The 57332-nt window shown below is 66.5% G+C and carries 47 protein-coding genes and 1 riboswitch (1 of these 48 running past the window's edge); of the genes, 29 read left to right on the top strand and 18 right to left on the bottom strand.

What is annotated here, in order from left to right; all coding sequences use genetic code 11:
* On the bottom strand, positions 1-137 hold the beginning of the coding sequence (locus tag AC13GI_RS15720) for a kinase (protein WP_482996767.1). Its footprint begins 691 nt before the window's first position; 137 of the gene's 828 nt are visible here — the first part of the coding sequence; its start codon is at positions 135-137; its stop codon lies beyond the left edge, outside the window.
* Between the two features lie 40 nt (positions 138-177).
* Between AC13GI_RS15720 and pdxH the strand changes: the two genes are divergently transcribed.
* Positions 178-777, top strand: a complete 600-nt coding sequence (pdxH, locus tag AC13GI_RS15715; RefSeq protein WP_099818890.1) for a pyridoxamine 5'-phosphate oxidase — start codon at positions 178-180, stop codon at positions 775-777.
* A 187-nt stretch (positions 778-964) separates the two neighbouring features.
* Complete coding sequence (locus AC13GI_RS15710) at positions 965-1426, top strand: DoxX family protein (RefSeq protein ID WP_482996766.1); 462 nt, start codon at positions 965-967, stop codon at positions 1424-1426.
* Between the two features lie 158 nt (positions 1427-1584).
* Here the strand turns inward: AC13GI_RS15710 and prpR are convergent, their stop codons facing one another.
* Positions 1585-3168: a propionate catabolism operon regulatory protein PrpR gene (gene prpR / locus AC13GI_RS15705; protein ID WP_482996765.1), complete on the bottom strand. Its 1584-nt coding sequence runs from the start codon at positions 3166-3168 to the stop codon at positions 1585-1587.
* 156 nt (positions 3169-3324) lie between these two features.
* Between prpR and prpB the strand changes: the two genes are divergently transcribed.
* The 9 genes from prpB (at position 3325) to pbpC (ending at position 19096) form a co-directional block, all read left to right on the top strand.
* Positions 3325-4218 (top strand): methylisocitrate lyase, encoded by an 894-nt coding sequence (gene prpB, locus AC13GI_RS15700; protein ID WP_089236473.1) that lies wholly within the window; start codon positions 3325-3327, stop codon positions 4216-4218.
* A 35-nt stretch (positions 4219-4253) separates the two neighbouring features.
* A complete protein-coding gene (gene prpC / locus AC13GI_RS15695) occupies positions 4254-5411 on the top strand; it encodes a bifunctional 2-methylcitrate synthase/citrate synthase (protein ID WP_089236472.1) in 1158 nt (385 codons plus the stop codon).
* A 109-nt stretch (positions 5412-5520) separates the two neighbouring features.
* Positions 5521-8139 (top strand): Fe/S-dependent 2-methylisocitrate dehydratase AcnD, encoded by a 2619-nt coding sequence (acnD, locus tag AC13GI_RS15690; protein ID WP_482996764.1) that lies wholly within the window; start codon positions 5521-5523, stop codon positions 8137-8139.
* 100 nt (positions 8140-8239) lie between these two features.
* A complete protein-coding gene (locus AC13GI_RS15685) occupies positions 8240-8482 on the top strand; it encodes a type II toxin-antitoxin system ParD family antitoxin (protein ID WP_099818894.1) in 243 nt (80 codons plus the stop codon).
* Positions 8479-8841 (top strand): type II toxin-antitoxin system RelE/ParE family toxin, encoded by a 363-nt coding sequence (locus AC13GI_RS15680; RefSeq protein WP_099818895.1) that lies wholly within the window; start codon positions 8479-8481, stop codon positions 8839-8841. Before AC13GI_RS15685 ends, AC13GI_RS15680 begins: the two co-directional genes overlap by 4 nt.
* Before the next feature lie 3 nt (positions 8842-8844).
* Complete coding sequence (prpF, locus tag AC13GI_RS15675) at positions 8845-10023, top strand: 2-methylaconitate cis-trans isomerase PrpF (RefSeq protein WP_482996763.1); 1179 nt, start codon at positions 8845-8847, stop codon at positions 10021-10023.
* 149 nt (positions 10024-10172) lie between these two features.
* Positions 10173-11633, top strand: coding sequence for a bifunctional 2-methylcitrate dehydratase/aconitate hydratase (locus AC13GI_RS15670; RefSeq protein WP_482996762.1), 1461 nt, complete (start codon positions 10173-10175; stop codon positions 11631-11633).
* Between the two features lie 121 nt (positions 11634-11754).
* Positions 11755-16662: an alpha-2-macroglobulin family protein gene (locus AC13GI_RS15665; protein ID WP_482996761.1), complete on the top strand. Its 4908-nt coding sequence runs from the start codon at positions 11755-11757 to the stop codon at positions 16660-16662.
* A 49-nt stretch (positions 16663-16711) separates the two neighbouring features.
* On the top strand, positions 16712-19096 hold the full coding sequence (gene pbpC / locus AC13GI_RS15660) for a penicillin-binding protein 1C (RefSeq protein WP_482996760.1): 2385 nt from the start codon (positions 16712-16714) through the stop codon (positions 19094-19096).
* A 137-nt stretch (positions 19097-19233) separates the two neighbouring features.
* Here pbpC and AC13GI_RS15655 read toward each other — a convergent pair whose 3' ends face one another.
* Both AC13GI_RS15655 and AC13GI_RS15650 read right to left on the bottom strand, forming a co-directional pair.
* Positions 19234-19815, bottom strand: coding sequence for a ferritin-like domain-containing protein (locus AC13GI_RS15655; protein WP_099818900.1), 582 nt, complete (start codon positions 19813-19815; stop codon positions 19234-19236).
* A 30-nt stretch (positions 19816-19845) separates the two neighbouring features.
* Entirely contained in the window at positions 19846-20328 is a 483-nt protein-coding gene (locus AC13GI_RS15650; protein ID WP_482996759.1) for a redoxin family protein, read from the bottom strand.
* A gap of 257 nt (positions 20329-20585) precedes the next feature.
* Here AC13GI_RS15650 and AC13GI_RS15645 point away from each other — a divergent pair, with 257 nt between their 5' ends.
* A complete protein-coding gene (locus AC13GI_RS15645; RefSeq protein WP_099818902.1) occupies positions 20586-21482 on the top strand; it encodes a DnaJ C-terminal domain-containing protein in 897 nt (298 codons plus the stop codon).
* 107 nt (positions 21483-21589) lie between these two features.
* Here the strand turns inward: AC13GI_RS15645 and pilH are convergent, their stop codons facing one another.
* Both pilH and AC13GI_RS15635 read right to left on the bottom strand, forming a co-directional pair.
* Positions 21590-21961, bottom strand: a complete 372-nt coding sequence (gene pilH, locus AC13GI_RS15640; RefSeq protein WP_005410644.1) for a twitching motility response regulator PilH — start codon at positions 21959-21961, stop codon at positions 21590-21592.
* 88 nt (positions 21962-22049) lie between these two features.
* Complete coding sequence (locus tag AC13GI_RS15635; protein ID WP_482996758.1) at positions 22050-23045, bottom strand: YhdH/YhfP family quinone oxidoreductase; 996 nt, start codon at positions 23043-23045, stop codon at positions 22050-22052.
* 152 nt (positions 23046-23197) lie between these two features.
* Between AC13GI_RS15635 and hflK the strand changes: the two genes are divergently transcribed.
* From hflK to AC13GI_RS15610, 5 genes are all read left to right on the top strand, one after another.
* Positions 23198-24334 (top strand): FtsH protease activity modulator HflK, encoded by a 1137-nt coding sequence (gene hflK / locus AC13GI_RS15630; RefSeq protein ID WP_312704426.1) that lies wholly within the window; start codon positions 23198-23200, stop codon positions 24332-24334.
* A complete protein-coding gene (gene hflC / locus AC13GI_RS15625) occupies positions 24331-25194 on the top strand; it encodes a protease modulator HflC (RefSeq protein WP_265953140.1) in 864 nt (287 codons plus the stop codon). Before hflK ends, hflC begins: the two co-directional genes overlap by 4 nt.
* Before the next feature lie 67 nt (positions 25195-25261).
* Positions 25262-25447 (top strand): DUF2065 domain-containing protein, encoded by a 186-nt coding sequence (locus AC13GI_RS15620; protein WP_089236459.1) that lies wholly within the window; start codon positions 25262-25264, stop codon positions 25445-25447.
* 314 nt (positions 25448-25761) lie between these two features.
* Entirely contained in the window at positions 25762-27054 is a 1293-nt protein-coding gene (locus AC13GI_RS15615; RefSeq protein WP_025877044.1) for an adenylosuccinate synthase, read from the top strand.
* 106 nt (positions 27055-27160) lie between these two features.
* Positions 27161-27799: a hypothetical protein gene (locus AC13GI_RS15610; protein WP_482996790.1), complete on the top strand. Its 639-nt coding sequence runs from the start codon at positions 27161-27163 to the stop codon at positions 27797-27799.
* Between the two features lie 30 nt (positions 27800-27829).
* On the opposite strand, the gene AC13GI_RS15605 is transcribed toward AC13GI_RS15610, so the two are convergent.
* Positions 27830-28474, bottom strand: coding sequence for a M23 family metallopeptidase (locus AC13GI_RS15605; RefSeq protein ID WP_482996757.1), 645 nt, complete (start codon positions 28472-28474; stop codon positions 27830-27832).
* Between the two features lie 4 nt (positions 28475-28478).
* On the bottom strand, positions 28479-29444 hold the full coding sequence (locus AC13GI_RS15600; RefSeq protein ID WP_482996756.1) for a L,D-transpeptidase family protein: 966 nt from the start codon (positions 29442-29444) through the stop codon (positions 28479-28481).
* Between the two features lie 234 nt (positions 29445-29678).
* Here AC13GI_RS15600 and AC13GI_RS15595 point away from each other — a divergent pair, with 234 nt between their 5' ends.
* Positions 29679-31805: a methyl-accepting chemotaxis protein gene (locus tag AC13GI_RS15595; protein WP_482996755.1), complete on the top strand. Its 2127-nt coding sequence runs from the start codon at positions 29679-29681 to the stop codon at positions 31803-31805.
* A gap of 84 nt (positions 31806-31889) precedes the next feature.
* Here AC13GI_RS15595 and AC13GI_RS15590 read toward each other — a convergent pair whose 3' ends face one another.
* Both AC13GI_RS15590 and AC13GI_RS15585 read right to left on the bottom strand, forming a co-directional pair.
* The gene (locus AC13GI_RS15590; protein WP_482996754.1) at positions 31890-32180 is read right to left on the bottom strand and encodes a hypothetical protein; all 291 of its coding nucleotides are present in this window, start codon (positions 32178-32180) and stop codon (positions 31890-31892) included.
* 14 nt (positions 32181-32194) lie between these two features.
* Entirely contained in the window at positions 32195-32734 is a 540-nt protein-coding gene (locus tag AC13GI_RS15585; RefSeq protein WP_482996753.1) for a hypothetical protein, read from the bottom strand.
* Positions 32735-32873: 139 nt separating this feature from the next.
* On the opposite strand from AC13GI_RS15585, the gene AC13GI_RS15580 reads away from it, so the two are divergent.
* Positions 32874-33620: an alpha/beta fold hydrolase gene (locus AC13GI_RS15580; protein WP_482996752.1), complete on the top strand. Its 747-nt coding sequence runs from the start codon at positions 32874-32876 to the stop codon at positions 33618-33620.
* Here the strand turns inward: AC13GI_RS15580 and AC13GI_RS15575 are convergent.
* Complete coding sequence (locus AC13GI_RS15575) at positions 33617-33826, bottom strand: hypothetical protein (protein ID WP_346559783.1); 210 nt, start codon at positions 33824-33826, stop codon at positions 33617-33619. The genes AC13GI_RS15580 and AC13GI_RS15575 overlap by 4 nt on opposite strands.
* Before the next feature lie 21 nt (positions 33827-33847).
* Positions 33848-35944, bottom strand: coding sequence for a catalase (locus AC13GI_RS15570; protein ID WP_482996751.1), 2097 nt, complete (start codon positions 35942-35944; stop codon positions 33848-33850).
* 118 nt (positions 35945-36062) lie between these two features.
* On the opposite strand from AC13GI_RS15570, the gene AC13GI_RS15565 reads away from it, so the two are divergent.
* The 3 genes from AC13GI_RS15565 to AC13GI_RS15555 all read left to right on the top strand — a co-directional run bounded on the left by AC13GI_RS15565 (position 36063) and on the right by AC13GI_RS15555 (position 38788).
* Positions 36063-36785, top strand: a complete 723-nt coding sequence (locus AC13GI_RS15565) for an AraC family transcriptional regulator (RefSeq protein ID WP_099818914.1) — start codon at positions 36063-36065, stop codon at positions 36783-36785.
* Positions 36786-36866: 81 nt separating this feature from the next.
* On the top strand, positions 36867-38237 hold the full coding sequence (locus AC13GI_RS15560) for an amino acid permease (protein ID WP_482996789.1): 1371 nt from the start codon (positions 36867-36869) through the stop codon (positions 38235-38237).
* A gap of 140 nt (positions 38238-38377) precedes the next feature.
* Positions 38378-38788 (top strand): VOC family protein, encoded by a 411-nt coding sequence (locus tag AC13GI_RS15555; protein ID WP_482996750.1) that lies wholly within the window; start codon positions 38378-38380, stop codon positions 38786-38788.
* 133 nt (positions 38789-38921) lie between these two features.
* Here AC13GI_RS15555 and gcvP read toward each other — a convergent pair whose 3' ends face one another.
* Positions 38922-41789, bottom strand: coding sequence for an aminomethyl-transferring glycine dehydrogenase (gcvP, locus tag AC13GI_RS15550; protein ID WP_380654017.1), 2868 nt, complete (start codon positions 41787-41789; stop codon positions 38922-38924).
* Between the two features lie 61 nt (positions 41790-41850).
* A riboswitch (glycine riboswitch) is annotated at positions 41851-41953 on the bottom strand.
* Between the two features lie 299 nt (positions 41954-42252).
* Between gcvP and AC13GI_RS15545 the strand changes: the two genes are divergently transcribed.
* The 3 genes from AC13GI_RS15545 to AC13GI_RS15535 all read left to right on the top strand — a co-directional run bounded on the left by AC13GI_RS15545 (position 42253) and on the right by AC13GI_RS15535 (position 44986).
* Positions 42253-43479, top strand: a complete 1227-nt coding sequence (locus tag AC13GI_RS15545) for a multidrug effflux MFS transporter (protein ID WP_380654014.1) — start codon at positions 42253-42255, stop codon at positions 43477-43479.
* A 140-nt stretch (positions 43480-43619) separates the two neighbouring features.
* Positions 43620-44516 carry a siderophore-interacting protein gene (locus AC13GI_RS15540; RefSeq protein ID WP_482996788.1) on the top strand — a complete coding sequence of 299 codons (897 nt, stop codon included), beginning with the start codon at positions 43620-43622 and terminating at the stop codon, positions 44514-44516.
* Positions 44517-44593: 77 nt separating this feature from the next.
* Entirely contained in the window at positions 44594-44986 is a 393-nt protein-coding gene (locus tag AC13GI_RS15535) for a hypothetical protein (RefSeq protein ID WP_089236443.1), read from the top strand.
* A 128-nt stretch (positions 44987-45114) separates the two neighbouring features.
* On the opposite strand, the gene AC13GI_RS15530 is transcribed toward AC13GI_RS15535, so the two are convergent.
* The 4 genes from AC13GI_RS15530 to AC13GI_RS15515 form a co-directional block, all read right to left on the bottom strand.
* Positions 45115-47085 carry a M2 family metallopeptidase gene (locus tag AC13GI_RS15530; protein WP_482996749.1) on the bottom strand — a complete coding sequence of 657 codons (1971 nt, stop codon included), beginning with the start codon at positions 47083-47085 and terminating at the stop codon, positions 45115-45117.
* Between the two features lie 605 nt (positions 47086-47690).
* The gene (locus AC13GI_RS15525; RefSeq protein WP_482996748.1) at positions 47691-49340 is read right to left on the bottom strand and encodes a phosphoethanolamine transferase; all 1650 of its coding nucleotides are present in this window, start codon (positions 49338-49340) and stop codon (positions 47691-47693) included.
* The gene (locus AC13GI_RS15520; protein ID WP_482996747.1) at positions 49337-50089 is read right to left on the bottom strand and encodes a phosphatase PAP2 family protein; all 753 of its coding nucleotides are present in this window, start codon (positions 50087-50089) and stop codon (positions 49337-49339) included. The genes AC13GI_RS15525 and AC13GI_RS15520 overlap by 4 nt, the downstream gene beginning before the upstream one ends.
* Before the next feature lie 112 nt (positions 50090-50201).
* Positions 50202-51905, bottom strand: a complete 1704-nt coding sequence (locus AC13GI_RS15515) for an ArnT family glycosyltransferase (protein ID WP_482996746.1) — start codon at positions 51903-51905, stop codon at positions 50202-50204.
* A gap of 132 nt (positions 51906-52037) precedes the next feature.
* Here AC13GI_RS15515 and AC13GI_RS15510 point away from each other — a divergent pair, with 132 nt between their 5' ends.
* Both AC13GI_RS15510 and AC13GI_RS15505 read left to right on the top strand, forming a co-directional pair.
* Positions 52038-52748, top strand: a complete 711-nt coding sequence (locus tag AC13GI_RS15510) for a response regulator transcription factor (RefSeq protein WP_099818923.1) — start codon at positions 52038-52040, stop codon at positions 52746-52748.
* Positions 52738-54018: a sensor histidine kinase gene (locus AC13GI_RS15505; protein ID WP_099818924.1), complete on the top strand. Its 1281-nt coding sequence runs from the start codon at positions 52738-52740 to the stop codon at positions 54016-54018. Before AC13GI_RS15510 ends, AC13GI_RS15505 begins: the two co-directional genes overlap by 11 nt.
* A gap of 95 nt (positions 54019-54113) precedes the next feature.
* Here AC13GI_RS15505 and AC13GI_RS15500 read toward each other — a convergent pair whose 3' ends face one another.
* Positions 54114-54503, bottom strand: a complete 390-nt coding sequence (locus AC13GI_RS15500; protein ID WP_482996745.1) for a VOC family protein — start codon at positions 54501-54503, stop codon at positions 54114-54116.
* 156 nt (positions 54504-54659) lie between these two features.
* Between AC13GI_RS15500 and AC13GI_RS15495 the strand changes: the two genes are divergently transcribed.
* Entirely contained in the window at positions 54660-55916 is a 1257-nt protein-coding gene (locus AC13GI_RS15495; RefSeq protein WP_100460022.1) for a DUF819 family protein, read from the top strand.
* A 172-nt stretch (positions 55917-56088) separates the two neighbouring features.
* Positions 56089-57231, top strand: coding sequence for a DUF3103 family protein (locus AC13GI_RS15490; protein WP_482996744.1), 1143 nt, complete (start codon positions 56089-56091; stop codon positions 57229-57231).
* Positions 57232-57332: the final 101 nt, after the last annotated feature.

The raw sequence follows: 57332 nt of genomic DNA, 5'->3' as shown, positions 1-57332 counted from the left end.
GATTTGCCGCTCCCCTGCAGGCCGCTGATCGCCAATACTGGAACGGCTGTACTGCTGCCCAGCGCGTCATCCAGCGCCTGCTCGACCACTGTTTCGGGGAATCCTTTCACCTGGGGCATGTACGCAGCAGCGACCATGCCGCCACAATAGCCCAAACCGTGTGAGAAGAATGCTGTCATGAGCGACCTGTACGCCGAAGCCCTGTCGACCTTTGCCGCCCTGTTCGAAGAAGCGAAACAGAGCCGCGAGGTGGAGCCCAATGCGATGACCGTAGCCACTGCCGATACGCAGGGCCGGCCGTCGGCGCGCACCGTGTTGTTGAAGGCGTTCGACGAGCGCGGCTTCGTGTTCTACACCCACCTGGACAGCCACAAGGGCAGCGAACTGCAGGCCAATCCGCAGGCAGCGCTGCTGTTCCTGTGGCGCAGCCTGCGCGAGGCCGGCATCCAGGTGCGCATCGAGGGGCGCGTGGAGCAGGTTGCCGACGCCGAGGCAGATGCCTATTTCGCCAGCCGTCCGCGCATGAGCCAGATCGGCGCATGGGCGTCGCTGCAGTCGAAGACGTTGAATTCGCGCGAGGAGTTCGACGCGCGCGTGGCCGAGGTCGAGGCACGCTTCGACGGCAAGGACGTGCCGCGTCCGGACGGCTGGAGTGGTCTGCGCGTGGTGCCTGACCGCATCGAGTTCTGGTACGGCGCGCAGTTCCGCCTGCACGAGCGCTGGTGCTATGAAGCCGGCGCCGAAGGGCGCTGGAGCAAGCGCCTGCTGTACCCGTAAGTCGGGGTGGTGCTCGGGCTGCTGTAGAGCCGAGCCCACGCTCGGCTGCTCCTTCGAGAGCATCAGCCGAGCATGGGCTCGGCTCTACAGAAATCTGCGTTTGTCGCTAATGGACTGGTCCGCTTCATGCGCGAGCAGGTCGGCGCCGGGCACACTCGCTGCAATACCCTCGACCTGCGAAGTCGCCATGCCGTCCTGGCGTTGCCTGTTTGCCGTGCCTGCACCGCGCCGTGGCGTGGAAGCATTCCTGTTGCTGCTCGCTCGCGTCGTGGCAGGTGTGATGTTCTGCGTATCTGGCTGGAACAAGGTGTTCACCGACGCTGGACGCGAGCGCATGGTGCATACGCTGGTCGATGCGGGTATCCCGTTCCCGGTGTTCAGTGCACCGGTGCTCGGCGGCATTGAATGGATCGCAGGTGGACTGCTTGTACTGGGCCTGCTGAGTCGGCCTTCGGCCCTGCTGCTGGCGGCCATCTGTGCGGTGGCGGCGTTGACTGATGGTGTCGCGCGCATTCCGGCCGGGTTGGACATGCTGGATTGGCTGAGCTGGTTCTTCTACCTGAGCGAAGTGCCGTTGGGCGTATTGCTGCTATGGATTGCCGCAGTAGGCAGTGGCCGGTTTGCCATCGACGCGCGCTGGGCACGGTGAGTGCTCCTCGTTCGCGCCTAGCCGGCGCGTCGCCTGTAGCATTTGGTGTGTTCCGGTAGATCCACGCCATGCGTGGATGAGGTGCTTGACGGAAGAGCGGTGCGGACCAGGGTTCGCACCCGCCAGGCATCGGTTGGTACCCACCAGGCAATAGGTGGTTACAACCCCTCCGCACGCAGCCACCGCCACAGCGTGGTGCGTGATACGCCCAGCGCCTGTGCCATGCCTTCGCGGTCATTGCGGTGTTCCTGCAGCAGCGCCTCCAACTGCGCACGCGGTGGGCGCTTGCCGTTGCTTTCCACCGGCAGTGCAGCGACGCCTTCGTTCACCAGCTCCGGTGCCAGCTGCAGCAGTCGCGCGGCATCGATCAGCCCTTCACCCGGCTGCCAGTGGATGCGCAGCCGATCGACCAGATTGCGCAGCTCACGCACATTGCCCGGCCAGTCGGCAGCGCTGAGCAGGGCCAGCGCCTCTGCATCCAGCGGTGCATCGATGCCGCGCAGCTGGCGGAAGAAGTGCGTGGTCAGCAGCGGGATATCGCCGCGACGCGCACGCAGGGTGGGCAGCGCGATGCGCAACGCGGCCAGCCGGTAGTACAGGTCGCGACGGAAGCTGCCGGCCGCCGCGCGCTGCTCCAGCGATTGCAGGGTGGCGGCGACCACACGCAGGTCGACCGGCGTGGGCTCGGTCGCTCCCACGCGCAGCACCTCGCGTTCTTCCAGCACGCGCAGCAGGCGGGTCTGCAACGGCAGCGGCAGTTCGCCAATCTCATCCAGGAACAAGGTGCCGCCATCGGCGGCCTCGACCAGACCGACGCGACCGCCGCGCCGTGCACCAGTGAAGGCGCCATCGCTGTAGCCGAACAGTTCCGCTTCCAGCAGCGATTCGCTGATCGCGCCGCAGTTCAGTGCGACGAATCGACCCCGCCGGCCGCTGGCCGCATGCAGCTGCCGCGCTACCAGTTCCTTGCCGGTGCCGGTCTCGCCGGTGACCAGTACGGTGCTGTCGTGCGGGGCGTACAGCGCGATCTGCGCGCGCACGTCGGCCATCGCGTTGCTGTCGCCGAGCAGCGCATGCGCGTCGGCGCGCGGCGCGGCCCTTCGGCGTGCGGCCGGGCGCGCGTCCGCCGAGCGTGCCAGGGTCTGGGTCAGTTCCAGCGCGTGCTCGAAGGCCTGCCGCACCGAATCGGCCGAGTACAGCAGTACGCCCGGCAGGCCCGCCTGTTCGGCATGATCGATGGCCATGCCGGTGCCGACGATCACCTCGATGCCGTTCGCACGCAGGTCGGCGATGCAGTCGCGCGCGTCTTCGCGGGTGACGAAACGGCGATGCTCGATGTCCAGGCCGAAGCTCTGCTGGAAACTGCTGAACACCGGCACATCGCTGGCGTGGGTGACCAGCCCGATGCGTGGGGCGATGCGGCGCGCCCGTGCCAGCGCTTCCATCAGATCGAAACCGTTGGCCTGGATCGGCACCAGCGGCAGGTCCAGGCGGCCGCGCAGCCAGGCCGCGTTGGAGCCGCCTGCGATCACGACATCGCAGTGCTCGCGGCGCAGGCGTTGGCCGATCACTTCCACTGCTTCCTCGAAGCCGAGGTTGATCTGCTCGATGCGGGCGCGGCGGTCGAATTCGGGAATGACATCGCCCAGCAGGCCGGTCAGGCGCGAGACGCTGACGGTCCAGATCACCGGGCGGCCGGGGTCGGCATCGGCATGGCGCAGGGGCGAGCGGGGCAGGTACATGGCGCGGGGATCGGGTGTGGCGATGTTTCATGATACATCTGTTTCAATGTTTCATATGTTTCACTGAGGTTGGGCGGTCATCCCCGTGAAATCAATCGCTTGCAGGTTGGCACGGTGCTTGCGCTTACCTCCCCGTCCTTCAACCTGGATCGCCGCATGACCGCTTCCACCCCCTTCTCCGCTGGTGCCCGCTTCCGCGAGGCGCTGGCTGCCGAATCGCCGCTGCAGGTGATCGGCGCGATCAACGCCAATCATGCGCTGCTGGCCAAGCGCGCGGGTTTCCGTGCCATCTACCTGTCCGGCGGCGGCGTTGCGGCCGGCTCGCTGGGCCTGCCGGACCTGGGCATCAACACCCTAGAAGACGTGCTGGTGGACGTGCGCCGCATCACCGATGTCTGCGACCTGCCGTTGATGGTCGACATCGACACCGGCTTCGGCCCCAGCGCGTTCAACATCGCCCGTACCGTGAAGTCGCTGATCAAGGCCGGCGCGGCCGCCTGCCATATCGAAGACCAGGTCGGCGCCAAGCGCTGCGGTCATCGCCCGGGCAAGGAGATCGTCTCGCAGGGTGAAATGGTCGACCGCGTGAAGGCGGCTGCCGATGCCAAGACCGATCCGGACTTCTTCCTGATCGCACGCACCGACGCCATCCAGGTGGACGGCGTGGACAAGGCCATCGAGCGCGCCATCGCCTGCGTCGAAGCCGGTGCCGACGGCATCTTCGCTGAAGCCGCCTACGACCTGGAGACCTACCGCCGCTTCGTTGACGCGGTGAAGGTGCCGGTGCTGGCCAATATCACTGAATTCGGCGCGACCCCGCTGTTCAGCCGCGACGAGCTGGCCTCGGCCGGCGTGGCCATCCAGCTGTTCCCGCTGTCGGCGTTCCGCGCCGCCAACAAGGCGGCCGAGAACGTCTACCAGACGGTCCGCCGCGAAGGCCACCAGCGCAACCTGATCGACAGCATGCAGACCCGCGAGGAGCTGTATGACCGTATCGGCTACCACGCCTTCGAGCAGCAGCTCGATGCGCTGTTCGCCGCCAAGAAATAAGCAGTACCCTGCACCATCAAGTTTCGGAGGGAAACATGAACGATACGACCGCAACCCCGACCTTCAAGCCGAAGAAGTCCGTCGCCCTGTCCGGCACCGCCGCCGGCAACACCGCGCTGTGCAGCGTCGGCCGCAGTGGCAACGACCTGCATTACCGCGGCTACGACATCCTGGACCTGGCCAATACCAGCGAGTTCGAGGAAATCGCCTACCTGCTGGTGCACGGCAAGCTGCCGACCCGCGCCGAGCTGGTTTCGTACAAGGCCAAGCTGAAGTCGCTGCGAGGCATTCCGGCTGCGGTGAAGGCTGCGCTGGAAGAGCTGCCGCCGTCGGCGCACCCGATGGACGTGATGCGCACCGGCGTGTCCGTACTCGGCTGCGTGTCACCGGAGAAGGACGACCACAACCATCCTGGCGCGCGCGACATCGCCGACAAGCTGATGGCCTGCCTGGGCTCGATGCTGCTGTACTGGTACCACTGGAGCCACAACGGTCGCGCGATCGACGTGGAAACCGACGATGACTCCATCGGTGGCCACTTCCTGCACCTGCTGCACGGCGAGAAGCCGCAGGATTCGTGGGTGAAGGCGATGCACACTTCGCTGATCCTGTACGCCGAACACGAGTTCAACGCCTCGACCTTCGCTTGCCGCGTCATCGCCGGCACCGGCAGCGACATGTACAGCGCGATCTGCGGTGGCATCGGCGCACTGCGCGGTCCCAAGCACGGCGGCGCCAACGAGGTGGCCTTTGAAGTGCAGAAACGCTACGACAATCCGGACGAAGCCGAGGAAGACATCAAGGCCCGCGTCGAGCGCAAAGAAGTGGTGATCGGTTTCGGCCACCCGGTCTACACCGTGTCCGATCCGCGCAACAAGGTGATCAAGGATGTCGCCCGCGAACTGTCCGAAGAACAGTCGAGCCTGAAGATGTACGACATCGCCGAGCGCCTGGAAACGGTGATGTGGGACATCAAGAAGATGTTCCCGAACCTGGACTGGTTCAGCGCCGTCAGCTACCACATGATGGGCGTGCCGACCGCGATGTTCACCCCGTTGTTCGTGATCGCCCGCACCGCCGGCTGGAGCGCGCACATCGTCGAGCAGCGCATCGACGGCAAGATCATCCGCCCGAGCGCCAACTACATCGGTCCGGAAGATCGCGAGTTCGTGGCCATCGACAAGCGTTCCTGATCATCGCCACCGTTCCACTGCTGCATGCATCCGGCCGGCCCCGTGCCGGCCGGATGTTTTCGCCGCCGCATCGCCGGCACCCGGCCCGCCTCAAGCATTCCGCCAGCCCATGAATATCGACTATCGCAAGAACCTCCCCGGCGCCTCGCTGGACTACTTCGACGCGCGCGCCGCGGTCGATGCCATCCAGCCCGGTGCCTATGCCACGCTGCCGTACGTTTCGCGCGTGCTGGCCGAAAACCTGGTGCGTCGCTGCGACCCGGCCACGCTGACCGACTCGCTGAAGCAGCTGATCGAGCGCCGTCGCGACCTGGACTTCCCGTGGTTCCCGGCGCGCGTGGTGTGCCATGACATCCTCGGCCAGACCGCGCTGGTCGACCTCGCCGGCCTGCGTGATGCGATCGCCGACAAGGGCGGTGACCCGGCCAAGGTCAATCCGGTGGTGCCGGTGCAGCTGATCGTCGATCACTCGCTGGCGGTCGAGTGCGGTGGTTTCGATCCGCAGGCGTTCGAGAAGAACCGCGCCATCGAGGATCGCCGCAATGAAGACCGCTTCCACTTCATCGACTGGACCAAGCTGGCCTTCGAGAACGTGGACGTGATTCCGCCGGGCAACGGCATCATGCATCAGATCAACCTGGAGAAGATGTCGCCGGTGATCTACGTGCAGGACGGCGTGGCGTTCCCCGATACCTGCGTGGGCACCGACAGCCACACCCCGCACGTGGATGCGCTGGGCGTGATCGCCATCGGTGTCGGCGGGCTGGAAGCGGAGAACGTGATGCTGGGCCGCGCGTCGTGGATGCGCCTGCCGGACATCATCGGTGTCGAGCTGACCGGCAGGCCGCAGCCGGACATCACCGCCACCGACGTAGTGCTGGCCCTGACCGAGTTCCTGCGCAAGGAACGCGTGGTCGGCGCCTGGCTTGAATTCTTCGGTGAGGGTGCCGCCGCACTGACCATCGGTGATCGCGCCACCATCTCCAACATGTGCCCCGAATACGGTGCCACCGCCGCGATGTTCTACATCGACGGGCAGACACTTGATTACCTGCGCCTGACCGGTCGCGAGGAAACGCAGGTCGCACTGGTCGAAAACTACGCGCGCAGCACCGGCCTGTGGGCCGATGACCTGGCCACCGCACAGTACGAGCGCGTGCTGCGCTTCGATCTGTCGACGGTGGTGCGCAACATGGCCGGCCCGAGCAATCCGCATCGCCGCCTGCCGGTATCGGAACTGGTCGAGCGTGGCATCGCCGATGCCGCCAAGCTGGAGGCCGGCAAGGCCGAACAGGCACAGGGCTTGATGCCCGACGGCGCGGTGATCATCGCCGCCATCACCAGCTGCACCAATACCTCCAACCCGCGCAACGTGATCGCTGCGGCGCTGCTGGCACGCAAGGCCAACGAGCGCGGTCTGCTGCGCAAGCCGTGGGTGAAGTCGTCGCTGGCGCCGGGTTCGAAGGCCGTGCAGCTGTACCTTGAGGAATCCGGGCTGCTGCCGGACCTGGAGAAGCTGGGCTTCGGCATCGTCGCCTTCGCCTGCACCACCTGCAATGGCATGAGCGGCGCGCTGGATCCGAAGATCCAGCAGGAAATCATCGATCGCGACCTGTACGCCACCGCGGTGCTGTCGGGCAACCGCAACTTCGACGGCCGCATCCATCCGTATGCAAAGCAGGCGTTCCTTGCCTCGCCGCCACTGGTGATCGCCTACGCCATCGCCGGCACCATCCGTTTCGACATCGAAAAGGATGTGCTGGGCGTGGACACCGACGGCAACGAGGTGCGCCTGAAGGACATCTGGCCGAGCGACGCCGAGATCGACGCGGTGGTGAAGGCTGCAGTGAAGCCGGAGCAGTTCCGCAGCGTCTACAACCCGATGTTCAACGTGCGCGTGGAGCACGCTGCAAAGGTCAGCCCGCTGTACGACTGGCGCGCGCAGAGCACCTACATCCGCCGCCCGCCGTACTGGGAGGGCGCATTGGCCGGTGAGCGCACGCTGGCGGGCATGCGTGCGCTGGCAGTGCTGCCGGACAACATCACCACCGACCACCTGTCGCCGTCCAACGCGATCCTGGCGTCGAGTGCTGCCGGTGAGTACCTGGCGAAGATGGGCCTGCCGGAAGAGGACTTCAATTCCTACGCCACCCACCGCGGCGACCACCTGACTGCGCAACGTGCCACCTTCGCCAACCCGAAGCTGTTCAACGAAATGGTGCGCAACGAAGACGGCAGCGTGAAGCAGGGCTCGCTGGCGCGCGTGGAGCCGGAAGGCAAGGTCATGCGCATGTGGGAGGCGATCGAGACCTACATGGAACGCAAGCAGCCGCTGATCATCATCGCCGGTGCGGACTACGGTCAGGGCAGCTCGCGTGACTGGGCCGCCAAGGGCGTGCGTCTGGCTGGTGTGGAGGCGATCGTTGCCGAAGGCTTCGAACGCATCCACCGTACCAACCTGATCGGCATGGGCGTGCTGCCGCTGGAGTTCAAGCCGGGCACCACCCGCCTGACCCTGGGCATCGACGGCACCGAGACCTTCGATGTGATCGGCGAGCGGACGCCACGCGCAGAGTTGCGCGTGGTCATCCACCGCCGCGACGGCCAGGACGTGATCGTGCCGGTGACCTGCCGCCTGGACAGCGACGAGGAAGTGGCGATCTACGAGGCCGGCGGCGTGCTGCAGCGCTTCGCCCAGGACTTCCTGGAAGGCGCCAAGGTGGCGTGATGCCGGACTGAATGCCTGCTCCCGGAGATTGGGGGCGGGCTTGTCCGACATGAGGGCAGGGCGCACACTGACTTGGCAAATATTGCCAATGGAGAGTCTCATGGCCACCATGAATATTTCGCTGACCGATCCGCTCAAGCAGTTCGTGGACGAAGAAGTGCGCGAAGGTGGCTATTCAAGCACCTCCGACTACGTGCGCGACCTGATTCGCCAGCGCCAGAGAAGCAAGGCCGAAGAGCTGCTCAGGCAGTTGATTGCCGAGGGTCTGGCATCAGGTCCTGCGGCGCCTCTGCCGCCGGATCACTTCGACAAGCTGCGTAAGCGTGCACGGAACCGCAAGTGAAGCCCTTGCACTGGTCCCCTGCGGCAGTTCGAGATCTTGACCAGGCAGCCAGCTGGTATGGAGATCAAGGCGGAGAGGCGTTGGAAATCGGCTTCATCGATGCGGTGGAATCCGTAGTGAAGCTTATCGAAGCACACCCCGGTGCCGGTTCCGCACTGCATGCGGATCTGTTGCCCTCGCTGTCAGCGCCGTTGCGCTTTCATCCGGTTCGTCGCTTCGACGGCTACCTGGTCTATTACGTGGAGCTACCTGCGCACATTTCCATCGTGCGTATCTGGAATGCTGCGCGAGGCATGGGAGCATTTTTCGAAGACGATGAGCTCACCCCCGATATCGATTCATCGTATTCAGGATATTGATCCATGACCTTCCTCCCACAACTCCGTATTCCCGCCACCTACATGCGTGGTGGCACCAGCAAGGGCGTGTTCTTCCGCCTGCAGGACCTGCCCGACGCCGCGCAGGTGCCGGGCGCCGCGCGCGATGCGCTGCTGATGCGCGTGATCGGTTCGCCCGACCCGTATGGCAAGCAGACCGACGGCATGGGCGGCGCGACGTCCAGCACCAGCAAGTGCGTGATCATTTCCACCGCGTCGGTGCCGGACCACGACGTCGATTACCTGTACGGGCAGGTGTCGATCGACACCGCCTTTGTCGACTGGAGCGGCAACTGCGGCAATCTCAGTACTGCCGTCGGTCCGTTTGCGATCGCCAACGGCCTGATCGATCCGGCGCGGGTGCCGCGCGATGGCTTGTGCACCGTGCGCATCTGGCAGGCCAACATCGGCAAGACCATCATCGCCCATGTGCCGATGTGCGATGGGCAAGTGCAGGAGATCGGCGATTTCGAGCTGGATGGCGTGACTTTCCCGGCCGCCGAGATCCAGCTGGAATTCATCGACCCGTCCGACGATGGCGATGCGGGCGCGATGTTCCCCACCGGCAACCTGGTCGATACGCTGGACGTGCCGGGCGTGGGCAGTTTCGAGGTGACGATGATCACCGCGGGCATCCCGACCATCTTCCTCAATGCTGCCGACCTCGGTTACACCGGCACCGAGCTGCAGCCGGCGATCAACGAAGACAAGGCGGCGCTGGAGCGCTTCGAGAAGATCCGTGCCCATGGCGCCTTGCGCATGGGCCTGATCCAGGCGCTGGAAGATGCGGCCACCCGCCAGCACACGCCGAAGGTGGCTTTCGTTGCCCCCGCGCAGGACTACGTGTCGTCCAGCGGCAAGGCGATTCCGGCGTCGGCCATTGACCTGCACGCACGCGCGCTGTCGATGGGCAAGTTGCACCACGCGATGATGGGCACCGCTGCAGTGGCGATCGGTACCGCCGCGGCCATCCCCGGCACGCTGGTCAATCGTGCGGCCGGTGGCGGCGAACGTGAGGCCGTTACCTTCGGGCACCCGTCAGGCACCTTGCGCGTGGGTGCGCAGGCGGAACTCGTTGACGGCCAGTGGACGGTGTCCAAGGCCATCATGAGCCGCAGTGCCCGCGTGCTGATGGAAGGCAAGGTGCGGGTGCCAGCCGAGTGATGGCCTGGTCGGCGGTGGCATCACATGCTTCGGTAGATGCCAACCTTGGTTGGCATGGAGAAGGCAGCGCCGGGTGAACGTCCGCGCCAACCAAGGTTGGCGACTACCGGGTCTGGCGTGGCCTGGCAACCGCACGAGGAGACCGAACAATGTCCGACAGCCACACCCCATCCAACGCCCGTGCAGCCTGGGATGCGCTGCTGGTGGACATCGTCGACTACGTGCGTGACACCCGCATCGATTCGCCGCTGGCGTTCCAGACCGCGCATCACTGCCTGCTCGACACGCTGGGCTGCGGGCTGGAGGCGCTGTCCTTCCCCGCCTGCAGCAAGCTGCTGGGTCCGCTGGTGCCGGGCATCAGCGTGGCCAATGGCGCGCGCGTGCCGGGTACCAACTTCGTACTCGACCCAGTGCAGGCGGCTTTCAACATCGGCGCGATGGTGCGCTGGCTGGATTTCAACGACACCTGGCTGGCCGCCGAATGGGGCCACCCCTCGGACAACCTCGGTGGCATCCTCGCCGTGGCCGACTGGCTTGGCCACAATGCGGCCGCGTTGCGGCGCCCACCGCCGACCGTGCACGACGTGCTGCTGGCGATGATCAAGGCGCACGAGATCCAGGGCGTTTTGGCGCTGGAGAACTCCTTCAACCGCGTTGGCCTGGACCACGTGCTGCTGGTCAAGGTAGCCACCACTGCGGTTGTTGCGCAGATGCTCGGGCTGGACCGCGAGCGCATGCTCAATGCGGTGTCGCTGGCCTGGGTGGATGGGCAGGCGCTGCGCACCTATCGGCATGCGCCCAACACCGGTTCGCGCAAGAGTTGGGCAGCCGGCGATGCGACCAGCCGTGGCGTGCGCCTGGCGCTGATGGCCGCCACCGGCGAGATGGGCTACCCCAGCGTGCTCAGTGCGCCGACCTGGGGCTTCGAGGCGGTATCGATGCACGGGCAGGCGCTGACCCTCGGCCGCCCTTTCGGCAGCTACGTGATGGAGAACGTACTGTTCAAGATCAGCTTCCCGGCCGAGTTCCACGGGCAGACAGCGGTGGAGGCGGCGATCGCGCTGCACCAGCAGCTGCGCGCGATGGGGCGACGGGTCGAGGACATCGAGCACATCGCGATCCGTACCCAGCAGGCCTGCATCCGCATCATCGACAAGCAGGGGCCGCTGCACAACCCGGCCGACCGCGATCATTGCGTGCAGTACATGGTGGCCATCGCGCTGCTGCATGGGCGGCTGGTGGCCGAGGACTACGAGGACGACATGGCGGCCGATCCGCGCATCGACACGCTGCGGGCGAAGATGACCTGCCATGAAGACCCGCAGCTCAGCGCCGACTACCTGGACCCGGACAAGCGCAGCATCGCCAACGGCCTGACGGTGCGCTTCAACGACGGCTGCGCGCTGCCGGAGGTGCTGGTGGAGTATCCGCTGGGCCACGCGCGCAGGCGCGAAGAGGGTATCCCGCTGCTGATGGACAAGTTCCGCCGGCACCTGGCGCACCGCTTCCCGACTGCCCAGCAGCAAAGCATCCTGGCCGCCTCGCTGGACCCGGTGGCGCTGGCGGCGATGCCGGTGACCGACTATGTGGACCTGTACCTGCCGGGGTAGGGCGCGCTTGGGTGGGTGCCAACCAAGGTTGGCGTCTACCGGGTTTCCGGTACCGGGTGTCCGGCGTCAACGCCTTGACGCGGCGGCCCTATAATGGGCGCCTCGATCAAGGAGTGACGACATGAGCGGTCCGGCACGGCGGATGCGGTGGGGGTGGGCGGCGGCGCTCTTGGCAGGCAGCCTGTTGGCAGGCCTGGCCGGTTGCCGCAACGACAGCGGGCAGCTGCCGAAGGCCAGCGGCGAGGCCATCGCCACCAAGGCCGAGCAGGTGAAGGAGTTCACCTTGCTGCGTGCCTACCCGGACCAGAAAAGTGAAGGCCTGTCGCTGGCGCTGGAGTTCTCGCGCCCGTTGGTCGGCACCCAGGACTTCGACACGCTGGTGCGCTTCGAAGAGAAGGTCGGCAATGATGACAGCAGCTGGACCCTGTCCGATGACGGCCTGACCCTGCGCTATCCCTTTGTCGAAGCCGGCAAGGAATTCAGCCTGGTGGTCTCGCCGGACCTGCTGGCCGCCGATGGCAGCCGCCTGGGCAAGGAACTGAAGCAGAAGGTGTTCAGCGGCGAGTTGAAGCCGGTGGCCGGTTTTGCCTCGCAGGGCAGCGTGCTGCCGGCCAAGGACAGCCGTGGCCTGCCGGTGGTGTCGGTGAACGTGCCGGAAGTCGATGTCGAGTTCCTGCGCGTGCGCGAAAAGGACCTGCCGACCTTCTTCAGCCAGTACCAGCGCGGCGGTCGCCGTGGCAGCTGGGAACTGAGCAGCGACTACGAGCGCAGCCCGATCAACAAGCTGGCCGAGCCGGTCTACGTCAACCGTTTCATTCTGGGGGGCAAGCAGAACGAGCGGGTGCTGACCTACCTGCCGACCCAGGACATCAAGGAACTGCAGGAGCCGGGGCTGTATTTCGCCCTGCTCAAGCGCACCGGTGACTACGAGGGTGAGTTCGATACTGCCTTCTTCTCGGTCAGCGACATCGGCCTGCACACCCGCGCCTACAAGGACAAGTTGTTCGTACACACCGCCGCGCTGAAGGACGGTGCATCGCTGAAGGGCATCGACCTGCGCGTGCTCGATGCCAAGGGCGAAGTGGTGCTGAAGGGCAGCACCGACAGCAATGGCAATGCGCTGCTGAATTACACCCTGGATGCCACCCACGTGCTGGTGGCCAGCAGCGGCAAGGACACCAGCTTCCTGCCCTTCAACCAGCCGGCGCTGGACCTGAGCGAGTTCGCCGTGGCCGGCCGTGACAACGCCTGGTTCGATGTCTACGCCTGGTCGGGCCGCGATCTGTACCGCCCGGGTGAGACGGTGCGCCTGTCGGCACTGCTGCGTGACAACGACGGCAAGCCGGTGAAGAGCCAACCGGTGTTCCTGCGCCTGAAGCAGCCCGACGGCAAGACCTTCCGCGAAACCCGCGTGCAACCGGGCGAACAGGGCTACATCAACTTCGAGCAGACCATCCCCGCCGAGGCGCCGACCGGGCGCTGGCAGGTCGAGTTCCGTACCGACCCGGCCAGCAAGGAAGCGATCCAGGGCATGACCCTGCGCATCGAGGAGTTCCTGCCCGAGCGCATGAAGCTGGACCTGGACAGCACCCAGAAGACGCTGAAGCCGGGCGAGGACCTGCGCCTGCAGGCCAATGGTGCCTATCTGTACGGTGCCCCGGCCGATGGCAACCGCTTCACCGCGCGCATGGCGGTGGCCGCCGAGCAGAAACCGGTGGAGGGCCTGCCGGGTTACTTCTTCGGCGACCCGACCCTGCAGCTGCCGCGCGAAGCCAAGGATGTGATCGACACCACGCTGCCGGCCAATGGCCAGCTGCGCGAAGACGTGTCGTTGCCGGAAGAAGCGGTCAAAGCGAAGGCGCCGATCGCGGTGGTGCTGTCCGGCAGCCTGTATGAAACCGGTGGCCGCACGGTCACCCGCACCCTGAAGCGGGTGGTGTGGCCGGCCGCCGCACTGGTCGGCGTGCGCCCGCTGTTCAATCCGGACGATGGCGCTGATTCCAACGGCAACGCGCGCTTTGAACTGATGCGCGTGGATGCGGACGGCAAGCCGCAGCCGGCCAAGGGCCTGAAGATCACCCTGGTGCGCGAGCTGCGCGACTACCACTGGACCTTCAACGACAACCGCTGGGACTACGATTTCACCCGCCGTTTCGAGAACAAGGAAACCCGTACCGTCGATGCCGGCGGCAGCGCAGTGGCCTTCGACTTCCCGGTGGAGTGGGGTGAGTACCGGGTGGACGTGTTCGATCCGTCCACCGGCCTGACCAGCCGCTATCCGTTCCGCGCCGGCTGGAGCTGGGGCGATGACAACCGTGGCCTCGATGCCCGCCCGGACAAGGTGAAGCTGGGTCTGGACAAGACCGGCTACAAGGCCGGCGATACCCTGGAAGTGACGGTGACCCCGCCGCACGCCGGCAAGGGCGTGCTGATGGTCGAGACCGACCGCATGCTGTACGTGCAGGACATCGACGCCAAGCCCGGTGCCACCTACAAGATCCCGGTCACCGCCGATTGGGAGCGCCACGACGTCTACATCACCGCGCTGGTGTTCCGCGGTGGCAGTGCGCCGAGCAAGATCACTCCCGCCCGTGCCGTAGGCGTGGTGCACGTGCCGATGGACCGCAAGGGCCGCACCGTGGCCGTCGGCCTGGCCGCACCCAAGCAGATGCGTCCGGAGCAGGACCTGCCGGTGACGGTCAGCGCACCGCAGCTGGCCGGCAAGACCGCGCACGTCACTGTTTCGGCCGTGGACGTGGGCATTCTCAACATCACCCGCTTCCCGGTGCCCGATGCCGGCGCACACTTCTTTGCCCAGCGCCGCCTTGGCATCGATGCCTATGACATCTACAGCCGGGTGATCGAGAGCTTCGACGGCAGCAGTGGCAAGTTGAAGTTCGGTGGTGACATGGCGCTGCAGGCGTTGCCGCAGGCCAAGCGGCCGACCGCGCGCGTGCAGACCGTGGACCTGTTCTCCGGCCCGGTGCAGCTTGATGCCAAGGGCATTGCCCGCATCCGCCTGAAGGTGCCGGACTTCAACGGCACCCTGCGTGTGTCGGCGCTGGTCTACAGCGATGACCAGTATGGCAAGCGCGATGTGGAAACCATCGTGCGCGCGCCGATCCTGGCCGAGGCCAGCATGCCGCGCGTGCTCGCCCCGGGTGACCGCAGTACGGTGACCCTGGACGTGCAGAACTTCACCGGCAAGCCCGGTCAGTTCAACGTGCGCGTGGACAGCGAAGGCCCGCTCAGCCTGAGCGAGGGCACCCGTAGCGTGCAGCTCAATGCTGATGCCAAGACCACGTTGAGCTTCCCGTTGTCGGCGCGCGAGGGCCACAGTGTGGCCAAGGTGCGCGTGCGCGTGGATGGCAACGGCTTCAAGGCCGACCGCCGCTACGATCTGCCGGTACGCGCGGCGTGGCCGCAGGTGCTGCGTTCGCAGGTGCGCACGCTCGATCCGCTGGCGGCGGTGAGCCTGGATGGCAGCCTGATGGACGGGCTGATGTCCGAATCGGTCAATGCCCGCCTGCTGGTCAGCCCGCTGCCGCCGATCCCGTTCGCCAGTGCGCTGCAGGGCGCGCTGAACTACCCGTACGGCTGCGCCGAACAGACCACCAGCAAGGGCTACGCCGCGCTGATCCTGGACCAGGCGACTTCGTCCATGCTCGGCGCTGATGGCCTGGACGCGAAGACCCGTCGCGAGCGCATGGAAGGCGCGTTCGGTCGCCTGGCGTCGATGCAGGTGGCCAACGGCAACTTCTCGATGTGGGGTGACGACGGCTACGTGAACCCGTGGCTGACGCCGTACATCGCCGAGTTCCTGCTCGACGCCAAGGACGGTGGTTTCGCGGTACCGGACAACGTGCTGCAGAAGGCGCTGAACCGCCTGAGCGAAGACCTGCTGTCCGGTGGCAACCAGTTCTACGGCCAGGAAAAGCGCGAGAGCCTGAAGTTCGCCAACCAGGCGTACTCGGGCTACGTGCTGGCCCGCGTCAACCGCGCGCCGCTGGGCACCCTGCGCACGCTGTACGACAACGAACGCAGCAAGGCCGTGGGTGGCCTGTCGCTGGTGCATCTGGGCGTGGCACTGTCGCTGCAGGGCGATGCCAAGCGTGGCCAGGCTGCTCTTGCGGCTGGCTTCGCCAAGTCCAGCAGCGAACGCCCGTCGTACTTCGGCGACTACGGCAGTGCCGTACGTGACGATGCGCTGATGATCGCGCTGACCCACGAAAACAAGCTGGCCAAGCCGGCATGGGATGCACGCGCGGTCGATCTGGGCCGCGGCCTGGATGCGCGCCGCAACAGTGGCTGGATGTGGCTGAGCACGCAGGAGCAGGTGGCCATCGCCCGCCTCGGCAAGGCATTGGCTGCCAACCAGAAGGCACTGGTGGCCGGTGAGCTGGTGATCGGTGGCAGCACCCAGGCCATCGGCGAGCGCAAGCTGTTTGGTCGCAACTTCGATGCAGGGCAGCTGGCCGCGGGCGTGCGCTTCACGCCGCAGGGGCAGCCGCCGATGTTCGCCAGCATCGACGTGGCCGGCATCCCTCGCAGCGCACCGGCACCGGACAACAGCGTGATCGGCATCGAGCGCAGTTACTTCGGCACCGATGGCAAGCCGTGGTCGCCGCGTCCGCTGAAGGAGGGTGAAGCGCTGATCGTGCGCGTCACCATCACCGCCGACAGCGAGATGCCTGATGCGCTGCTGACCGACCTGCTGCCGGCAGGCCTGGAGATCGAGAACCTCAACCTGGGCGATGCCAAGCAGTGGGCCGACGTGGTGGTGGATGGCATCACCATCAGCGACCGCAGCGAAGCGGCCGATACCAAGCACGAAGAGTTCCGCGATGACCGCTACGTGGCGGCGCTGAAGCTCTCGCGTGGCAGCAAGGCCAATGTGTTCTATCTGGTGCGTGCGGTCACTCCGGGTACCTACACGGTGCCGCCGTCGCTGGTGGAGGACATGTACCGGCCGCAGCTGCGTGGCGTCGGCCGCAGCAACCCGACCACGTTGACGGTGGTACAGCCGTGATCGTGCGGACGGGCCGCGACGGCGCGGCCCGTCCCACAGGATGCCGTGGATGAAGGTGGGATCGCTGAAAGCGCGGCTGCCGCGCCTGCGGCAGCGGCTGCAACCGCTGTGGCCGTGGCTGCGCTGGGGCACGGCTGCATTGCTGGCGCTGTTGCTGGTGCTGGATGTCGTCTTCCCGCCACCGTTGCCGAAGCAGCGCGACACCAGCACGCTGGTGGTTGCCGCTGACGGTAGCCCGTTGCGTGCGTTCGCCGACGCCGAAGGCGTGTGGCGCTATCCGGCGTCGGTCGACAGCGTTTCGCCGCTGTACCTGCAGGCGCTGCTGACCTACGAGGATCGCTGGTTCTGGCAGCACCCGGGCATCAATCCGCTGGCGATCCTGCGTGCCAGCGGCCAGTTGCTGCGCGGTGGACGCATCGTCTCCGGTGGTTCGACCCTGACCATGCAGGTGGCGCGCATTCTGGATCCGCATACGCGCACGCCGTGGGGCAAGCTGAAGCAGATGCTGCGTGCGGTGCAGCTGGAAGTGCACCTGTCCAAGCGCGAGATCCTCGCGTTGTATCTGGAGCGCGCACCCTACGGTGGCACCATCGAGGGCGTGGAAGCGGCCAGCTGGGCCTATCTGGGCAAACCCGCCGCGCAGCTGTCGCATGCCGAAGCCGCACTGCTGGCGGTGCTGCCACAGGCGCCCAGCCGCCTGCGCCCGGACCGCCATCCCGAAGCGGCACAGAAGGCACGCGACAAGGTGCTGGCGCGGATGGCCGAGCTCGGCGCGTGGACACCGGACGAAGTGGAAGACGCACGCATCGAGAACGTGGTTGCACGCTCGCTGCGTCCGCCGCTGCATGCCGCCTTGCTGGCCCAGCGCCTGCACTCCGCGCATCCGGGGCAGGCACGGATCCAGAGCAGCATCGACATCGGCCTGCAGCGCACCCTGGAAGAGCGCGTCGCCAGCTATTTCTCCACGCTGCCCGAGCGCACCTCGGCGGCGCTGCTGGTGGTCGACAACCAGACCCTGCAGGCGCGTGCTTACGTCGGCACGCTGTCTTTCGGTGATCGGCAACGGCTGGGCCACGTGGACATGGTGCAGGCCTGGCGTTCCCCGGGCTCCACGCTGAAGCCGTTCCTGTACGCGATGGCACTCGATGATGGCCTGATCCATTCCGAGAGCCTGCTGGTGGATGCACCGCAGAGTTTCGGCAATTACCGGCCAGGCAACTTCGACATGGCCTTCAACGGACCGATCAGTGCCGCCAGTGCCTTGCGTCTGTCGCTGAACGTGCCGTCGGTCGACCTGCTGCAGCGGGTGGGTGCTGCGCGCTTTGCCGCGCGGCTGTCGCATGCCGGCATCCAGCTGCGTTTCCCGCCGGGCAGCTCGCCGAATCTGTCGCTGATTCTTGGCGGCACCGGCGCGCGCCTGGAAGACCTGGTCGGTGCGTTTGCCGCACTCAATCGCAACGGTATTGCCGGCCGCGTGCGCTATACCGATGACGAACCCATGATCGAGCGCCGGCTGGCGTCGCCCGGTGCCAGCTGGATCGTGCGCGAGATGCTGGAATCGAACCCGCGCCCGGGTTACGGCGTTGGGACGTTCGATGTTGGCGGGCGCCCGCGCGTGGCCTGGAAGACCGGCACCAGCTATGGCTACCGCGATGCGTGGGCGATCGGCAGCACCCGCCATTACACCGTGGGCGTGTGGGTGGGACGGCCCGATGGCACGCCGTTGCCGGGCCAGTACGGTGCGGTCACCGCATTGCCGCTGATGTTCGAAGTGGTCGACAGCCTGCCGCGCCAGCGCGGTGATGCAGCGGCCGCGCCGATGCCGGCCAGCGTGACCCAGGCGGACATCTGCTGGCCGACCGGTGAACTGGCCGACGCGTTGCCCACCGCGCTCTGCCAGCGACGGCTGTCGGCCTACCTGCTGGACGGTGCGGCGCCGCCGACGTTCCCGGAGCGCGACGCGCGGCGTTGGCAGCCCGGTCGGCAGCGTTACCTGGCCGACGCGCGCACCGGCCTGCGGGTATCGGCTGACTGCAGCGCACCGCATGAAGAAGTCGCGCGTGAGATCGCGCGGTGGCCGGCGCTGTTGTCACCCTGGCTGCCCAAAGCCACACGAGACGCCTCACAGCTTCCCGCGCTGTCAGCGGACTGCCGCGACGATGGTCGTGAGGCCAGTGTGGCCCTGCATATCGATGGCCTCAACGAGGGCGCGACGCTGGCGCGTGCGCCGAATGCCGAGCACGGTGTACGCCTGCAGCTGCGCGCATTGGGCAGCGAGCAGGCCGTGGATTGGCTGCTGGATGGCCGCTGGATCGCGCAGACGCGAGGTGCGCAGCTGATGCAGCGCGAGTTTGCTGATCCGGGTGCGCATACGTTGACCGCGCTGGCCGCCGACGGCGCCTGGACGCAGGTACGGTTCAACGTCCTCAGGTAGGTGCCGACCTTGATTCCCGCTGCCGGTCGCCCGCCCCCGCTGTTGTCGCGCCGAGCCCATGCTCGGCTGCTTCCGCGACGCACGTGCGGCGATCAGCCGAGCATGGGCTCGGCTCTACAGGAGGGGATGGCGGGCGGCTATTCCCCGATCCAACCCTCCAGCAGGTCGGCGAACTCGTCCGCGTGCTCCTCCTCCTGCGCCAGGATCTCCTCCAGGATGCGCTTGGTGGTGGTATCACTGTCGCCGATGAAGTTGATCATCTCGCGGTAGCTGTCGATGGCGATGCGCTCGGCCACCAGGTTCTCGCGGACCATGTCGCGCAGGTCGCTGCCTTCCTTGTATTCGGCGTGCGAGCGTGCGGTCAGCGTGTCCGGATTGAGGTCCGGCTCGCCGCCGAGCTGGACGATGCGTTCGGCCAGTTTGCCGGCATGTGCCTGCTCCTGCTGCGCGTGCTCCAGGAACTCGGCCTTCACCGCATCGGCCAGCATGCCCTTGGCCATGAAATAGTGGCGGTAGTAGCGCAGCACGCACACATATTCGGTGGCCAGAGCATCGTTCAGCAGCTTGATCACCACCTTGCGGTCGGCGCTGTAGCTGTCGGTGATCGCACCATCCTTGATGTTCTTCCGCGCCCGCTCGCGCAGCGTCTGGCGATCGCTGATGCCATCGATCCTGGCGGACGGAGAGGCGTTGCTGGATTTGGCTGGCTTGTTGGACATGGCTGGCCGGTTTCCTTTGTAGTCAGGGGTTCAAGTGGGAAGGTGCTGCAGCACATGCTCGGCCGAAGACACCTCGAACTGTCCGGGTTCCTCGATCCAGGCTGCGCGTACCGTGCCGTCCACCACGTACAGGGCAAAGCGGCGCGAACGGATGCCCATGCCGGACGAGCTTGCATCCAGCTCCAGGCCAAGCGCACGGGTCAGTTCGGCGTTGCCGTCGGACAACATCAGCAGGCCTTCGGGCACGTGCTGGTCGGTGGCCCAGGCCTTCATCACGAACGGATCGTTGACCGCCATGCAGTACACGTCAATGCCGCGCTTGCGGAAGGCGTCGAACGTTTCCACGTAGCCCGGCAGGTGGCGGGCCGAACAGGTGGGGGTGAATGCGCCGGGCACGGCGAACAGCACCACCTTGCGCCCGTCGAACAGGGCGTGGGTATCGAGGGTCTCGATGCCTTCGCGGATGCGCTTGAGGGTGACTTCCGGAATGCGGTCGCCGACATGGATGGTCATGGGAACTCCTTGCTGGGTGAGGGTAGGGGCCAGGAGGGGACGGACGCGTCAAGACATTGGAAAACCCATGTATACACCCCATTTCCGTCCTCTGCGGGGGCTCTCAGCCACAGCATGGGGCAGGGCGATGGCAGGCGCATTGCGCTGGATCAGTCGGCCTCACCGTTGCCGCACGACCGGCGGCGTAGCATCGCCGGCGCGTAGAATGAACCCGGGGTGGCGCCACCGGCGCCGCCGAAGCGAATCGAGGTAGCTGGATGGAATTCAAGGATTATTACGCCACCCTGGGGGTGGAACCGAGCGCGGGCGAGGCGGAAATCAAGACCGCTTATCGCCGGCTGGCACGCAAGTACCACCCGGACGTCAGCAAGGAGACCGGGGCCGAAGACAAGTTCAAGGCCATCAATGAGGCCTACGAGGCGCTGCGCGATCCCGAGAAGCGCGCGGCCTATGACCAGCTGCGCGCGCAGGGCTATCGCCCGGGCGAGGAATTCAACGTGCCGCCGAACTACGGCGGCGGCGGTTTCAATTTCGAGGAAGTGTTCGGTGGTGGTGGCGGTGGCCCCAACGGGGGCTTCAGCGACTTCTTCGAGAGCCTGTTCGCGCGCCAGCGCGGCGGCCAGGGCGCGGGCCCCGGTCCGGGCTTCAGCAGCCACGGCCATGCACCCAACCGTGATACCCGGGCCAAGCTGTCGGTACCGCTGGAGGCGGCCTACAACGGCGACAGCCTGCGCATCACCGTCAACGGCAAGCAGCTGGATGTGCGCGTGCCCAAGGGCATCCGTCCCGGGCAGGTGATCCGCCTGGCCGGGCAGGGCAACCACGGCGGCAACCTGCTGCTGGAAGTGGAGTACGCCGCGCATCCGCAGTTCGAGGTCGACGGTCGCAACATCCTGTACACGCTGCCGGTCACCCCGTGGCAGGCGGCGTTGGGCACCAGCATCAGCGTGCCGACGCTGGGCGGAGCGGTGGAGCTGAAGATCCCGGCCGACTCCGATGCCGGTCGCAAGCTGCGCCTGCGGGGGCGTGGCCTGCCGGGCAGCCCGGACGGCGATCAGATCGTCGAGCTGGAGATTGTCGCCCCGGCGGCGACGGATGAGGCGCAGAAGAAGGCCTATCGGAATCTGGCCAAGGCGTTTGGCGAAACGATCTGAGATCTGCTTCGGTGGGTGCGGACCTTGGTCCGCACGCCTTGCGGTAGTGCCGGCCGCTGGCCGGCAAAGGCGTGCCAACCAAGGTTGGCATCTACCAGGGCGGTGTGTCAGCCCTGGCCGGCGAACACCCGCTCCAGCACTTCGGACAGTTCGTCTTCCGAGAACGGCTTGGTGATGTAGGCCTTGGCACCCTGGCGCATGCCCCACATGCGGTCGGTGTCCTGGTCCTTGGTGGTCACCAGGATCACCGGAATGTGCCGGGTTGCTTCATCGCGGGCGAGGGTGCGGGTGGCCTGGAAGCCATTGAGGTTGGGCATCACCACGTCCATCAGCACCAGGTCCGGCAGCTCGGCCTTGGCGGTCTCCACCCCGGCCGCGCCATCGGTGGCGGTCAGGATCTGGTGCCCGAGCTTCTCGACGATGCGCTGTATCCCCAACAGCTGCGACGGTGAGTCGTCGACGATCAGAATGCGTGCCATGTTGTTCCCCATGTGATGCCGGAAGTGTAGTGCCGGCATCCCGTTGGCGGGAGGGCGACGGCTGCCGTCCGTCGCCTGCCTGCGACGTTCAGTCGATCCGCACCACCGTGCGGCCAAGCGAGCCGCCCGCCAGCATGCGATCGAACACCGCAGGCAGTCCGTCCAGGCCGACTTCAGCGGTGCAGATGCGGTCCAGGTGCTGCGGCTTCCACGCGTCGCCCAGGCGTGCCCACACTTCTTCGCGCAGCGCGCGCGGGGCATTGGCCGACGACACACCCAGCAGCGAGACACCGCGCAGGATGAAGGGCATCACGGTCATGTCCAGCGTCGGGCTGGCGGCCAGGCCCGCACTGACCACGCTGCCATAGGGCACCGTCTGTGCCAGCAGGCTGGCCAGCATCGGCCCGCCGGCGTTGTCCAGGCCACCGCCGAAGCGTGCCGACTGCAGCGGCCCGGTGTCGGCAAGAGCATCACGCGGCAACACCTCGGCAGCACCGATGGCGCGCAGGAAGTCGGTCTGCTCCGGTTTGCCGCTGATCGCGTGCACGGCATAGCCGGCGCGGCTGAAGATGTCCACGGCCAGGGCACCGACCCCACCGCTGGCGCCGGTGACCGCCAGTGGCCCCAGCTCGGGCGTCTGCCGGTTGTCCTGCAGGCGCAGCAGGGCCAGCGCAGCGGTGAAACCGGCGGTGCCCAGCACCATCGCCTCGCGTGGGCTCAGGCCCGCCGGCTGGGCGATGACCGCGCTCGATTCCAGTCGCACGTACTGGCTGTAGCCGCCATCGCGGGTTTCGCTGAGGCCGCAGCCGGTGGCCAGGACCGCATCGCCCTCGCGCCAGGCCGGATCGGTGGAGGCGACCACCGTGCCGGCCACGTCAATGCCGCCCACCAGCGGGAAGCGCCGCAGGATCCGGCCTTTGCCGGTGCCGGCCAGGGCATCCTTGTAGTTGACCGAGGACCAGTGCGCGCGGATCAGCACCTGGCCGGGGTTGAGGTCGTCCAGGCTCAGCGGCACCAGGCCGCTGCGGTAGCCGGCGTCGTCTTTTTCGATGCGGAAGGCGGTGAACGGGGTGGTGGGGACCATCGGCGCTGCCTGACTTCAAGGAAAACGCCACCTTACCCGTTCCGGACCCTTTCAATCCTGCCGGTCAGCCCCATCTTGTATGATCGGTAATGGTTCATGGCTGGCGTTGCGGGAAGGGCCCGCGTCGCAGCCCACATCTTGATGGAGCGTGCATGGCCTGGAATACACCCGGCGGCAACAAGGGCGGACAAGGTCCCGAGGACAATCGACGCGGGCCGTTCGGGTCGCGCGGCGGTGGCAATGGTGGCGGCTGGGGCGGATTGCCCGGACCGCTGAAGGACCTGTTCGATGGCGGCATCCTGCGTTGGGTGGTGGCAGCGGTGGTCCTGCTGGTGCTGTTCTCCAGCTTCCAGCTGATCGGCGAACAGCAGCGTGGCGTCGTGCTGCGCTTCGGCCAGTTCTCGCGCATCCTGACCCCAGGCCCGAACTTCAAGTTGCCCTGGCCGATCGAATCGGTCACCAAGGTCAACGCCACCGAGATCAAGACCTTCTCGATCCAGGTGCCGGTGCTGACCCGTGACGAGAACATCGTCAACGTCTCGTTGAACGTGCAGTACCGCATCGATGACCCGCAGCAGTATCTGTTCGGCACTGTCGATGCCAACCAGGTGCTGGAGCAGTCGGCGCAGAGCGCGGTGCGCGAGGAAGTCGGCCGCGCCGACCTCAACGCCGTACTGAACAACCGTGGCCCGCTGGCCGTGGCCGCTGAAGAGCGCCTGCAGACATTGCTGCGTGCCTTCAAGACCGGTCTGACCGTGACCGGCCTGACCCTGCAGGACGCCCGTCCGCCGGAGGAGGTCAAGCCGGCCTTCGACGAGGTCAACGGTGCCCAGCAGGTCAAGGAGCGCCTGATCAACGAAGCCCAGGCCTATGCGGCCAAGGTCGTGCCTGAAGCGCGTGGCCAGGCCTCGCGTGCCCGTACCACCGCCGAGGGCTACAAGCAGGCCGTGGTGTCCAAGGCCGAGGGTGATGGCCAGCGCTTCAGCCTGCTGCAGGCCCAGTACAAGGACGCACCGGAAGTCACCCGCAAGCGCCTGTGGCTGGAAACGGTGCAGCAGGTGCTGAGCGAGAACCGCAAGGTCATTGGTGGCGATGGCCGCCAGCTGATCTACGTGCCGATGACCGGCGATACCCGTGCCACCACCTCGGCGCCGCCGGGGGTGACGAACCCGGAGGTGGTGATGCCGTCGCTGCCGGGTACCACGGCAGTGGAAGCTTCCCGTGATCCGGGCCGGCCGGTGGGCCGCCCGACCGGGCGTTCGAGCGGCCGTGAGGAGGGCAGCCGATGAAAAATTCAATCTGGATTGCCGTTGTCGTAGCGGCGCTGCTGGGCCTGCTGGGCTCGGTGTATGTGGTCCGCGAGGACCAGACCGCCATGGTCCTGAACCTGGGTAAGGTGGTGCGTTCGGACATCAAGCCGGGCCTGCACTTCAAGCTGCCGGTGGTGGAAACGGTGCGGGTGTTCGACCGCCGCTTCCAGGTGCTGGACACCGCCCCGGCACGCTACTTCACCGCCGAGCAGAAGGACGTCAGCGTCGACTTCTTCGCCATCGGTTACATCTCCAACGTGGGTGATTACTTCCGTGCCACCGGTGGCGATCCGCGCATCGCCAATGCCCGCCTGGCACCGATCATCACCGACTCGCTGCGCAACCAGATCAACTCGCGCACCCTGCAGCAGCTGGTCTCCGGCGACCGCAGCGAGCTGATCGCCGAGCAGCTGAAGGGGATCAACGAAGCCGTTGCCGGCCTGGGCATGCAGATGATCGACCTGCGCATCAAGCAGGTGGACCTGCCGACCGACAGCCAGGTGATCAATGACGTGTACGAGCGCATGCGCGCCCAGCGCAAGCAGGAAGCCGCCAAGCTGCGCGCCGAAGGCGAAGAGCAGTCGCTGACCATCCGTGCCCAGGCCGACCGTGACAGCACCGTGCTGATCGCAGAGGCCGAACGCGATGCCCAGCGCCTGCGCGGTGAAGGCGATGCCGAGGCTGCGCGCATCTATGGCAAGGCCGGTTCGGCCGACCCGTCGTTCTACGCGTTCTACCGCAGCCTCGAGGCCTATCGCGGCTCGATGACCGACGGCAACGGCGTGATCGTGCTGGACAAGAACGACCCGTTCCTGCAGTACCTCAAGAACGATCGCTGAGACCGCACGGCAGTACCTCACGGGGCCCGGCCAAACGCCGGGCCCCGTGCTTTTCCGGAGTTCCCCCATGAAAGATCTGTTCGCCGCCGTCTGCCTGGTCGCGGTGCTGGAAGGCCTGTTGCTGTTTGCGGCCCCCGTGGCCTGGAAGCGCATGGCCGAACGCCTGCTGGACCTGCCCAGCCCGGCCCTGCGCAGCTTCGGTGGCCTGGTCCTGCTGGCCGGGCTGAGCCTGCTGTGGTGGGTGCGGCACTAACTGGCCCGTAGCGCCTGAGCCGATGCTCGGGCGGCGCCGCGCAGCGGCAGGACGGCAGCCGAGCATGGGCTCGGCTCTACAGCAGGCAGCGCCTGACCGGCCGGTGAAGCCGCCCGTCGGAAAGGTGGCACCGGACCCCGGAAACCCGGATAATGCACAAAAGCCGGACGGGCCTCCCCGTTCGGCTTTTTCCGTGTCTGGGCCTTCCATCGCCGGCCGCTCCCCGTTTGGAGCCGCCACCCAAGCGCTGGCCAGCCCCGCTGCGGTTTACCCGTCCGCGGCCCCGATGGCCGCAACAAATAGAGGAACCCGTCATGGGTCAGTCTGTCGTAGTGCTTGGTGCCCAGTGGGGCGATGAAGGCAAGGGCAAGATCGTCGATCTGCTCACTGAGGAAATCGGCGCGGTCGTGCGCTTCCAGGGCGGCCACAATGCCGGCCACACCCTGGTCATCAACGGCAAGAAGACCGTCCTGCACCTGATCCCGTCGGGCATCCTGCGTGACGATGCGCTGTGCCTGATCGGCAACGGCGTGGTGATTTCGCCGGCTGCGCTGCAGAAGGAAATCGCCGAGCTGGAAACCTCCGGCGTGGAAGTGCGTTCGCGCCTGAAGATCTCCCCGGCCGCGCCGCTGATCATGCCGTACCACATCGCCCTGGACCAGGCGCGCGAACGCGCTGCCGGCGGCAAGGCGATCGGCACCACCGGTCGTGGCATCGGCCCGGCCTACGAAGACAAGGTGGCGCGTCGCGGCATCCGCATCGCCGACCTGCATTACCCCAAGCAGCTGGAAGAACTCCTGCGCACCGCGCTGGATTACCACAACTTCGTGCTGACCAAGTACCTGAACACCGATGCGGTCGATTTCCAGAAGACCTTCGACGAGGCGCTGGCCTTCGGCGAATACGTGCAGCCGATGAAGTCCGACGTTGCCGGCATCCTGCATGACCTGCGCAAGCAGGGTAAGCGCGTGCTGTTCGAAGGTGCGCAGGGCGCGCTGCTGGACATCGATCACGGCACCTACCCGTACGTCACCAGCTCCAACACCACCGTTGGTGGTGCGCTGGCCGGTGCCGGCGTCGGCGCCGATGCGATCGACTACGTGCTGGGCATCGCCAAGGCCTACGCGACCCGCGTTGGCGGGGGTCCGTTCCCGACCGAGCTGGACGATGAAATCGGCCAGGGCATCCGCGACCGCGGCGCCGAGTACGGCGCCTCGACCGGCCGTCCGCGTCGCTGCGGCTGGATGGACATCGTCGCGCTGAAGCGCGCCGTGGCCATCAACGGCATCAGCGGCCTGTGCATCACCAAGCTGGACGTGCTGGACGGCATGGAAAAGCTGAAGGTCTGCATCGCCTACGAATACAACGGCAAGCGCACCGAGTACGCACCGCTGGACGCGCAGGGCTGGGAAGAGTGCACCCCCGTGTACCTGGAGTTCCCGGGCTGGACCGAGAACACCCACGGCATCACCAACTGGGACGACCTGCCGCCGGCCGCACGCGCCTACCTGCGTTCGCTGGAAGAGCTGGCCGGTTGCCCGATCAGCATCGTCTCCACCGGCCCGGATCGCGACCACACCATGGTCCTGCAGGATCCGTTCGCCTGAGCGACCGCACGCTGACGTGAAGGAAAAGCCCCGCGAAAGCGGGGCTTTTTCGTTAGTGTGTACGCCGTGCCAGCAGGGAAGCGGACCGATGACCGGCGATGTCAGCGTGAGAGGGACCAGGGTGCTGCGGATCACCCTGTGGGTGTTCTGGGGCCTGTGGGCAGCCGCCTGCGTGGTGCTGGCAGTGGGCGCTGTGGCCAACCACCTGGCGTCACGAACGCAGACCCTGCCGCTGGTGCTGAGCCCCGGTGCGAGCGCGGAGATCGTGGTCTACCGCTTCATCGATGATCGCCTGCGATTGCGGCTGCGCTACCCGCCCAACGCTGCCGACCCGGCCCTCGACCCCGACGTGTTGATGCGCATCGAAACGCCCAACGAGCACGCGGACTTCCGCGCAAGCGTGCGATCAGGCCCGCCCGCGACGGAGGTCGTGCGCAGGGTGGAAACCGTTGAAACGGCAGGTTTCACCGCCGCGTACTTCGGCTATGGCCGCGGTGACGCACTGCCCCGTGGCCGCTCCTGGCTGCGGGTGACCGTGCTGGAGGTGGAGCCGGCGCTGCTCGGCAGGCCGGCAACGATCGAAGTGCAGCCGCCGCTGGATCTTCTGAAACTGACCGACCTGGACTACATCTGGCTGTGGCCGTTCTTCTTCTGGAAACTGGTGGCGCTGTTGCTGCTGATTCCCGGCATCGCACTGGTGATCTTCACCATCGCGCTGCGCAGGCAGCGTCCGCGCGCTGTATAGGCGCCCCGAAAAGAACGTGCGGGTTGCGGCCTATTCCCCTCCGTCACCTTTTTTCAGCAGCGGATAGGGGTTGAGCGACTCACCCTTCCACCACTGCTTCTCCGGCCCCAGCGTGTGCACTTCGAAATGCAGATGGGGAGCTTCGGGGTTGGCATTGCCGGTGCTGCCGACGTAGCCGATCACATCACCGCGCTTGATGGTCTGCTTCTCGGCCAGGCCGTCGGCGTAGCGCTGCAGGTGTGCGTAGTAGTAGCACCAGCGGCCGCTGGGTTCGAACTGGTAGACCGTCAGGCCCCCGCGTTTGCTGTCGAACAGTTTCTCGATATGGCCATCGGCCACGGCCAGCACCGGCGTGCCGGCAGCGGCCATGATGTCGATCGCATCGTGCACACGGCCTTCGCTGCGGGCGTCGGTGAAGGTGTCCTGCAGTTGCGACGGCGCAATGCCCTGTACCGGCAGCAGCAGACCGGAGGGTGTGTCGCCGGTTGCTGCTGGGGCGGGCGCAGCGATCGCCGTCGCTGCCTGCTCCGCGGGTACGGCAGGTGCGTGGTCCGCCGCAATCGCTGCAGGAGGGTGGACAGCCGCGCCATCGGACGGCTCGCCATCGCGCTGCAGCCACCATCCGGCGGCCACGCCCATCACCAGTCCCAGCACGATCAGTTGCGCAAGTCGCATCGGCTTACTCCTGCATCATCACGACAACCGAGGTATCCACCGCCGCGGCCACGCGCAGTGCATCCCAATTGGTCATGCGCACGCAGCCGTGTGATTCGGTCTTGCCGACATGACCGGGCACCGGCGTGCCGTGCAGGCCGTAATGCGGCTTGGACAGGTCAATCCAGACCCGGCCGACGGGATTGTTCGGGCCCGGCGGAATCGTCGCCTTGCGATCGCCCTTCTTTGCGTCCCAGAACAGTTTCGGGTTGTAGTGGAATGGCGGATCCGGGTACACGCCGAGGATCTTCCACTCACCGATCGGCAGCGGGTCGTGCTCGCTGCCCGACGACACCGGCACCTGCGCGATCACCTTGCCCTGCGCGTCCAGCAGTTGCAGGGTGGAGTCGGATTTGTCGACCACCAGCTTGGCCGCTTTGGGCAAAGCGGCAGGCGCAATGTTGGGCACCTGGATGCGAGTGCCGGCTTTGCTCAGATCCACGCCGGGGTTGAGTGCCTTCAGCAGCGCCGGGGCGGCATGGAAACGCTCGCCCAGTGATTCTTCGATACTGCTGAAGCCCAGTGATTTCAGCTTGGCCTGTTCGGCCGGCTTCTTGGGGATGGCGACAAAGGGACCGGCCACGTCTTCGGCGGTCAGCGTATAGCTGGCCAGCGGAGTGACCGTATCGGCCTGCAGGGCTTTCCAGGTAGCGTCGTCCAGTTCACCGCTGACGGTCAGCCCGTGCGCAGCCTGGAAGCCGGACACCGCACGCCGCTGGTTGCTGCCCACCTCGCCATCGATCTCGCCCGGAGAGAAATTCGCACGGTCGAGCAGGACCTGCGCATGCAGGGGCGAGTGCGCCGCGGTGTCAGGGCCGGCCTTTTCGGCGATGGGCGCTGGCAGGCCGGCGGGCGGGGGCGTCTGCGCAAAGGCGGGCGACATCAGCAGCGAAAGCGCAAGCAGGGCGGGGCGGCATACGGGCATGGGCATCTCCAGGCAGATAACGCCTTCACCCTGCCTGCAAACGCTGCGTAGCTGCCGTGAAAAGGAACTGATGCCGGCATGAGCAGCTGGGTCGCATCGCTACGCCAAAGACCCACCGCAGAAGGGGAGGGCGGCACCTCACCAAGGTGAACGGCTTCCGACGCAGGCGAGCGTGGGGCGATCAAGATTCCCGGTCGACAGGCCGATATGGGCGCATCCCCCCCGTTTTGGATTCACCCCATGAACTACTTGAGGAACGTCAGGGTTGCCTGGCGTCTTGGGCTTGGCTTTGGCCTGTTGTTGCTGCTGGTTGCCGCCGTGGTGGCCACCGGCGCTACCGCCACCACCGTGCAGAAGCGTGCGATGGAGCAGGTGGTCGAGGTTGGCGTAGCCAAGGTACGGCTGCTGTCGGAGATGCTCGATGCCAACAACCAGATGATGGTCGTGCGCCGCGAGATGCTGATCCGCCAGGGCGAAGACCGTGCCAACGACGAGCAGCGCATCGCCGAGCTGGTCAAGCGTTACGAGGCCAGCTGGACCGCCTACCAGGCCCTGCCCGGCGATGCCGAGGGCAAGGTGATCGGCGAGACCATCGCCGCCAAGCGCGCGCTCGCCCGTCCGCTCAACAAGCAGACCAGTGAGCTGATGGAGCAGGGCGATTTCCCCGGTGCCGTGGCGCTGACCCTGGGCCCGGTGCAGGAAGCGGCCAATGGCTGGAACAAGGCGTTGGCCGATGGCGTGGCCTATGAGGAAAAGGAAAGCCGCGAGGCCGCTGCCGAGGCGATCCGCCTGGGCGAGCGCAGTCTGCTGCAGCTGCTGGCGCTGGGCGGCGTGGCCCTGCTGGTCGGCATCGCCGCGTCGGTGTTGATCGGCCGCAGCATGACCGGCCCGCTGGCACGTGCGGTGCAGTTGGCCGAGCGCCTGTCCAAGGGCGAACTGGACCAGGAATTCCGCCTTGGCGGTCGTGACGAGCTGACCCAGCTCGGCGAGGCCATGGCCAGCGTGCGCCAGAGTGTGCAGGCGGCGATCGGCGCCCAGCTGCAGATGGCCGAGCAGCATGAAGCCGGTGCGATCCGTTACCGGATGGATGCCAGCGCCTTCCCTGGCGATTTCGGCCGCATGGTGCAGGCCACCAATCACCTTGTCGAATCGCACGTGCAGGTGCAGCTGCTGATGGCCGAGGTGATGCAGCGCTATGCCATCGGTGATCTCAGCCGCGATCTGCCCGAGTACCCGGGCGAGAAGGGCACGCTGACCCGCACCCTGGCGGCGGTCAAGCAGAGCCTGATGGCGATCAACGCGCAGATCGATGAACTGGCCCGTGCCGCGCGCGCTGGCGACTTCAGCATGCGTGGCGACGCTGCAGCATTCCAGTACCAGTTCCAGGCGATGGTGAACCACCTCAACGGCATGATGGCCAGCTCGCAGGCCAGCATCGCCGATGTTTCCGACGTGCTGCGCGCCATCTCGCATGGCAACCTCACCGCGCGCATGGACGGCGAGTACGAAGGTGTGTTCGCGCGCATGCGTGATGATGCCAATACCACCACCGCACAGCTGACCGGTATCGTGCGTGGCATCCAGGTGGCCGCCGACAGCATCAACAACGCGGCGCAGGAGCTGGCGGCCGGCAACAACGATCTGTCGCGCCGTACCGAACAGCAGGCCGCGAATCTGGAAGAGGCTGCCGCCTCGATGGAAGAGCTGACCTCGACCGTGCGCCAGAACGCCGAGCTTGCGCGCCAGGCCGACAGCGAAGCACACGCAGCCGGTGTTGCCGTGCGCGAGACCGAGCAGGCCATGGCGCAGATGGCCACGGTGATGGGCGAGATCGATCAGTCTTCCGCGCGCATCTCGGAGATCTCCACGGTGATCGATGGCATCGCCTTCCAGACCAATATCCTGGCGTTGAATGCCGCGGTGGAAGCAGCGCGTGCCGGTGAACAGGGCCGCGGCTTCGCGGTGGTTGCCAGCGAAGTGCGTACGCTGGCCCAGCGTGCCGGCGTCGCCGCCAAGGAGATCAAGGAACTGATCGAGGACGCCGCCGCCAAGGTGCAGAGCGGCCTGGCGGTGACCGTGCAGTCCGAAGCTGCCATTGCGCGCGTGGCGCAGGCCAGTTCGCGTACCACCCTGCTGATGAGCGACATCGCCGCCGCCAGCAAGGAACAGGCGGCTGGCATCGAGCAGGTCAACCAGGTGGTGGTGCAGATGGACCAGGTGACCCAGCAGAACGCGGCCCTGGTGGAAGAAGCCACCGCTGCCAGCCGCGCGCTGGAAGAGCAGGCACATGCACTGACGACGTCGGTGTCGGTGTTCCAGCTGGAGCAAGGGGCGCGCATGCCCATCGTGCCTGCACGCGCGGCGTAAGCCAACGGCAGCGCGATGTTGGATGACGCCCTGCATGCGATGGCCCGCATGCAGGGTGTCAATGCACGCAACGAGTGGGCACAGCTAACGCCCGCGCGCAGAGCGTTCGATCAACCAACCAGCCGCGTACAGCAACAGCAGCGTTGGCGGAACCAGCACCGCATACGCGGTCGACCAAGGCTTGCCGTACAGCAGGCCGCCTGCGCCGATGGCATCAAGCGCGGCAGACTGCAGAGTGATGGGCAGCGCCATCAGGATGTAGGTACCTTTCGGGTCCGCATCCGACTGTGCGCCATGAACCAGCCACGCGGTAAACAGCAGGTAGGCCACGCACAGCGCCAGGCCGGTCCAGCTAAGGAGTCGTCGCTTCTTCATCCGCAGGCCTCCTTTCAACGGACCTCGAAGCGCGCCTGCAGCGGCAGGCTCACACCCCGCAACAGATCCCTGACCACCACCTGTGCGGTCCACGTGCCCTTCGGATCACCTGCCTCGGCGACGAATTTCAGCTGCACGTTGGTCATGTACAACAAGGTGGGGGGACCCGGCAGACGGGCGGTGAAGCAGGGAACATCGCGCTCATCCGCGCTGGCGCTGCCGTCCGGGCGCAGCATGCGCACGTCGCAGTGGACCTTGGCTGCGCCATCCTCGCCCAGTTGCGGGTTGGACAGGAACGTCAGTACGAACAACTCTCCGCCCAGCTGCACGTCGCTGGCCTCGGTGAAGTTCGGCGTGGTGTCCGCTGGAGTTTCCCACTTGGCCCGCCAATCGGCGTCGGAGGTGACCAGCAGTGATGCCGCAAATCCATCCCTGGACTTCATGGCATCGGTCTGCGGCACCGCCTTGCCGTCGCCATTTATCCAGCCATCGCCGGCAAAGGTGGTCAGTGGCAGCATCAGGGCCATCATGGCCAGTGCGTAGGTCCATCGCATCAACAGCTCTCCCGGGTAGCCGCATCCTGCGGCGAAGCCGCCAGTATCGCGCAACCTTGACCGGCACAGCAGGGGAGCGCCAAAGAAGAGGTTTCTTCGCCCGCCGATCCGGGTGATGCTTGCCAGCAAAGGAGATGGCATGGGAATTGGACGCGAGGAAAAGCAGGGCGGTGATGCCGCGTCGACCACGCCGCTGCACGTAGTGATGCTGCCTGGCCTGGATGGCACCGGCAGGATGTCGACCTCATTCCTGTCCGCACTGCAGGCTCATGGGCTGACGACGCAGGCGATCGCGCTGCCTGCGCAAGGAGGGCAGGGTTACGCCACGCTTGCCGAATGGCTGTGGCCGCAGCTGCCACACCAACCATTCGTACTGCTTGCCGAGTCTTTCTTAGGCCCCTTGGCGATTCAACTCGCCGCACGACAGCCCGCCGGCCTGCGCGGACTGGTGCTGGCCGCGACTTTCGCGCGTCGGCCCGTGCCAATGCCGGCAGCCGGCGCGGCACTGCTGTCGCCGGCCTGGCCGATGCCTCCTGTGGCATTGCTGTCACGCCTGTTGCTGGGGCGATGGCGCAACCGCCAGCACCTGTCGATGCTGCACGATGTGCTGGCTCAGCTGCCGGCGGCCACGTTGCGGCAGCGCGCCGCAGCGACCCTGCGGGTGGACGTACGCGGCTTGCTGCCGCAGATCACGGTGCCGACGCTGTGCCTGCAGGCGCGTCAGGACCGGTTGCTGTGGCCGCCGAGCGTGGCCGAGCTGCAGGTTCTTTTGCCGGATGCGCGGCACATTGCCCTGGAAGGGCCGCATCTGCTGCTGCAGGCCTGCGCTGACCCGGCCGCCGCGGTGGTGGCCGGTTGGGTGAGGGCGCTGCCGACTGCGGGTTAACTGCTGGCGCGGGCCGGCGCTGCCTTCTTCGTACTCGTGCGCGCGCTGCCGCTGCGCTTGCCGCCACCATCCTGCTTGTTCACGGTGGCCCAGGCGATGCGCTCGGCGGTGCCTTCGCTGGCACCGCGTTCGCGCTCACTCGCTTCGATATGCTCGGCCTGGCGCTTCTGCTTGTCGGTATAGGCGGATTTGTCACCTCGGGGCATGAGCGTTCTCCTGTCGGATGATCAGGCCAGCAGGCGCAGCTTCGGCTCACGCGCCCATTGGCGGGTGGCGGCAGCGGTGAGGAAGGCCTTGCTGTCTTCGGCCTCGACGGTGCCAGCATCACTGCCTACGCGTGCCGCTTTCAGCAGCGCCTGTGCGCCTTCGTCACTGGCGATGGCCTTCAGATGCGCCCAGGCGTCGCTGACGAAGCCAATGGCCGCCGCTTCCTTGGCCAACGCCTTGCCAGCATCGGCACTCAGCACCACGGCCACCGCATCGAACACCACCGACGGGGTACCGGCCAGCTGTCCATCGGCGGCCTGCACCTTGCCGTCGCTGAGCGTGGCGCCACCGACTTTCGGTGCGACCAGCTTGACGCTGGCGCCGGCCTTTTCGGCGGCCTTGCGCAGGTTGACGATCACTCGTGCATCGGAACCTTCATCGAACAGGATGCCGATGCAGCGCCCCTGCAGCAGTGGCTTGTTGCGGCCGATCACGCGTACTTCGGGGGCGACGGGCAGGTCCTGAGCGGGGGTTGCCGTCGGTGCCGGTTCCGGCAGGGTACGCAGGGCCAGTCCGTCGGCCACGCGCTTGGCCAGCCCCTCGTCGATGTTGCGCAGATGGCTGACCGTGCGCACGCGCACCTTCTCGGTTTCCACCTTCGACAGCTCGAACACCAGCGCGGAGGCCAGGTGCGCCTGCTCCGGTTTCTCCAGGCTGCGGAAGAACATCCGTGCCTGGCTGTAGTGGTCGGCAAAGCTCTCCGCACGGGTGCGGCCTTTGCGCCCGTCATCGGCGCTGGCGTGGCTGCGGAAACCGGCGGGCGTTTCGCGCGGGCTGTCCTCCTGCAGCGAACTGGGATCGTAGGCGACGCGTCCCTTCGGCACCTGCATCTGCATGTGGCCATCGCGCTGGTGGTTGGCGAACGGGCACTTCGGTGCGTTGATCGGGATCTGGTTGAAGTTCGGCCCGCCCAGGCGGATCAGCTGGGTATCCAGATAGGAGAACAGCCGTCCCTGCAGCAACGGATCGTTGCTGAAGTCGATGCCGGGCGGCACGTTGGCCGGGCAGAACGCAACCTGCTCGGTCTCGGCGAAGAAGTTGTCCGGCCAGCGGTCCAGCACCATGCGTCCGATCACCTGCAGCGGCACCAGCGACTCGGGGATGAACTTGGTCGGGTCCAAGTGGTCGAACGGGAAGCCGTCAGCCTGTTCCTCGCTGAACAACTGCACCGCCAACTCCCACTCGGGGAAGTCGCCGCGCTGGATCGCCTCGAACAGGTCGCGGCGATGGAAATCGTTGTCGGCTGCCTGCAGTTTCAGCGCCTCGTCCCAGATCGTGGACTGCAGCCCCAGCTTCGGCCGCCAGTGGAATTTGACGAAGGTGGAGTTTCCTTCGTCATCCAGCAGGCGGAAGCTATGGATGCCGAAGCCTTCCATGGTGCGCAGCGAGCGCGGAATCGTGCGGTCGCTCATCGCCCACATGATCATGTGCATTGATTCGGGCATCAGCGAGACGAAATCCCAGAACGTGTCGTGCGCGCTGGCGGCCTGCGGGAACGCGCGGTCCGGTTCCATCTTCACCGCATGGATCAGGTCGGGGAACTTGATCGCGTCCTGGATGAAGAACACCGGGATGTTGTTGCCGACCAGGTCCCAGTTGCCTTCCTTCGTGTAGAACTTCACCGCGAAGCCGCGCACGTCGCGCGGGGTGTCGACCGAACCGGCGCCGCCGGCGACGGTGGAGAAGCGGGTGAACACCGGCGTCTTCACCCCGACCTCGGTGAGGATCTTCGCCCGCGTCACCTTGCCCAGCGACTTGGTCAGTTCGAAGAAGCCATGGGCGGCCGAGCCACGCGCGTGGACGATGCGCTCGGGAATGCGCTCGTGGTCGAAGTGGGTGATCTTCTCGCGCAGCAGGAAGTCTTCCAGCAGGGTCGGGCCACGCGGCCCCTGGCGCAGGGAATTCTGGTTGTCGGCAACCGGGATGCCCTGGTTGCTGGTCAGTACCGGATGTTCTCCTCCCGCCAGTTGATGCAGTTCATCGCCCTGGCCGCGGCTGTCACGGTCGGCGGCGGGGGTGGCGGGAGCGCGCTTGCCGGTCGGCTTGCTGGCGGCCATGGAGGATCTCCTGGAGCGGGTAGGGGGCAGACCCCAGACACTGGCGCCGTCGGCGTTAATGCAGGGTCCCGTGGGAGTGAACGCGCAGACAAATCGGCGGCTCGGGTATGCTTGCCGCATGCGAGTCGAACCCGCCGACATCGAAGCCCTGTTCGACGCCATTCCGGACGTGCTGTTCTTCATGAAGGACCGCCAGGGCCGCTACACCTACGTCAACCAGACCATGCTGCGACGGCTGGGCCTGCGTGCGCGCAAGGACGTGATCGGCCGCACCGCAGCCGAGATCTACCCCACCGGCCTGAGTGCGGACTATGTCGACCAGGACGCCCGCGTGCTGTCCGGCGAGGTGATCGAGAACCTGATGGAGCTGCACCTGTTCGCCAACCGCGAACCGGGCTGGTGCCTGACCTGCAAGCGCCCGCTGGTGGTCGACGGGCAGGTGGAAGGGCTGATCGGCATCTCCCGCGACCTCGGCCAGAAGGACAGCCTGGGCACCCAGTACGAGCAGCTGCGGCTGGCCCTGGCGCACCTCAATACGCACTACGCCGAGAACGTGCGGATGCAGACCCTGCTGGACATCACCGGTTTTTCGTTGTCCAAGCTGGAGCGCAGCTTCCGCAAGGTGTTCCAGATGACCCCGCAGCAGGTGCTGACCCGGCTGCGGATCCAGATGGCCATGCACCTGCTGCATGGCAACGAGAGCATCGCCTGCATCGGCCAGGCCTGCGGTTTCAGCGACCAGAGCGCGTTCACCCGCAAGTTCAAGGCTGAAACCGGTTTCTCACCACGCGCCTATCGGGCCCGTATTGGTGGCAATGTCGGCGAGCCGGTACCGGCCTGAGTTGCCTGCTGCGCTGTGCCTATCCCCGCGGCGGCTGGACACGGTAAGGTGTCGCCCTTGTCGCCGCCGCCAGCCCTGCCGATGCCCGCCACCCCCGATCAGACCGCTTCGCCCTCCCGCCTCGGCCATTCGCTCAAGCCACGCCAGCTGATCATGATGGGGCTGGGCAGCGCCATTGGCGCCGGCCTGTTCCTCGGCTCCGGCGTAGGCGTGCAGGCGGCCGGCCCGGCGGTGCTGGTGTCCTACCTGGTGGCCGGTGCGCTGGTGATCATCGTGATGAACGCACTGGGCGAAATGGCCGCCGCCAAGCCGACCAGCGGTGCGTTCTCGGTGTATGCGGCCGATGCCATGGGCGCCACCGCCGGCGCCACCGTGGGTTGGCTGTGGTGGGTGCAGCTGGTCATCGTCATCGCCGCCGAGGCGGTGGGCGCGGCCGGATTGCTGGCCACGGTCTGGCCGGTGGTGCCGGTACCGATGGCGGCACTGGCGTTCATGCTGTTCTTCACCGCGATCAACCTGCTCGGGGTGAAGAACTTCGGTGAGTTCGAATTCTGGTTCGCCATCCTCAAAGTGGCGGCGATCCTGGCCTTCATCGCCGTTGGCGTGGCGCTGCTGATGGGCTGGCTGCCGCAGGTGGCCTCGCCGGGCCTGAGCAACTTCACCGAGCACGGCGGCTTCGCGCCGAAGGGCCTGGCCGGTATCGGTGCGGCGCTGCTGGTGGTGGTGTTCGCCTTCGGCGGCACCGAGATCGTGGCCGTCGCGGCGGCGGAGACCGAAGACCCCGAGCGCAGCATCGCCCGTGCCATCCGCACCGTGGCCTGGCGCATCCTGGTGTTCTACATCGGTTCGCTGAGCGTGATCATCGCCGTGGTGCCGTGGACCAGCGAAGCGCTGAAGTCGCCGTTCGCTGCGGTTCTCGATGTCGCCAATATCCCGGGGGCAGCCACGGCCATCACCCTGATCGCGGTGATCGCCCTGCTGTCGGCGCTCAACGCCAATCTCTACGGCGCCTCGCGCATGATGTATTCGCTGGCGCAACGCCGCGAAGCACCGGCCGTGCTGGGCTGGACCGACCCGCGCCAGGTGCCGGTGATCGCGGTGCTGGCCAGCGTCCTGTTCGGTTTCGCTGCCACCATCATGGAACTGCTGTTCCCGGACAAGGTGTTGCCGGTGCTGCTGAACATCGTCGGTTCCACCTGCCTGCTGGTGTGGACGCTGTCGCTGATCTCGCAGCTGGTGCTGCGCCGTCGCGCCGACCGCCTGGGCACGCGCCTGCCGTTCCGCATGGCCGGCTTCCCGTGGCTGACCGTCTGCGCGCTGGCGATCCTGGCGTTGATCTTCGGCCTGCTGCTGAGTGAAGCGCATACGCGCCTGCAGTTCCTGTCGATGGTCGCGCTGACGGCGACCATCGCGGCCAGCAGCGCCATCGCCCGGCGCATGCGCGAGGCCTGATCCTGTAGAGCCGACCCTATGGTCGGCTGCTGTCTGCGTAGTCGCTGGCCGCGCATGGGCTCGGCTCTACAGCAGGCATACATCGGCCGTGCCATCCTGATCGCGTGGGCCATCACCGGCCCGACGAACGGGAGCACCGCATGTTGCGCAGCCGTCCCTTCCTGATGTTCACCGGCCAGGCCGAAGCCGCGCTGGCCCTCTACGCCGAAGCCTTCGCCGAATTCCGCCTGCTGGCCCTGCAGCGCCATCCGGACGGGGCGGGTGCGGGCGTACCCGGTCAGGTCCGCCAGGCCATTTTCCTGCTCGGCGGCACCCACTACCTGTGCTTCGACAGCCTGGATGTGCACGACTTCACGTTCACGCCTTCGATGTCGCTGTTCGTGGAATGTGCGGGTGTCGAATCGTTCGAACGTGCCGCGCGCGTGCTGGGCGACGGCGGGCATTGGCTGATGCCGGTGGGCGACTACGAGTTCAGCAGCCGCTACGGCTGGGTGCAGGACCGTTTCGGCGTGTCGTGGCAGTTGAGCCTGGGGCAGGTGCCGGATCCGTGATGGCAAAGCATCCACGCATGGCGTGGATCTACTACCTGCCATGGCGCACTCTCCAGTAGATCCACGCCATGCGTGGATGGAAACGAAAACGGCCCGCTTGCGCGGGCCGTTCTGTTACCGATGCCGCGAAGGCTTACGCCTCGACTTCATCGTCCTTGTAGGCATCGACCGGGATGCAGGCGCACATCACGTTCTTGTCGCCGTACACGTTGTCGACGCGGGCCACCGGCGGCCAGTACTTCTGCAGCTTCAGGCTCGGCAGCGGGAAGGCGGCCAGTTCACGCGGGTAGGCGTGGGTCCATTCGCTGGCGGTCACTGCCGTGGCCGTGTGCGGCGCGTTCTTCAGCGGGTTGTCCTCGCGGTCCAGGCGGCCGTCTTCGATCGCGGTGATCTCTTCGCGGATCTGGATCATCGCGTCGATGAAGCGGTCCAGCTCGTGCAGCGATTCGCTTTCGGTCGGCTCGACCATCAGCGTGCCGGCCACCGGGAAGCTCAGGGTCGGGGCATGGAAGCCGAAGTCGATCAGGCGCTTGGCCACGTCTTCGGCACCGATGCCGCTGGTCTTCTCCAGCGGACGCACGTCGAGGATGCACTCGTGCGCGACCAGGCCGTTGCGGCCGGTGTACAGGGTCTTGAAGTGCGGGGCCAGGCGCTTGGCGATGTAGTTGGCGTTGAGCTGGGCGACCTGGGTGGCCTTGCGCAGGCCTTCGGTGCCCATCATCGCGATGTACATCCAGCTGATCGGCAGGATCGAGGCGCTGCCGAAGCTGGCGGCGCTGACCATACCGACCGGACCGTTGTCACCCAGCTTGCCCGGCAGGAACGGGGCAAGGTGCGACTTGACCGCACACGGGCCAACGCCCGGGCCGCCGCCGCCGTGCGGGATGCAGAAGGTCTTGTGCAGGTTCAGGTGCGAAACATCCGAACCCCACTTGCCCGGCTTGGCCACGCCGACCAGGGCGTTCATGTTGGCACCGTCGGTGTACACCTGGCCGCCATGCTTGTGGATGATCTCGCAGATCTCCACCACCTCTTCCTCGAACACGCCGTGCGTGGACGGGTAGGTCATCATGATCGCGGCCAGGCGGTCGCTGTACTTCTCGGCGTTGAGGCGGATGTCCTCGACGTCGACATTGCCGTTGGCATCGGTCTTGGTGACCACGACCTTCATGCCGCACATCTGTGCCGAGGCCGGGTTGGTGCCGTGCGCCGAATCCGGAATCAGGCAGATGTCACGGTGATCTTCGCCGCGCGAGCGGTGGTAGGCGCGGATCGCCAGCAGGCCGGCGTACTCGCCCTGCGCGCCGGAGTTCGGCTGCAGGCTGACGGCGTCGTAGCCGGTGCACTCGACCAGCATTGCTTCCAGCGAATCGATCAGTTCCTTGTAGCCCAGCGCCTGCTCGGCCGGCACCAGCGGGTGGATCTGCGAGAACTCCGGCCAGGTCACCGGGATCATCTCGGCGGTGGCGTTGAGCTTCATGGTGCACGAGCCCAGCGGGATCATCGTGCGGTCCATCGCCAGGTCCTTGTCGGCCAGCGAACGCAGGTAGCGCAGCAGTTCGTGCTCGCTGTGGTGGGTGTTGAACACCGGGTGGGTCAGGAACGCGGACTGGCGCAGCAGGCCGGCCGGCAGCGCGTCGGCGGTGCTGGCATCCAGTGCGTCCACATCAACGCTGGCACCGAACAGCGCGCCGACAGCGACGATGTCGGCGCGGGTGGTGGTCTCGTCCAGGCTGATGCCCACCGAGCTGCTGTCGATCGCACGCAGGTTGTAGCCGGCCGCACGGGCCTTGGCATGGATCGCGTCGGCGTCGACACCGGTCACGTGCAGCGTGTCGAAGAAGTCGGCGCCGACCTGCACACCGGCGGTGCGCAGCGCGCTGGCCAGGATCGCGGCCAGGCGATGGGTGCGGCGGGCGATGCGGGTCAGGCCTTCCGGACCGTGGTAGACGGCGTACATCGAGGCCATCACCGCCAGCAGCACCTGTGCGGTACAGATGTTGGAGGTGGCCTTCTCGCGGCGGATGTGCTGCTCGCGGGTCTGCAGGGTCAGGCGGTAGGCCGGATTGCCCTGCGCGTCGATCGAGACACCGATCAGACGGCCCGGCATCGAACGCTTGTAGGCGTCACGGCAGGCCATGAACGCCGCATGCGGGCCACCGAAGCCGAACGGCACGCCGAAACGCTGGCTGTTGCCGACCACGATGTCCGCACCCCATTCGCCCGGGGCGGCCAGCAGGGTCAGGGCCAGCAGGTCGGTGGCCACGGCCACCAGCCCGCCGCGCGCGTGCACGGCATCGACCAGCGCCTTGTAGTCGCCGACCTGGCCGAAGGTATCCGGGTACTGCAGCAGCAGGCCGAAGGCTTCCGCTTCCAGCGCTTCGGCCGGGGTGCCCACGCGCAGCACGATGCCCATGGGCTCGGCGCGGGTACGCAGCAGTTCCAGCGTCTGCGGGTGCACGGCATCGTGCACGAAGAAGGTGTCCGACTTCGACTTGGCCGAGCGCTTGGCCAGGGTCATCGCTTCAGCAGCGGCAGTGGCTTCGTCCAGCAGCGAGGCGTTGGCGATTTCCATGCCGGTCAGGTCGGCGCACAGGGTCTGGAAGTTGATCAGCGCTTCCATGCGGCCCTGCGAGATTTCCGCCTGGTACGGGGTGTAGGCGGTGTACCAGGCGGGGTTTTCCAGGATGTTGCGCAGGATCACGTTCGGCGTGTGGGTGCCGTAGTAGCCCTGGCCGATGAAGCTGCGCAGCACGGTGTTCTTGTCGGCGATCGCGCGGATCTTCGCCAGCGCCTGCACTTCGGTGATCGACTCCGGCAGCGCCAGCGGTGCCGGCGACTTGATCTTGGCCGGGACGATGGCATCGGTCATCGCATCCAGCGATGCGTGGCCGATGACGCCGAGCATCTGCGCGATCTCGGCATCGTTGGGGCCGATGTGGCGCTCGACGAACGCCGAATGGTGCTCGAGCTCACGCAGGGAAGGGGTGTTCTGGGACATGGCGAAGGATCCGTCAGGAAAGGGCACACGCACGGGCACAAGCCGCCGGTCGGCGGTCTGCGGGCGCCCCTCTGTCCTTTTGCCTGAGAGTTTAAAAGCGCGGAAAACCGCAGCTTCGTGCCCCTTCGGCGCCGGATCGAACCGGTCTCTCCAGAGTTCTGTTACGGGTGGTATCGGGCCTGAGCGATTACGGGCGTTGCGCCTTCGGCAGCGGTGAACTGCTTCTCCCACCGTGTTGCCCGCCGATTATAGCCTCTTGCCGGCGCCCGACGGTGGCCCGGAGCGGCCTCACAGGCCTGAATGGCCGATGGCCCGGGCGTGCGTTCTGTGCACCCGTGCATGGCGTCGCACGCATTCCCCACCTATGATGGTCGGATTCTCGTATTCATCTGGCGCCGTCCCTGCCGCAGGGGATCGGCGCCCGCCGTGCGTGTCACGCATGGCCCTGCCGGACGCTTGCCCGATGACCGCCGCTGTTGCTCCTTCCACCCGCCGCATGGCCCTGTTGCTCGCTGGTCTGGCCATGTTCGGTCCGTTCTCGATCGACACCATCTTTCCTGCGTTTCCGCAGCTGGCCCAGCGCCTGGCGGTGGACGAGGTGGCTGTGCAGCAGACCATCAGCGTCTACCTGCTGTTCTACGGCCTGATGAGCCTGGCCCACGGCCCGCTGTCCGATGCGTGGGGGCGCAAGCGGGTGATCCTCGGCGGCCTGGTGATCTTCGTCGGCGCCTCGGTGGGCTGCGCGTTGTCCACCGACCTGACCACGCTGCTGGCGTTCCGCGCGCTGCAGGGCCTGTCTGCCGGTGTCGGCATGATCGTCGGCCGCGCGGTGATCCGCGACCTGTACCACGGCCACGACGCGCAGCGGCTGATGAGCCAGGTGTCGATGCTGTTCGGCATCGCCCCGGCCATCGCGCCGATCATCGGCGGCTGGATCCTGCTCAGTGGTGCCGGCTGGCCGCTGATCTTCTGGTTCCTGGTGGTATTCGCGCTGGTGCTGCTGGCGGCCACCGCGCGCTTCCTGCCGGAAACCCATCCGGCGCAGGCACGGGTTGCACTGTCGCCACGCACGTTGATGCGCGACTACGTGCGCATCGGCTTCAACCCGCGTTTCCTGCGCCTGGCGCTTGCCGGCAGCATCGGCTTCGGCGGCATCTTCCTGTACATCTCCTCGGCGCCGGCGATCGTGATGCAGCACCTGCATCTGGGTGAAGGCGGCTTTGCCTGGCTGTTCATTCCCACCATCGGCGGCATGACCACCGGTTCGTTCCTGTCCGGGCGCATGGCCGGGCACAGCACACCGACGCGGCAGGTGGCCCTGGGCTTCACCTTGTGTGCGGTCTCTGCCGTGTTGAACATCGGCTATGTCAGCCTCGCGCCGCAGTTCGCGTTGCCGTGGGCGGTGATGCCGATCTTCCTCGGCGGCATGGGCATGGCGCTGATCTTCCCGATCCTGGCGCTGGCGGTGCTGGACATGTATCCGCTGCAGCGCGGCCTGGCCTCGTCGCTGCAGGCGTTCGTGCAGCTGATGATCAGCACCGTGGTGGCGGGCGTGGTATCGCCACTGCTGCACGACAGCCCGCTGCATCTGGCACTGGGGCAGGCGGCCTTCTTCGCGGCCGGCTTCGTGTTCTGGTACTGGGAGCACCAGCGCGAGCGCGCAGCAGAGGCAGCCGGCACGACGCTTTGAGCGTCGCGCAGGGGTAGGGCACAGCATCACGCAGCGCCCCCTTGCGACGCTGCGCGCAGGGACTAGGCTGGGGTTTCCAGCAAGCCGGTTCGTGGATGCACGACAGCCAGCCATCCCGATGTCGTCGCATGAGGTATCCCATGGCTGCGCAGCAGACCTACCGCCTGCTCGAGGTGGCGCTGAAGGAGCGCCGCGTTCTTTCTCCTTCCCTGGACCGCATGGTGTTCACCGGCGCAGACGTGGCGCGCATGAAGACCGAAGGCCCGGACCAACGCATCAAGGTGTTCTTCCCCTTGCCCGGCCAGGACGCGCCGGACGTGCCCAGCGGCGACGACTGGTACGCCCGTTACCGCGCACTGCCCGATGACGCGCGGCCGCCGATGCGCACCTTTACCCTCCGCCAACTGCGCGCCGGCGACTGCGAGGTCGACGTCGACTTCGTGCTGCATGGCGAGACCGGACCGGCCTCGCGCTGGGCCACGCACGCACGGCCAGGCGACCGCGTGGTGCTGCTGGCCCCCGACGCTGACTGCGCGGACAGCAGCGAAGGCTGGGAATGGAAGCCGCCAGCCGGGGTCGGCCAGGTGTTGCTGGTGGCCGATGAGACCGCATTGCCGGCGGTGGCCGGCATCCTTGAGGAACTGGCCGGGCTGGCCGATCCGCCGCGCACGCTGGCCCTGCTGGAGATCGCCCAGGCGGGCGATGCGGTGCCATTGAAGGCACCGGTCACGGCCGAACTGGTGTGGTTGCCGCGCGGGCAACAGGCCCATGGGCAGCGGTTGCTGCAGGCCGTGCAGGCGCGGCTGGCGGCAGCCCCGGCCGTGGCCGAGGGCGCCGAACTGGACGACATCGACGTCGATGCGCAGATCCTGTGGGAGCAGGCTGACGCCAGCGCAGACGGCGCGATGTATGCCTGGGTGGCGGGCGAGGCCGGCGCGGTGATGGCGATCCGCCGGTATCTGGTGAAGGACTGCGGCCTGGATCGCCGCGCGATCACCTTCATGGGCTACTGGCGGCAGGGGCGGGTGCTGGACTGAGCCGACGCCGTACCGGTGTGAACCAGCATGCAGGGGGCGTGGGTTATCCTTGCGCCCCCGCAATGCAAGCCCCACCGATGTCGACCTCTTCCAAATCCCGCCGCGACCAGCGCCGTCGCCAGGAACAGCAGGCTGCCAACAAGGCCGCCGCCACCGCCTCGCCCGTCGAGCCGCACGCCGAACTGCGCGACACGCAGCGCACGCTGCTGGCCGGGGTCGTCCGTCGCGATGGCGAATGGGTGCTGGGCATGGATGGCCGCATTGCCGGCCAGAGCGAAAGTGCGGCGCAGGTGCTGGCGCTGATCATGCAGGCCGGTGAACTGCACGAACGGCAGGGCACGCCGGTGCGCTTGATCTATTCGGATGCGCTGCGCGATGCGGCGCAGGCCGAAGCCAACGAGAAGGGTCAGACCTTCGAGGAATTCAAGGCCGCGCTGGCTGCGCAGCTGGCGGCGAAGAAGAGCAACTGATCGCGCCGAATCTGTAGAGCCGAGCCATGCTCGGCTGCTTTTCCACCGTGCTGCGCACGGTAAGCCGAGCATGGCTCGGCTCTACAACACCTGGAAAGGGGCGGATCCTCGCGGACCCGCCCCTTCTTTCATTTCGCCGTCGCTGCCGGTGCCGCGCTGGCCTGCCAGCCGCACATCTGGCCTTCGTTCTGTTGCTTCAACCAGGCATTGACCGGGCTGAAGTACTCGATCATCGGGCCGGCATCGAGCTTGTCCGAGCCGGTCAGTTCCTTCAGCGTGGCCTGCCACGGCTGGCTGGCGCCCTTGCTCAGCATCGCCCAGTACTTCTGCCCCGCTTCCTTGTTGCCGTAGAAGGTGCACTCGTGCAGCGGGCCCTTGAAGCCGGCGGCATCGCACAGGCCCTTGTAGAACTGGAACTGCAGGATGCGCGCCAGGAAGTAGCGGGTGTACGGGGTGTTGCCCGGCACGTGGTACTTGGCACCCGGGTCGAAGAACTCCTCGCCACGGGTGCTGGCCGGTGCCACGCCCTGGTACTTGGCCTTCAGGTCCCACCAGGCCTTGTTGTAGTTGTCCGCGGTGATCGAACCATCGAACACGCCCCAGCGCCAGCGGTCGATCATCAGCCCGAACGGCAGGAACGACACGCCCGACAGCGCCATGCGCATCTGGTTGTTGATGACCGCCTCGCGGCTTTCGGTCGGCGCGTCGACCAGCCCGATCGAGCTGAGGTACTTCGGCGTCATCGCCAGCACGATGGTGTCGCCGATCGCTTCATGGAAGCCATCGTTGGCACCGCCCTGGAACAGCGGCGGCAACGGGTTGTAGGCCAGGTCGTAATAGATGTGGCCCAGCTCGTGGTAGATGGTGGTGAAGTTCTCTTCGTTGGGCTTGATGCACATCTTGGTGCGCACGTCGCCTTCCATGTTCATGTCCCAGGCACTGGCGTGGCAGACCACGTCGCGGTCATCGGGCTTGATGAACTGGGTCTTGTCCCAGTACGACTGCGGCAACGACGGCATGCCCAGCGACACGTAGAAATCCTGCGCACGCTCGGTCATCTGCTTGGCGGTGCGCAGTTCGGCTTCGCGCTGCGCCTTGTACTGGGCGGCCACGTTCGCATCCTTGCCGGCCTTGGCCAGCGCCGCGCTCAGGTTGGTCTGGTACTGCTTTTCCAGTGCCGCGGTGATGTCCAGGCTGCCGGCACCCGGGTACGGTTCCAGCTGGTCCCACAGGTTGGACCAGTCCTGCTGCCACATGTTGCCCATCAGGTGCGCGGCGATCAGGCCGTTGCCCACCTCGGCCTTGTCCTTGCCATAGGTCTTGTCCAGCTTGCCGCGCGCATAGCAGTGCAGCTGCTCGTACATCGGTTTGACCTGTTCCCACAGGCGATCGGTTTCCGGGCCGATCTGCTCCGGCGGCATGTCATAGCCACTGCGCCACATCTGCCCGGCATCGGTGAAGCCCATGCCCTTGGCACCTTCGTTCACCAGGCCGACGAACTTCTGGTAATCACCGCGCATGCTCTTGGTGGTGCTGTGCCAGCCCTGCCAGGCATCGAGCTGCTGGTCGTAATCGCGGCTGCGCGCCAGCACCTGCTCCAGCTCGCCCAGCTGGCGGCAGGAGTTCGGATCGTTGGCGTCGGTGCAGTACTTGCCTGCGCCGTAGCTGCCTTCCATGCGGGTGGCGATCTGGGTCAGCTCGGCCAGCTTGGCCGGGTCGCGCGGCGCCGGCATCGACGACATCAGCTTCAGCAGGTGGATCGCGCGCTTGCTGTCCTCGCTCATCGGCTTGCCGTCGAACGCGCCGGCCTGCTCGATCCAGCTGTTGAGCTGGGTCAGCGAACGCTCGTTGGCCTTGGCCGCGATGCGCTCTGAATCACTGTTGATGTAGGTGGAGGACAGCCACTGGGCCGAGGTCATCTCCGGGTAGGCCGCCTTGAACTCGGCATTGATGCGGGCCACGAACTGGTCAGCGGTTTCGCCGGCCGGTGCGCTGCTGCTGGCGGTGTCGGTGCCTGGGGCTGCTTCCTTCTTGCAGGCGGCCAGGGCCAGCGTAGCGGCGGCGATTGCCGCGGCCAGCAGGAGATGACGGTGTTTCACGGGCGGTCCTTGGGTGGTGAACGACCGCCGAAGGCTAGTGGGCAGGGCTTGCCACCGCAAGTGGCAAAGGTCGGCAGGGCTGCGCCCTGCACCCGCAGAGGCCTTCAAGCAACGTCAAAAGCCGGAGCAACAGCAAGAGCCGGCCATCTTTGGTTTGGCGGGGCGGTGTGGGCTTGCAGGACACGCCGTAAACCCATCCCTGGGGGCTCGATGGCGCCATCCATGGCGCCAACGGTCCTGCAAGCCCACACCGCCCCACCTCTGACAGATCGCCGCGGCTGTTGGTGGGTGTCGACCTTGGTCGACACATCTGTCAGGTATCGACAATAAAAACGGGGTCAGATCCGTTTTCCTCCGGAAAACGGATCTGACCCCGAGAGATGGCCTGACAGATTGCGGCCAACTGTCGAAGGCGGGGTGGGGCCGGTGGCGGGAGTGTCCGCGGCATGGATGCGGCTGCCAAGCCTACAGGGACGTACTTGCGGCGTCCCCGCACTCCGACACCGCCCCGCCATCCCACAGGAAACCAGCCTTTGCTGTTGCTTCGGCCGTTGCCGTTGCCTGAAGGCCTCTGCGGGTGCAGGGCGCAGCCCTGCCGACAAACCCTAACTCTCGCAGTTGGCGAACAGGTCGCGATCACGCTCATACAGCGAGGTCTTCACCTGCATCAGCCCCAGCACCGACGGGAACAGGTTGTCGTGGTCGGTGTAGCTGGCCGCGCGCTTGCGCACGCATTGCAGGTCCAGCCCGCGGCTGCTGGCGAAGCCTGGTGAGAACCACATCGTCATCGGTACCCGGGTCTGCTCGGCCGGTGCGATCGCGTATGGCACGCCGTGCAGGTACAGGCCCTTTTCGCCCAGCGACTCACCGTGGTCGGACAGGTAGATCATCGCCGTGTCGTAATCCTGCAGGCCCTGCAGCGTGCCGATGGTCTTGCTCAGGAAATGATCGGTGTACAGCACGGCGTTGTCGTAGCTGTTGGTGATCTCTTCGCGCGTGCAACGGCCGATGTCGCGGGTATCGCAGGTCGGGGTGAAGCGGCGGAAGGCGGGCGGGTAGCGCTCGAAATAGGCCGGGCCATGGTTGCCCAGCTGGTGCATCACCACCACCCGGTCACCCGGGCGTGCACGCACCTGGGTCGCCAGGTCCTGCAGCAGGATCTCGTCCATGCAACGGCCATCGGCACACAGCCCCGGCGTGGTCGCATCCGACAGTGACTGGAAATCCAGGCTCTCGCATACGCCCTTGCAGCCGGACTGGTTGTCGCGCCACAGCGGTGTGATGCCCGCGCGGTTCAGTACATGCAGCAGCGATTGGTGCGCACGGATCTTCTTTTCGTCGTACTCGTGACGTCCCCATGGCGAGAACAGGCACGGCAGCGACACCTCGGTACTGGTGCCGCAGGAGTGCATGTCGGGGAAATTGACCACCGCCGCCTGGGCCAGCTCCGGCGTGGTGTTGCGGCCGCCATTCAAGCCCCAGTTCTGCGCGCGTACCGTTTCGCCCATCACGATCACCAGCAGGCGTGGCTTGCTGGTCGGTGCGCGCGGGGTCGCCTTGGCATCGGTACCGATCGGCAGCTTCGGCGCGCGTTGTACCGGGTTGTCGCCGCGCAGCGCACGCGGCAGCCCCAGCAGCACATTGGCGGGCGTTGCCAGGTAGCGCACTTCGCGCTGGTTGCGCATCAGGGCCGACACATCCTGGAAGGACACCAGCGCGCCACCGAGCGCGGTGGCCGCAGCCACCAGCAGGAAGCCGATGCGCCACAGCAGGCTGCGGCCCCAACTGCGGCGGCGCAGTTCAACGCGCCACAGCACCACCATCGGCAGTGCAGCCAGCAGCAGTACCGGCCACAGCAGCGATACCGTCATCAGTTCGCGGCTTTCCTTCGGGTCGGTGGCCAGCACGTTGCGCAGCATGTCCGCATCCAGATAGATGTGGTAACGGCTCATGTAGTGCGCGGCGAACGCGGTGACCAGCAGCAATACGCTGATCACCACCTTGGCATTCCAGCGCCACACCAAGATGCCCAGCAGCACGCCGTGTGCACCCAGCAGCAGCAACAGCAGCGAAAGCGCATAACGCAGGCTGCCTGGATGGCTGGCCATGGCGCTGTGCCAGAACAGGCCATTGCCGGCCACAGCGAAGAACAGGCTGGTGAGAATGATCAGCGCTTCGGTGGACAGCTGTGGCCGCCATGCGCGGATGCTGGCCAGTGTCGGCAACCGGAAGGAACGTTGGACCGATGCGTTCATGCAATTGCCTCCTGGCGGGTCGAGCGGTCCAACTGGCGGCGGACCATCAGGTACAGGGCCAGCGACAGCAGCCAACATATCAATGCGGTAGCAACGTCATGCGAAAGGAAATGGGCGCCGCGAAGCTGCTGGCCGATGCCGAACACCAGGCCACTGCCGAGGCCGATCCACAGCCCGGCCCGGCGCCACGACGGTCGCCACAGCAGCGCGAAGAAATACAGGCACAGCCACGCGTATCCCGCGCTGGCGTGGCCGCCGGGGAAGCAGGCACGGGCAGCCATCCCAGTTGGGCGGCTGCTGAAAAGACCGACGAAAGGGTCGTGTCCGCCGTAGCGCAGCAGATCCCACGGGCAGTCCATCGGCACCAGCGACTTCAGCAGGGAAATCACCCCGGTACCCAGAGCCATGGCAATCACGACATACAGCAGCGCCCAGCGCAGCGTGCGATCGCGACCACGACGCCAGTGGTGGAAGCACAGCAGCATCACCACCAGGGCCGCAGCCGTGCTCAGCCATTTGCCGCCCTTGTGCACGACCGAACGGGTCAGCCAGCTGTTCTGCAGGGCCCATTGACCGCCCTCCAGGCGGAACAGATGATCGGCCAGCCACTGGTCACCGCCGAAGCCCATCAGCACGGTGAACAGAGGGAGGCCGATCGCGACAGGCAGCCAGAAATGAGTGACGGCAAATCTTGACGCCAGTGGCGAAGACGCGAGCGGAACTACCGGGGCGAGAGGACGGACAGGCATGCAGGCATGAGGTCGGTGCGGGAAACCGTGGCCATGCTCGTCACCTTGATGTCGGAGAAGGGTCGTACGCTCGTTCGTGTCGGGTTAATGATTCACCGGCACGTGTGAATGTTCAGTCTTCGTCATCGTTGGCGCCGGCGCGTTCGGCGTGACACGCCGGGTCCCACGCGGTGCCCGGAAGCAACTGCCAACGATTGCGATTTGCAACACCGATCTCGATGACCTGGGCCGGGTCGACGCAGGGGCTCATCGCCTTGTCCAGCACCAGCAGCCAGCGCTTGTCCGGGGCCTCGGCCAACCATGGGCCGGCATCGTGCCACTGCTCCGCCCAAGGGCGCTTGAAGCCGAACTCGCGCACCGGCCGGTCGGCCTGCAGCAGGTTCTGTTCGCGCCAGGCCACCAGCGCCAGTTCCGCATCGGGGCCGATCCGCATGCCCACCCGGCGCATCACCGCCGACGCCGAGGCATAGGGGTCCAGCGCCGGTATCAGCACCAGTCCATACAGCATCCACAGCAGGCCGTGGGTGAGCAGTATCAGCGTGGCCGCGCGTCGTACCCGCAGCCACACCGCCAGTGTCGCCACGGCGATGGCGAAGGTCAGCAGGCCGTCGCCGAACGCGGGCAGCAACGTGTCGGGCATCGCCCGCCGCGCCAGCTGCGCCTGCGCCCAGGGGCTGTCGGTCAGCATCATCACGCCCAGCGCGCCGGTGACCAGCATCAGCAGCAGGCTGTAGCCGAACAGGTAGCGACGCACGCACAGGCGACGCAGCAGGCCGGGCAGCAACGGTGCCACTGCCAGTGCCATCGCCGGCAACATCGGCAGCACATACACCTCACGCTTGCCGGGGCTGGCAGTGAAGAACAGCAGGACCAGCGCGGCCCAGCCCAGCAGCAGCCATTGGCGCTGGTCACCGCGACGCAGGCGACGCCACCACGGCTTGATCATCAGCGGCAGCAGCAGGGCGCCGGGCAGCCACAGGGTGGCGATCACCTGCAGGTAATACCAGGCCGGCTGGCGATGGTGCCAGGCGTTGGCATAGCGGGTGCCGGTCTGCTTGAACAGCAGCTCGTGTGCGTACGACTGCAGCGATGCACTGGGTTCATGCAGCAGCGCCCAGCCCAGCGGCGCCAGCCATACCGCCGTGCCCAGCAGGAACGCCGGAACCAGCCACAGCAGGCTGGCGGGGTGGGGGCCGTCCACCGGCTGGCCGCGACGGCGCTGGTACAGCCACCAGCCGAACCAGGGCAGCACCATCAGCAGCGGCAGGAAACCCACCCCCTTGGTCACCGTGCCGACGCCGGCGGCGAAGCCGGCCAGCCACAGCGCCGGCAGGTTGCGGCGCTCGCAGAGATGGCGCAGCAGGCCCCACAAGGCCAGCGTGGTCATGCCCACCAGCACCATGTCGATCTGCGCACGCTTGGCCATCAGGCCGAACTGCAGGGTGCAGAACAGTGCGCCGAGTGCGTACAGCGAATGACGTGGCGACCACAGGCGGCGCGCCAGGTCTGAAACCAGCCACAGGCTGAGCAGCGCGGCCAGCAGCGACGGCAGCAGGAACGACCACTGCCAGCTGCCGACCACCTGATGGGCAGCGGCCTGCAGCCACATGAACACCGGCGGCTTTTCGGCGTACAGCTCACTGCCCCGGTGCGGCAGCAGCCACTCACCGCTCTCCACCATGGCCCGCGCGGCCAGCACGAAGCGGGGTTCGTCCGGCGGCTGCGGCTGGCGCATGCCGAGACCGGCCGCCAGCGCCACCACGATCAACAGCCACAGCAGGGGCAGGTGCCAACGGCGGGGCAGGGCTACGGGCACGGCGGGCTCCGGGAGCAAAACGGCCATACTGATGAGGGGCACGTGGGAAAGCCGTCAGAGCCGCCGCCACGGCGACCGCATTCCGACATCCGCGGCGCTACCATGGTGGCACTTCCCGTGGATGTTTCGTGCATGCGCCTGTTGGTGATCGAGGACAACCGCCAGCTGGTGGCCAACCTGTTCGACTATTTCGAGTCGCGCGGGCATGTGCTCGACGTTGCCCCGGACGGCATCACCGGCCTGCACCTGGCTGGCAGCCACCCGTATGACGCGGTGATCCTGGACTGGATGCTGCCGCGCATGGAAGGTCCGGAGGTGCTACGGCGGCTGCGCTCCGAGCACGCCTCGGAAGTGCCGGTGATCATGCTGACCGCGCGCGACGAACTGCCGGACAAGATCGCGGGCTTCCGTGCCGGCGCGGATGACTACCTGACCAAGCCATTCGCCTTGCCGGAACTGGAAGTGCGCCTGGAGGCGCTGCTGCTGCGGGCGCAGGGGCGCAATCCGCGCAAGCGCCTGCAGGTGGGCGACCTGGTGCTGGACCTGGCGACCCTGGAGGCGCAGCGTGCCGGCCAGGTGCTGCACCTGTACCCGGCCTGCCGCAAGCTGCTGGAAGTGCTGATGCGGGCCAGCCCGGGTGCGGTGACCCGGCAGCAGCTGGAATTCGCCCTGTGGGGGGATGAACCGCCGGACGGCGACCTGCTGCGCTCGCATGTGTACGAGCTGCGCCGCAGCGTGGACGGCCCGTTTGCCGACAAGCTGATCCACACCCTGCCGCGCGTGGGCTACCGGCTGGCGTCCACCGCAGGCGCCGATGCACGGAACGATGACGATGGCGCGTAAACCGGGCCCGCTGTACCGGCGGGTGGTGTGGTGGTTGCTGGGCTACCTGGCGCTGATCTCGCTGGCGGTGTTCAGCGTGGGCAACTATGTGCACGAACACGCCGAGCACGCGGCATGGCGCGCGCTGCTCAATTCCGAACTGGACAGCATTGTCGACCACACCGAGCACGAGCCGCACTATCGCTGGCAGGACTCGGACACGCTCAGCCTGTTCCGTTTCAATGAAGCCAACATGCCCGCCAGCCTGCGCAGCCTGCATCCGGGCCTGCATGACGGGGTGATGATCGGCGAGCGCGAGACGGCGGTGATGGTGCGCGATACCGGTTCGATGGGACGGGTTGCGCTGGCCCTGGACATCTCCGACTTCCACGACCTGGAACAGTTCGCCACGCGCTGGGTGATGCTCGCCGGCATCATCATGATCTTCGTCACCGTGTTGATGGCCTCGTTCGGCATGGAGCGCATGGTGCGCCCGCTGAGCCTGCTGGCCCAGCACATCGGTGCACTACGGCCGGGCGTGCAGGGCCAGCGCATCCACGTCGATCCGCGCGGTAGTTCCGAGCTGCACACCATTGCCGATGCGCTGAACGATTACCTTGATCGCAACGAGCAGTTCGTCGAGCGCGAGCGGGTGTTCATCAGTACCGCAAGCCATGAACTGCGCACGCCGATCGCAGTGATGACCGGTGCCGCCGAGCTGGCGCTGGAACAGCCCGGCCTGCCTGAGCGCGCACGCCAGCAGATGCAGCGCGTACTGCGTACCGCGCAGGGCGTCGAGCAGCTGATCGAGTTGCTGCTGGTGCTGGCGCGTGATCCCGCACGCCTGGCCAGCCGCGCCGAGCGCATCGCCCTGGACCAGCTGCTGCCGGAGATCGTCGACGACCATCGCCACCTGCTGGGCGACAAGGACCTGAGCATCGGCATCCAGGCCGCGCCGGTGGACATCGTCGCTCCTCTTGCCGTGGTGCAGGCAGCGATCGGCAACCTGCTGCGCAATGCCATCGAGAACAGTGGCCGCGGTCATATCGAGCTGCGCCTGACCTCGGCGGCGGTGCTGACCCTGCAGGACCCCGGCCATGGCATGAGTCCGGAAGAGATCGCTGCGATCCACGCGCGGATGGCGCGCGGTGGGCGGAGCGATCGCGGTGGCATCGGCCTGGAACTGATCGCGCGGCTGTGCGAGCACCTGGGCTGGACCCTGCAACTGCAGCCCTGCGAACCGCGCGGTACCCTGGCTTCGCTCGACTTTGGTACATCGCGGCCAGGCTGACCTGTCCGTCGACCGAGGTCGACGCCTACCAGGCAATGGCCGCGTGCGTTCTGGTAGGTGCCAACCTTGGTTGGCACGCTGGCCGCGTCACCGCGTCACCGCGCCGTCGGCCGCGGCACATGCTGGTCGATCAGGATCACGTTGCCATCCGGATCGGCCAACTGCAGGTAGCCCGTGCCCTGGCCATCAGGATCGGTGCGGAGCGCCAGTTCAATGCCCTTGGCATCCAGTTCGGCCTGTATCTCGCGGACGTCCTGGAAGGACGCCAGTTCCTGCTTGTGCTGGTCCCAGCCGGGGTTGAAGGTCAGCAGGTTGCCCTCGAACATGCCCTGGAACAGGCCGACCACGATGCCGTTGTTGCGCAGTACCAGCCAGTTCTGCGCCACATCACCCCCGGTTACCGAGAATCCGAGCGCCTCATAGAACGCACGCGAGGTGGCCAGGTCCTTCACCGCCAGGCTGACTGAAAAAGCGCCGAGTTGCATGGGGCAGGCTCCAGAAGGGAATGCTGCGATTCTCGACAGGCCCGCGCCCTGCCGCAAGCAGCGCAGCATGACCCTGCGTGAAGACTATGTTAATTTCGACCCGCGCCGCTTATGCGGCGCTTTTCTTTTCCGCTCTTTCGATCGACAGAGGATCCCATGCCGACCGAACCCGCTACCGCTACTGCCCTGATCAGCAACGATATCGTTGGCCTTGGTCTGATCGCCGCCACCCTCGCCCTGATCTTCTGGGCTGCCAGCGGCCCAACGCCCTTGCTGAAGAAGATCTTCGCCTGGGTACCCGCACTGCTGCTGTGCTATTTCATCCCCGCCATCTACAACACCGCCGGTGTCATCGATGGCCACAACACCTCGCTGTACAACCCGGTCGCACGTGATGTGCTGCTGCCGGCGGCACTGGTCCTGCTGACCCTGTCGATCGACCTGAAAGGCATCGCCAAGCTCGGCCCGAAGCTGCTGCTGGTGTTCTGCGCCGGCACCGCCGGCATCATGCTCGGCGCCATCGTCTCCTTCCAGGTGATGAAGCTGATCCACCCGGAAACCGTCGCCGGTGACACCTGGGCCGGGATGGCCGCACTGGCCGGCAGCTGGATCGGCGGTGGCGCCAACATGGTCGCCATGCGCGAAGTGTTCGGCACCGATGCCACCACCTTCGGCCAGTTCGCCGTGGTCGACGTGGCCTGCGCCAGCCTGTGGATGGCGATCCTGCTGTTCATGGCCAACCGCGCGCAGCAGATCGATGCCCGCAACGGTGCCGACACCCGCGCCATCGATGAGATGAAGGCGCGCATCAGCGCCTACGACGCGCAGAACGCACGCATCCCCAGCATGACCGACCTGATGGTGATTGTCGGCGTCGCACTGGGCGGCGTCGGCCTGGCCCATGCCATCGCCGCACCGTTGTCCGGCTGGTTCAAGGCCAATGTCAGCTGGGCCAGCCAGTTCAGCCTCGACAGCCAGTTTGTCTGGGTGATCCTGCTGTCCACCGCGATGGGCCTGACCCTCAGTTTCACCCGTGCACGACGGCTGGAAGCGGCCGGTGCTTCGCGCCTGGGTACCGTGTTCCTGTACTTCCTGATCGCCTGCATCGGCATGCAGATGAACCTGCTCTCGCTGCTGGATCGTCCGTGGTTGTTCCTGCTCGGTGCGATCTGGATGGCCACCCACGTGCTGGTGCTGTGGATCGTTGCCAAGCTGGTGCGCGCGCCACTGTTCTTCTTCGCGATCGGTTCGCAGGGCAACATCGGCGCCGCCGCGTCGGCACCGGTGGTGGCGGCGGCATTCCATCCGACGCTGGCGCCGGTAGGCGTGCTGCTCGGCACGGTCGGTTATGCCACCGGTACCGGACTGGCGTATGTGACCGGGTTGATCCTGAAGTGGATGGCCAACGGCTGAGCCCTCTCGCGGCCGCCACGGAAATCAGAAACGGGTAGAGGCGAGCCCACGCTCGGCTGCTTTGCGCAGGATACTGCCGGAACTGTGCGGCACATACCGGAACGTATGGCGCGTGCGACGTAGCGTGGGAAGCTCCTGCCGGCGTTGCCGGCGATGTTCGATGGGGCCGTCGATGACGAAGCAATGGAGGTTTCGGGTTTCCGCACTGGTGCTGTTGCTGGCCAGCACGGGGGCATTCGCGCAGGGACCGGTGAGGGCCGGCGGCGCCGATGTACAGGTGCTGACCGATGCCGGTGCGCGCGAGGTGGCGGCACTGATCGGCCAGCCAGGGTTCGCCGATGCAGTGCGCAGCTCGCTGCATGCGGCGCCGGAGCAGGGCGTGTCGGTGCAATCGTTGATGGGCCGTTTCGATCCCCAGGCGCATACGCTGGCCAGTGCAGCGCTGGCAGCCGGCGATCGCCAGCTGCGCCAGCGCAAGGGGCTCCCGGCACAGGGGCAGGGGCTGCTGCAGCTGCGTGCGTACGTGCCCGAGGGGCACTCGCTGGCGGCCATCAATCCGCATCCGCTATGGGTGGCCAGTCTGCCGCGTGGCAATGATCGCGACTGGACCACGATCACCGCCTACGATGCGCAGGGCCGCGCGCATGTACTGGATGCGAAACAGGCCCCGGATTTTCCGGTGCTGATCGTCGACGTCGACACGCGGCGTGCCGTGCAGGAGGGCATGGCCCTGGTCAATGCGGGGCTGAAGGCCCGCGGCCTGCAATCGCCCGAACGCATCCGGCTGTCGGCTGACGGCACGCAGGCTTCGCTGGATATCACCCGCCTGGACCGCATCCGCCTGGCCGACGACCAGGAGCCCTGGGCGCTGGGGGCGGCCGAGGTGTTCGCTGTTGTTTCCGGCCTGCAGGTGGGCGCCACCGCACCGGAGATGGTCACCGTCGACATGCCGTACCTGGACTACGACGGTACCGACTACACCCCGCAGCAACCGCTGATCATCTGGGGCAACTATCGCTTCAACGCTGCCAACGTACAGCTGTTCGAGGACGACGGCGATACCAATTACCAGGAGCTGCTGGTGGCGCTGAGCAACGGCGTCAAAGCGGCACTGGGCGCCTTCGCCCCTGAGTATGCCGTCATCGCCGACATCGCAGGCGCGATCCTCAAGGCCATGCCGACGTCGTGGTTTGCCAATGACATCGACTATCTCGACAGCTACTACCTGTTGCAGCGCGGCCAGGCCTACCAGGACCGCAGGGGCGCGGCCAACAACGCCAAGGTCACCCTGACCCCGATCACGCTCACGGAGTAGTCCCGCCGGGCGGCGCCCGAAACCGCCATCCGCGGATCAATGCCATCCGCATCCATAAACAAAAAGGGGTCGGATCCGTTTTCCAAAGGAAAACGGGTCCG

The organism is Stenotrophomonas sp. 82F1 (assembly GCF_056861525.1).
Note: the sequence above shows the minus strand (reverse complement) of the source record. Positions and strands in the feature narration are given on the sequence as shown.

What these genes read in the sequence shown, in the direction of transcription:
- AC13GI_RS15505 (WP_099818924.1), top strand. Translation starts at nt 52,738, where the DNA reads ATGGCGCGTAAACCGGGCCCGCTGTACCGGCGGGTGGTGTGGTGGTTG.
- prpB (WP_089236473.1), top strand. Translation starts at nt 3,325, where the DNA reads ATGACCGCTTCCACCCCCTTCTCCGCTGGTGCCCGCTTCCGCGAGGCG.
- prpR (WP_482996765.1), bottom strand. Translation starts at nt 3,168, where the DNA reads ATGTACCTGCCCCGCTCGCCCCTGCGCCATGCCGATGCCGACCCCGGC.
- pbpC (WP_482996760.1), top strand. Translation starts at nt 16,712, where the DNA reads ATGAAGGTGGGATCGCTGAAAGCGCGGCTGCCGCGCCTGCGGCAGCGG.
- AC13GI_RS15590 (WP_482996754.1), bottom strand. Translation starts at nt 32,180, where the DNA reads ATGAAGAAGCGACGACTCCTTAGCTGGACCGGCCTGGCGCTGTGCGTG.
- AC13GI_RS15560 (WP_482996789.1), top strand. Translation starts at nt 36,867, where the DNA reads ATGCCCGCCACCCCCGATCAGACCGCTTCGCCCTCCCGCCTCGGCCAT.
- AC13GI_RS15710 (WP_482996766.1), top strand. Translation starts at nt 965, where the DNA reads ATGCCGTCCTGGCGTTGCCTGTTTGCCGTGCCTGCACCGCGCCGTGGC.
- AC13GI_RS15605 (WP_482996757.1), bottom strand. Translation starts at nt 28,474, where the DNA reads ATGCGACTTGCGCAACTGATCGTGCTGGGACTGGTGATGGGCGTGGCC.
- prpC (WP_089236472.1), top strand. Translation starts at nt 4,254, where the DNA reads ATGAACGATACGACCGCAACCCCGACCTTCAAGCCGAAGAAGTCCGTC.
- AC13GI_RS15600 (WP_482996756.1), bottom strand. Translation starts at nt 29,444, where the DNA reads ATGCCCATGCCCGTATGCCGCCCCGCCCTGCTTGCGCTTTCGCTGCTG.
- AC13GI_RS15565 (WP_099818914.1), top strand. Translation starts at nt 36,063, where the DNA reads ATGCGAGTCGAACCCGCCGACATCGAAGCCCTGTTCGACGCCATTCCG.
- AC13GI_RS15520 (WP_482996747.1), bottom strand. Translation starts at nt 50,089, where the DNA reads ATGCCTGTCCGTCCTCTCGCCCCGGTAGTTCCGCTCGCGTCTTCGCCA.
- AC13GI_RS15580 (WP_482996752.1), top strand. Translation starts at nt 32,874, where the DNA reads ATGGGAATTGGACGCGAGGAAAAGCAGGGCGGTGATGCCGCGTCGACC.
- AC13GI_RS15500 (WP_482996745.1), bottom strand. Translation starts at nt 54,503, where the DNA reads ATGCAACTCGGCGCTTTTTCAGTCAGCCTGGCGGTGAAGGACCTGGCC.
- AC13GI_RS15620 (WP_089236459.1), top strand. Translation starts at nt 25,262, where the DNA reads ATGAAAGATCTGTTCGCCGCCGTCTGCCTGGTCGCGGTGCTGGAAGGC.
- AC13GI_RS15670 (WP_482996762.1), top strand. Translation starts at nt 10,173, where the DNA reads ATGTCCGACAGCCACACCCCATCCAACGCCCGTGCAGCCTGGGATGCG.
- AC13GI_RS15575 (WP_346559783.1), bottom strand. Translation starts at nt 33,826, where the DNA reads ATGCCCCGAGGTGACAAATCCGCCTATACCGACAAGCAGAAGCGCCAG.
- AC13GI_RS15545 (WP_380654014.1), top strand. Translation starts at nt 42,253, where the DNA reads ATGACCGCCGCTGTTGCTCCTTCCACCCGCCGCATGGCCCTGTTGCTC.
- AC13GI_RS15650 (WP_482996759.1), bottom strand. Translation starts at nt 20,328, where the DNA reads ATGACCATCCATGTCGGCGACCGCATTCCGGAAGTCACCCTCAAGCGC.
- AC13GI_RS15540 (WP_482996788.1), top strand. Translation starts at nt 43,620, where the DNA reads ATGGCTGCGCAGCAGACCTACCGCCTGCTCGAGGTGGCGCTGAAGGAG.
- AC13GI_RS15570 (WP_482996751.1), bottom strand. Translation starts at nt 35,944, where the DNA reads ATGGCCGCCAGCAAGCCGACCGGCAAGCGCGCTCCCGCCACCCCCGCC.
- hflK (WP_312704426.1), top strand. Translation starts at nt 23,198, where the DNA reads ATGGCCTGGAATACACCCGGCGGCAACAAGGGCGGACAAGGTCCCGAG.
- AC13GI_RS15685 (WP_099818894.1), top strand. Translation starts at nt 8,240, where the DNA reads ATGGCCACCATGAATATTTCGCTGACCGATCCGCTCAAGCAGTTCGTG.
- acnD (WP_482996764.1), top strand. Translation starts at nt 5,521, where the DNA reads ATGAATATCGACTATCGCAAGAACCTCCCCGGCGCCTCGCTGGACTAC.
- AC13GI_RS15595 (WP_482996755.1), top strand. Translation starts at nt 29,679, where the DNA reads ATGAACTACTTGAGGAACGTCAGGGTTGCCTGGCGTCTTGGGCTTGGC.
- AC13GI_RS15510 (WP_099818923.1), top strand. Translation starts at nt 52,038, where the DNA reads ATGCGCCTGTTGGTGATCGAGGACAACCGCCAGCTGGTGGCCAACCTG.
- AC13GI_RS15495 (WP_100460022.1), top strand. Translation starts at nt 54,660, where the DNA reads ATGCCGACCGAACCCGCTACCGCTACTGCCCTGATCAGCAACGATATC.
- AC13GI_RS15665 (WP_482996761.1), top strand. Translation starts at nt 11,755, where the DNA reads ATGAGCGGTCCGGCACGGCGGATGCGGTGGGGGTGGGCGGCGGCGCTC.
- AC13GI_RS15645 (WP_099818902.1), top strand. Translation starts at nt 20,586, where the DNA reads ATGGAATTCAAGGATTATTACGCCACCCTGGGGGTGGAACCGAGCGCG.
- AC13GI_RS15555 (WP_482996750.1), top strand. Translation starts at nt 38,378, where the DNA reads ATGTTGCGCAGCCGTCCCTTCCTGATGTTCACCGGCCAGGCCGAAGCC.
- pilH (WP_005410644.1), bottom strand. Translation starts at nt 21,961, where the DNA reads ATGGCACGCATTCTGATCGTCGACGACTCACCGTCGCAGCTGTTGGGG.
- AC13GI_RS15585 (WP_482996753.1), bottom strand. Translation starts at nt 32,734, where the DNA reads ATGCGATGGACCTACGCACTGGCCATGATGGCCCTGATGCTGCCACTG.
- hflC (WP_265953140.1), top strand. Translation starts at nt 24,331, where the DNA reads ATGAAAAATTCAATCTGGATTGCCGTTGTCGTAGCGGCGCTGCTGGGC.
- AC13GI_RS15535 (WP_089236443.1), top strand. Translation starts at nt 44,594, where the DNA reads ATGTCGACCTCTTCCAAATCCCGCCGCGACCAGCGCCGTCGCCAGGAA.
- gcvP (WP_380654017.1), bottom strand. Translation starts at nt 41,789, where the DNA reads ATGTCCCAGAACACCCCTTCCCTGCGTGAGCTCGAGCACCATTCGGCG.
- AC13GI_RS15655 (WP_099818900.1), bottom strand. Translation starts at nt 19,815, where the DNA reads ATGTCCAACAAGCCAGCCAAATCCAGCAACGCCTCTCCGTCCGCCAGG.
- pdxH (WP_099818890.1), top strand. Translation starts at nt 178, where the DNA reads ATGAGCGACCTGTACGCCGAAGCCCTGTCGACCTTTGCCGCCCTGTTC.
- prpF (WP_482996763.1), top strand. Translation starts at nt 8,845, where the DNA reads ATGACCTTCCTCCCACAACTCCGTATTCCCGCCACCTACATGCGTGGT.
- AC13GI_RS15490 (WP_482996744.1), top strand. Translation starts at nt 56,089, where the DNA reads ATGACGAAGCAATGGAGGTTTCGGGTTTCCGCACTGGTGCTGTTGCTG.
- AC13GI_RS15525 (WP_482996748.1), bottom strand. Translation starts at nt 49,340, where the DNA reads ATGAACGCATCGGTCCAACGTTCCTTCCGGTTGCCGACACTGGCCAGC.
- AC13GI_RS15615 (WP_025877044.1), top strand. Translation starts at nt 25,762, where the DNA reads ATGGGTCAGTCTGTCGTAGTGCTTGGTGCCCAGTGGGGCGATGAAGGC.
- AC13GI_RS15635 (WP_482996758.1), bottom strand. Translation starts at nt 23,045, where the DNA reads ATGGTCCCCACCACCCCGTTCACCGCCTTCCGCATCGAAAAAGACGAC.